Raw genomic sequence first — 57671 nt, forward strand, 5'->3', positions numbered from 1 at the left:
CAGGCGGCTATTGATGAATACGGCGCAGATACAGTTCGGTTGTTCTCTATGTTTGCTGCACCTCCAGAGCAAACCTTAGAATGGACCGAATCTGGTGTTCAAGGCTCGAAAAAGTTCCTAGAACGACTATGGCGTGCTGTACACCAGTATGTCGAGCAATCTGATGGCAGCGAACTCAATGTTGCTTCATTGAATGATGCTGAAAAAGCGTTGCGTCGTAAAACCCATGAAACAATTGATGGTGTTACCGCCGACTTTGGCGAGCGTAAAACTTTTAATACCGCTATCGCTAAAGTGATGGAATTAATTAATACAGTGAATCGCTTCGAAGGTAGTTCCGCCGTTGTTCGTGAAGCGCTAGAAACCGCAGTGCTGGTGTTGTCTCCTATTGCCCCGCATATTTGTCAGGAGCTTTGGTTGCAGCTCGGTCATGATGATTTGGTGATTGACGCCCAGTGGCCTGTGCTCGATAAATCGGCATTAGTTAAAGATACACTTTTGTACGTTGTACAAGTGAACGGTAAAGTTCGAGCTAAGCTTGAAGTGAGCGCGTCAATTGCAAAAGAAGATCTAGAAGCTATGGCCTTAGCCGATGAGCGAGTGCTGTCATTTACTGAAGGTAAAACAATCCGAAAGGTTATTGTTGTACCGAATAAGTTGGTGAGCATCGTTGCGAATTAATAGACACTATTCAACGGTTATAATCTGTGGGTTGGCAATGTTTTTGTCAGCCTGCGGCTTTCAGTTAAGGCAAGAAACGGTACTAGTTGACACACTGTCACCTATGGTTTGGCAAACCGAAGTGGAGGCCTCTGATTTTTATCAGAGCTTTCGCACTGAGTTAGCCGATTTCCAAGTGCAATTGGTGCAAAAGCCTGCTGATGTTCTATTTTCACTGCACACGCTAGAGGTGAACGACACCCTATTAGGTAAAGTGAGAACACTCAGGGCAACAGCGGTTTGGAGTTTGACTAATCAATGGGGGGACACCGTAATTTATCGGCGAATATCCAGTGAACAAGTGAGCGACACGCTTGTCGAAACTGATAGCGACCTTGCTCAATTAACTGCAGAGCTGCACCAAGCTTTGTCGCAAAACCTTATCGCGCAGTTGAGTCAAGTTACTCTTGATCAACTAGATTCTAAACCTACAGAGTTACCTTAATGAAACTCACCAGCGCACAACTTAATGCTCAGCTTGGCAAGTCAGCGCTGCCGACCGTGATTTGGATTAGCGGCGATGAGCCTTTGCTGGTCATTGAAGCCAGTGACCAAATTCGGCGAGCAGCAAAACAAGCGGGTGTTTCTGAGCGTAAAATAATTGATGTTGACGCTAAATTTGATGGCGCAGAATTAATTGCCTCGAATCAATCGATGTCATTGTTCGGTGATCGTGAGCTGATAGAGTTAAGACTGCAAAATAAGTTCAATGATAAAGGCCGTAAGGCCCTGTTAGAGTATATCGAAACGGCAAACCCAGATAATTGCCTATTGATAATTTCTGACCGAATTGAAGCAGCTCAAACCAAAGCCAAATGGTTTAATAAAGTGGTTGATGCAGGCTGGTGGTTGCCTATATGGCCAATTGAGCACAACCAATTGGCGGGTTGGCTTAGCCAGCGATTTGCGCTGCATAATTTACAAGCCGATCAAGACGCCATTGCATTAATGGTAGAACGCATCGATGGTAATTTGTTGGCGGCAAAGCAAGAAATTGAAAAGCTAGCGTTAATCGCAGAAGATAATCGAGTCACTGCAGAAACGGTTTTGGCCAGTGTTTCAGACAGCTCACGCTATACTGTTTTTGATTTAGCCAGCGCCATGTTGGTGGGTGACCTAACTCGGTCACTGAAAATATTGTCCGGCTTGCGCGGCGAAGGTGTCGAACCGCCGATTGTTTTGTGGTTACTATCGAGGGAATTACGCTTGCTTATTGAGCTGGCCGAAGCAGGGCCGCAAGGTCTTCAAGGTGCGTTTAAACGGCTACGTGTTTTTGATAAGCGACAAAATGATTATAAGCGTGCCCTTTCCCGAGCGAATTTGCAGCACTACCAGCAATGTTTGCTAAGTTGTACCGACGTTGACGCCATGATCAAGGGCCAAGTTAAAGCCGATCCATGGCATAAGCTCAGCGAGCTAATTGTCGCCATCAGTGCACCACAGGTAATGGCTTATTCGCTATAAGTCAGCTTGCGTGAGTTGTCATCCGCTAAGATTAACGATCTTGTTCTAACCATCGGTGTGCCGACTTAATGACCGATGCTCTCAATCGCTTCATTGCAGAACCTCCTGAGCGCCAGGTATGCCAATATAAGGGAATATCAATGGCGTTATTCGGGGCGATGTCTATCAGGTTACCGCTGGCAATACCAATGGCCGCCTGCATTTCTGGAATCATGCCAAAGCCACAACCGTTGGCTGCCATTTGTAGGAAACCCTCAGATGAAGGGCAGCGAATCGGGTTCATAGGGGCTGGTTGCGACATGGAGGCTAATAGTTGGTGTTGTAATGTATCGTCTTCATTAAATTGCAGGCAAGGGGCTTGATATAGGTTTTCTGGCGTCTCGAGGAGTTTGTGTCTAAGAATAAAGTCAGGGCTGGCATAAGCTCGATAACGAACAATGCCCAACCTATCTACCCGAGCGCCATTGACCGCGCTACCGTCGGCGCATAAACAGGCAAGTACTTCACCTCGGCGCATCAACTCAATACCTTTGTCCTGATCAGCAATGACAATATCTACATCCATTTCATCAGTGATTTTCCCGATAGCTTCTGGAAACCAAGTGGCTATGGAATCTGCATTGATCGCTATGCGTGCATGAACGCGGTCAACTTGTGGGTTTACCAAGGTCAAATCTTTCTCGAGATGTTGCACCATGTGTAAATGGCTAATGAGCCGTTGCCCTAACTCAGTAGCGATAGGGGGTGTTTGGCGCACCAAAACCGGTTGCCCTAAACGATTCTCTAGCCCCTTGATTCGCTGACTGACAGCTGATTGGGTAATACAGAGCTCTTGGGCGGCTGGTTCAAACCCACCACTGCGAACCACTGCGGCTAACGCTGTTAAAGCTCTATAATCTATCATAAATTAAATTAATAACCCTTTAACTATATTAATTGGATTGTTTAACTATAGACTATTAAACTGCATGTTGTCTTGATATTGGAAATATTTATGTTCTCGCATTACTTATCTGGTTTCGTTGTCGCCATTGGTCTAATTGTTGCGATTGGTGCTCAAAATGCTTGGGTGCTGGGTATGAGTATTCGTCGTCAATACCCTTATACTATCGCCAGCGTTTGTTTCACTATAGACGCTTTATTGATGGCCGTCGGCGTGGTTGCCTTGGGTCATATTCAACGCCTGTTACCCGCGGCTATTCCTTGGCTAACCTACATTGGTGTTGCTATGTTAGTTGGCTTGGGTGTTCAAGCGTTTTATCGGGTATTCACAACTCATCAAGGGTTAAAGGTAGAGGACGCTGCGCCGCCGATTCAAAGCCGCTCTAAAGTGGTTATTTTAGCCATGACACTATCGCTTCTTAATCCGCATGTTTATCTAGATACCGTCGTCTTGATTGGTAATATTGCTGCTATTCAAGAGTACCCTTGGGTATTCTGGATGGGCTCGGCCAGTGCCTCTGTGGTCTGGTTTTTATCTCTTGCAGCCTTAGGTAAACCCCTGAGTGTTTGGTTGATTTCACCAAGACGCTGGCAGATTTTTGATGCTGTCATCGGTATTATTATGTTTTGGGTGGCTTGGTCATTGTTAAATTCAACCGGGCACTAGATTAAATCTAGTCTTTATTAGCTGCGTCTTCTAATCTGGTGGCATCAATTACATTTTGGAGCGCAGTATGTCTTGGTGGAAAGAAGGTGTTGTTTATCAAATTTACCCACGCAGTTTTGCCGATAGTACAGGCAATGGCATCGGTGATATTCAAGGCATAATCAGTAAGCTCGATTATCTACAAGAACTAGGCGTTAATATTGTTTGGTTGAACCCTATTTACGCCTCACCAAATGATGATAATGGCTATGATATCTCCGATTATGAAGACATTATGGCTGAGTTTGGCACCATGGCTGACTTTGAAGCTCTGCTTGATGGGTTGCATCAACGCGGTATAAAACTGATCATGGATCTAGTGGTCAACCACTGCTCAGATGAACATCGTTGGTTTGTTGAAAGCAAAGAAAACCCCGAAAGCCCCTATCGAGATTATTTTTTCTGGCGTGATGGCAAAGCTGATCATCAGCCACCCAACAATTGGGTCAGTGTATTCTCTGGTCCTGCTTGGGACTATGACGAAAAAAGTGACCAATATTACCTACACCTCTTTTCTAAGAAACAACCCGACCTAAACTGGGAAAACGAATCATTGCGCAACGATATCTATGCCATGATGCGAGGATGGTTTGACAAAGGCGTAGATGGTTTCCGAATGGATGTCATTAATATGATTTCCAAAAACCCTGCTTTGCCCTCTGTCGGCGATGAAAGCCAATTAGAATGGGGTGGTAAACATTTTATGAATGGGCCTCGCCAGCATGAATTTATGCGTGAAATGCATGATCAAGTGCTGCAGCATTACGACTGCATGACAGTAGGTGAGTGTTTCGATGTTGATGTTGAAGAAGGTCGGAGATTGGTCGGAACCGATCGTAAAGAGTTGCACATGATCTTCCAAATGGAACACATGTCATTAGATCATGGTAATGGCAAATGGGATGTACAGCCTAGTTGGTCGCGCGTTGAATTAAAGTCGATATTAAACCGATGGATAGAAGGTTTAGATGGGAATGGCTGGAACAGTCAGTTCTGGATGAACCATGATCAACCTCGTGCCGTCAGCCGGTTTGGTAACGCACAGCAATATCGAATCGAAAGTGCGCAAGCTTTAGCAGCTGTGACGCTCACTTTGCCAGGTACGCCATACATTTATATGGGCGAAGAAATTGGCATGACCAATGTTAAATACCCGATTGAAGAGTACCGAGATTTAGAAATTCTCAATTGGTACAATGAGCAGTTGGCGGCAGGGGCAAACCCAGAAGACTTAATGCACAGCATTCATCACATAGGACGAGACAACGCTCGCACGCCAATGCAGTGGAACAGTGGCCCCAACGCTGGCTTTAGTCAGGGGCAGCCTTGGCTAAAAGTGAACCCCAATTACACCGAAATTAATGTAGCAGCCGCGCAACAAAGCCGTGAAGGTATTTTCCCTTGGTACCAACAGCTTATTGCTTTACGTAAGCAACATAAAACCCTTGTTTACGGGCGTTATACTCCCTTCATGCTAGAAAGTGAGCAGGTTTTTGCTTTTCGTCGTACAGATGATGCGGGTGACTTTTTAGTGTTAGTAAATTTGTCTGATAACCCAGCAAGCCTTTCGCTGCCTAACGAAGTTGTTTCGTTATCATGGGAAGTTGTCATGGATAACCAAGCTAATAAATCACTAGCATCCCTTTTGCCATGGCAGGCTCTGATAATGAGAACTGTATGAGTCAAACAATGAGTAGTGAAACATGGCTGAAGATGCGTGTGGGAGAGAAGTTTAATCCATTTGATTCAGAGCTGGTTGCTCAAAGAGCATTAATTCGTCAACGTACCGCACAGTTTAATAGATCGCCGAGCAAAGGTAACTTGAAGTTGGTTTTCGAGCAATTTGGATCCGTGGGCGAGCAGTGCTTTATAGAAGCGGGCGTCCATATCGACTATGGCGTGCATATACATTTTGGCAAGCATGTTTATGTCAATGCTCATTGTATATTTCTCGATGCTGCGACCATTACACTTGGCAATAATGTGTTGCTTGGGCCTGGAGTTCAGCTTGTGACCGTTCAGCACCCGCTAGATTCACAAGAGCGCCTAAAAGGTATTGAATGGGCTGAACCTATAGTGATTGGTGATAACGCTTGGCTTGGCGCAGGAGCAATAATCTTACCCGGGGTGACCGTGGGTGAAAATGCCGTTGTTGGCGCGGGCAGTGTGGTAACAAAAGATGTACCCGACAATAAAATTGTAAAAGGTAATCCCGCTAGATAATGAAATCGGAATTATAATAATAAGTGTGCCTAACGACAAAAACCTCTAGGGGTAACCCTAGAGGTTAGAATTAAACCGTATTCTTAGGCGCGTTGATCCAACAAGTTTTTACTGTTGATAGAAATTTTCTTCGGCTTCATTGCCTCAGGAATTTCTTTTAATAAATCAATGCGCAAGAGTCCATTTTCCAAGTTTGCGCCTGTTACTTTTACGTGATCAGCAAGCTGGAACTTTCGCTCAAATGATCGGAACGCAATGCCTTGATAAAGATACTTTCGTTCTTCGTTGGTTTTTTCTTTCTTACCCTTAACAACTAACATGCCGCTTTCGCTCGTAATGTCGAGCTCACTTTCCGCAAACCCTGCGGCGGCAATAGTAATGGCGTACGTATTTTCGCCTGTTGTTTCAATATCGTATGGAGGGTAATTGTTCGTGTTGTTTGACGACTGCGCTGCGTTGTCTAATAGCGCTGCGAAACGGTCAAAACCAACGGTGTTACGGTATAGGGGTGAAAAATCAAATGCAGTTCTCATAGCTAATCTCCTATTGAGCATTAGTGCTGAATGTTCAGCGATTTTGCTGTTGCTAACAAAGTTACACAACAGACTGGTTAAAGTTAACAACCCGGTATCGGCGTCGTTAATTCAGATATGAGATCGAATTGTTTTTCTTCAAGGGGTATTACGCAATACTTTTCAAAATTACTTGATATTGACACAGCAAACTTTTTGCATAAGGCTTCGTTACGTTGATCGTTTGCCCTTGGTAGTAACCAATCAGTTTATTAAGGTGTTGAATATGGTCAGTAGTGGGTTGCCAACATTGGCCAATATCATCACCGTTATCATCGCTCATTTTGGTCCCTCCAAAACGGGCACTAGTCGACACCGTTAAAACCTCATAAGTGCGTTTGTTTTCTGTGACAACAGACTCTTCTAAAAGAAAGTAGCCGGCGTCTATTAAATAGCGCCTAACCAGTGCAACTTTTGTTGTGGGAGAAATAATGAATCGGCAATTAGTGGCATATTTTTGCTGGCTAAGCGCTTGCATAATTGTAATGCATTGTTCGTCACCCACCCCGGCTAAGACAACCGTTTGGTTTTCGATGTTTTTTAATTCTATGGTTTCAGCAGGCGCAATAACTATTTCATAGTTCTTGGCTTGCAAACGAATAAGCTGTTCAGATAAACGAGCCATGATGTCGGGGTGGATATCATTAAAAACAACACCCGTCTCGGTTCGTGATTCAATGATGGCTCGACCTAAGGCGCCATGATCACAGCAAAGATCCCAAACAATTTGTGAGTTTTGCGGTATGGCGGCCAAAAGATGTTTAAGGCGTTTGCCGAGCTTTGTTTTTAATGGTGTTTGAGTCATTGGGCCGTGCCGAAAGTAGAAAATTAGGGTAAAGTGTGAAAAAACAGATGTAAGGTATTATTTAGATGGATCATAGCGATAAATTCCCACAGCAGGAAGCACCCACAGCAACAAAACCGAAGCAGGGTGGTTTTTTTAGTAACTTAATTTTCAATATCGTTTTGCCCGTACTAATTATGTCTAAGCTTAGCGGCGAGGACATGCTCGGTCCGCTCTATAGTATTGCCGTCGCTCTGGCTTTCCCCGTGGGTTATGGTTTATGGGAAATGCGCCAATTCAAAAAGCTAAATGCGTTTTCGGTTTTGGGTGTGGTGAGTGTGTTGTTGACAGGGGGAATTAGCTTGTTGCAATTGGACCCAAAATATATCGCGATAAAAGAGGCGGCTATTCCTGGGCTCATCGGCTTGGCGGTAATTATCTCTCAAAAGTCGCACAAATCCGTGGTTAAGCTCATTTTGTTCAACGATCAAATATTTATGTTAGATCGCGTGCACAACTCTCTGGCTGAGCACAATAATGAAGCCGCATTTGAGCAAAAAATGAAGGTGGTTACCTATTTGGTGGCGAGCTCATTCTTTGTTTCCTCGGGTCTGAACTATGTATTAGCCAAGCTAATACTAAAGAGCCCTGCGGGAACGACTGAATTTGCCGAAGAATTGGGCCGAATGACGGCGCTTAGTTACCCTGTCATCGTTATTCCGAGCATGATCGTACTGGGTTTTGCCATGTGGTTCTTGTTTTCACAGCTTAAAAAACTAACTCATTTGCCACTCGATGATTTAATGGTCGACCCCTCTCAGAAGTAGTTTCTATTTAGTGCGGCGTTAAAATAGTAGGTAGCGCCGTCTATTTGTTGATCGTTTATTAGCTGTAAAACTTCATTATCTATATCTTTATAGCAAAATCTGCTAATTAGTCTGTTTTTGCCTCGCTAATAGTCCTGTATTGACTTTGGTTTTGTCGCATACTGAGTAACCCCTTCCACTTTGGTGAGCGCAATGAAAAAAATAATAAACGCGAAAAAGTATATCGGTGAGCATCAGCTGCACCCTGAATCCATGATGATGTCATACGGTTACGACTCGTCACTTTCTGAGGGCTCGGTGAAACCACCGGTGTTTTTAACCTCAACGTTCAATTACCCAACAGCCGAGGCAGGCGAAGAGTTTTTCCACGTGGCTTCAGGGCGTAAGCCAGTGCCAGAAGGAGAGTCAGCAGGTCTTATTTACTCTCGTTTTAACCACCCTAATGTTGAAATAATAGAAGATCGCTTAGCGTTATTGGAGGGTTCTGAAGAAGCCGTCGTATGCTCAAGTGGTATGGGGGCAATCACGGCGACCTTGTTGTCTGTTTTACGTCCAGGGGACGTTTTGATGCACAGCTCGCCGCTCTACGGCGGTACTGAGGTGTTATTTCGAAATATTATGACTGAGTTTGGTATTCATCTTGTTGAATTCCACGATGGTTGCAGTGAACAATCAATGAATGAAGCGGTCAGCCAAGCTAAAGCGCTTGGGCCTATAGCCATGATCTTTGCCGAATCACCTGGTAATCCTACTAATGCACTGGTGGATATTGAATTAATGGTTAGGGCAGCCAGTGCAATTGAAACTAACTCGGGTCGGCGACCGGTTACCGCAATCGACAACACCTTAATGGGTCCAATATTTTCTCAAGTTGTCCCCAAAGGGATCGATTTAGCGGTTTACTCTTTAACAAAATATGTCGGTGGTCATAGTGACTTAATTGCAGGGGGTGTCTGTGGTAATGCCGATATAATTAAAGCGGTTCGTACAATACGTAACTGCATGGGCATTAATTCAGACCCACATACTTGCTGGATGATCTCGCGATCATTAGAGACTCTTACTATTCGCATGCAAAGAGAAGCCGAATCGGGATTGAAGGTGGCTCAATGGTTAGCTAGTAATCCATATATGAGCGTTAAGGTATTACACCCTAACTTGATCGAAGATGAAGGTTATCAGAGTGTCTATGCCAAGCAATGCAGCGGGCCCGGCTCAACATTTTCATTTGTACTGGATGCCCCCAGAGCCGATGCCTTCAAATTTATTAATGCGTTGATTTTGTTTAAGTCAGCAGTGAGCTTGGGCGGCACAGAATCTTTAGTAAGCCACCCAGCGTCGACAACTCACTCTGGCGTGCCAGAGGAGGTAAGACGTGATGTTGGTATTGAAGAAGGGCTAATTCGGTTGTCGATTGGTTTAGAACACCCAGATGATCTGATCGTAGACCTATCGAATGGTTTTAAAGCGTTGAGTTAATTTCATTGGTCATTTTAAATAAGTCAGACACAAAAAAGCCCAGATAAATATCTGGGCTTTAAAGGCGCCTTCAGCTAAGCAGTTGACTATTCGTCGATGAAACTGCGTAGATGATCTGAACGAGACGGGTGACGCAACTTGCGAAGTGCTTTAGCTTCGATCTGACGAATACGCTCACGCGTAACATCAAACTGCTTACCGACTTCTTCTAAGGTGTGATCAGTGTTCATTTCAATGCCGAAACGCATTCTTAGTACTTTTGCTTCACGAGCCGTTAACCCAGCTAATACTTCTTTGGTTGCTTCACGTAGGCCAGTTGAAGTGGCTGAGTGAATAGGGGCATCCATTGTTGTATCTTCGATGAAATCGCCTAATGAGCTGTCTTCATCATCACCAATGGGTGTTTCTAATGAAATAGGCTCTTTAGAGATTTTTAACACCTTACGAATTTTGTCTTCTGGCATGTCCATGCGTTCAGCCAATTCTTCCGGTGTCGCTTCGCGGCCCATTTCTTGTAACATCTGACGAGAAATACGGTTCAACTTGTTGATCGTTTCGATCATGTGAACGGGGATACGAATGGTACGGGCTTGGTCGGCAATCGAACGAGTAATCGCCTGGCGAATCCACCAAGTTGCATAGGTTGAGAATTTGTAACCACGGCGATATTCAAATTTATCGACCGCCTTCATCAAACCAATGTTACCTTCTTGGATTAAATCTAAGAACTGTAAGCCACGGTTGGTGTATTTCTTAGCAATCGAAATAACCAAGCGAAGGTTAGCTTCTACCATTTCTTTTTTCGCACGGCGAGCACGGGCTTCGCCAATAGAAATACGACGGTGAATGTCTTTGATTTCGCCTAAGGTGATACCCGTTGCCTTCTGGATATTTCTCATTTTACGCTGAGCACGTCGTAATTCGACTTCAAAGCGGAAGGCATCTTCTGCAAACTGCGGATCTTCTAAAACAGTGGTTAACCATTCATCTTCGGTTTCGCGGCCGACAAACAATTCAATGAATTGCTTGCGTGGCATTTTAAGTGTGCGAACACAGATTTGAATGATCCGACGTTCTTGATCTCGAATTTCCGTCACAGCTGATTTAATTGGTGATATTGATTCTTCAAATGCTTTAGGCGTTAGTTTAAAGCATGAGAAGTTTTCACCCATAGCGATAAGGAATTCGTTGGCTTCTTTACAGTAACGACCTTTGTCTTCGATAATGCTTTCTAGCGAGGCAAGCTGTTCAGCTAACAAAGTAAAGCGTTCACGAGCCAATTCAGGATCGGGACCGTTATCGACTTCTTCTTCCTCTTCGTCGTCATCTTCGGCAGTTTCTTCCGCTGCTGCGGGTTCTACTGGTTTAACGGCATCAGGAGAATCGGCTGCGGGCAATGGGTCTTCATCGTCAGGGTCTTGGAAACTCGTCAGAATATCTGATAAGCGCCCTGTGCCTTCTTCTTCACTTTGCGTTGTTTCATACGCAACAATGATGTCCTTGATGACGCCAGGATAATAAGCCATTGCTTGCATTACTTCGCGGGTACCTTCTTCGATACGCTTAGCAATAACAATTTCACCTTCACGGGTGAGTAGTTCAACGGTGCCCATTTCACGCATATACATGCGCACAGGGTCAGTGGTACGGCCAGTATCTGTTTCTACAGCGGCTAACGCTGCTGCAGCTTCTTCGGTCGCATCATCATCTGTATCTTTACTGTCGGCTAGTGCGAGTTGATCAGCATCGGGAGCGGTTTCAAACACTTCGATACCAATATCATTGATCATCGCAATGATGTCTTCAACCTGATCAGGAGAATTAATTTCTTCTGGCAGGTGATCGTTTACTTCGGCAAAAGTAAGGAAGCCCTGTTCTTTACCTTTGGCGATCAGTTCTTTTAAACGAGACTGTCGCTGAGATTTTTCAGCCATAGGTTACCTGTAAGCATTTAAGTGGTTGTGACGCAAGCAAATAGCCGGGTAGTGTATATTAAATCAACAGGTTAGCCAACGAGTAGGACTCATGCTAAAACGTGATTTAAGGCTTTGCTAACCTATTTACTGCTTTTTTTGTTTAAGCAGCTCGCGGTATCGCTGCTTTTCTTCATCCGTTAGGGATGGATCTGACGCGATAACGCGTTTTTTTAAACTGTCATATTCATCATCAGGGGCCTTATTGGTGAGGGCATTGATGATTTTTTCAAGCTCTTGGCGTGCAAAAACCACTTCATCGGCGTGGTTTTCATTGGACGCTTCCAACCAAAGATAGTCAGAAGAAGCAATTGGCGCCAATATTTCACGTAAACCATGCTGACATAAATAGTCGAAGGCAAAATAGACATCGTGTTTTGGCGCCTGCTGTAATAATTCGATTACCTGCGCTAACAAGGCTCCACCATCTCGCTCAGGGAGCTTGCTTACCTGCTTCATGTTAACTTCCACAGCGAGTTGTGGAAAACGAATCAGCCAAGCCAAAGCACGATGCACAAAGCCAATTCTGACCGTAAGCGCCGTTTTACGCGTTACACCAGGGTTGGGTCGATGTTGGTAGTTATTTGCAGGGATGTCATAACGGTCGTTGGGGTCATTATAACCGTAATCGCCATAAGGTTCTGGGGCATAGTTCTCAGGTTCAGCTATGACGGGGGCTTCTGGTTCAAAGGATTGCTGAATTTGCTCAAGTTCGAGCCCAACGATAGTCGAAAGCTGTTTGAGTAATAACTGCTTTAAAATGCCGTCAGGAGCGGTATTTATCCAGCCTTTGGCAATACTAACCAGTTTTGCTTTGCCGTCTAGGCGAGAAATATCCGCTTGGCTCTGTAAATGCTGAAATAAGAAGTCGGGCAGGGTGAGTGATCGCTTCACGCGGCGCATAAAACCTTCAAAGCCTTCCTCGCGCACAATGGTATCTGGGTCTTCACCATCGGGTAGAAATAAGAATCTAGCTTGTTGGCCGTCAGCCAGCTCGGGCAGGGTATTCGCGAGCGCCCGTTCAGCAGCTCTTTTGCCCGCAGCATCACCATCAAAGCAAAAAACGATTTCAGGCGTGAGCTTAAAAAGCCGTTTTACATGGTCGCTGCTGGTGGCTGTGCCTAGTGTGGCAACGCAGTTACGAACACCGTGTTGGGCTAGGGCGACGACATCCATATAGCCTTCAACAATGATGATGTTTTCGAAGTCTTTGAGTGCTTTGCGGGCTTCGTACAGGCCATACAATTCTTGGCCTTTATGGAATATCGGTGTTTCAGGGCTGTTTAAATATTTAGGCTTTTCATCCGGTGACATAACACGGCCACCAAATGCGATGGTACGGCCACGTATATCTCGAATTGGGAACATAAGCCGGTTACGAAAACGATCGTAGATTCGGCCTTTTTCGTTTTGCGTGAGCATGCCCGCGGTTAGCAGCATTTGTGTGGAGTCATCGCTGCGGAAATGATTGATCAAATTGCTCCAGCCTTCTGGGGCAAAGCCAATTTGATAGGTCTGGATGATCTCTTCGCTTAAACCTCTGCTAAGCGCATATTGCTGCACGGGCAGAGCATCTTGGTGGTTATAAAGCTGATGCACAAAATAATCAGAGCAGCTGCCCATTAAGTCATGCAGGGTTTTGCGTTGTTTCTGTTTTTGCTTGGCCCGCTCACTCACTTCTTCACGAGGTACTTCGACGCCGACTTGACGTGCGAGCTCTTCAACGGCTTCAACAAAACCTAGGTTTTCATATTCTTGAAGAAATTTAAGCGAGGTGCCAGATGCGCCGCAACCAAAGCAGTAATAGAAACCTTTTGCTTGGTTTACTGAGAATGAGGGGGAGTTTTCGTTATGGAAAGGGCAGCAGGCCCAGTGGTCTTTGCCTTTTTTCTTTAGGTCAATTCGGTTTCCAATAATTTCAATTATATCGGAGCGTTCTTGTAGCTCTTCAATGAAGTCATTGGGAATCAAACCAGCCATGGCATTTCTCGATTGAAAAAGGTGACTATTGCGTTAATTTACGCGGCTTTGGTGGTTGCGAAAGCGTTTAAGCTAATGCTTGCTTTATTAGTTTGCTGACTTCGCCTATATCAGCTCGACCTTGGGCTTTCGGTTTAATATAGCCCATTACTTTGCCCATATCTGCCATAGAGGCTGCGCCTGTTGCGCTTATGGCTTCTTGTATTAGGGCAGAAATTTCTTCTGCTGTCATCGCCGCCGGGAGAAAACTAGTTATCACCTCCTGTTCATTTTGTTCGATCGCGGCAAGATCATCGCGGCCCGCAGCGTCATATTGCGCTTTGGAGTCCCGTCGTTGTTTGTTCATTTTGTCGAGTACGGCAAGCACTCGGTTATCATCTAGTTCTATGCGTTCGTCAACTTCTATGCGTTTGAGCTCGGCTAAAATTAAGCGGATCGTACCTAAACGAGGCTTATCTTTAGCGCGCATGGCGTCTTTCATTGCTGCTGTTAGACGTTGCTTGAGCTCAGACATAGATTGTTAACCCACGAACAAAGAATTAGTACTGACGAACTAAACGCTTGTTTTCGCGCTGTAGTTTCTTCAGGTGACGCTTAACAGCAGATGCTTTAGCGCGCTGACGAACCCAAGTTGGCTTCTCGTAGTGCTCACGACGACGTACTTCAGAAAGTACACCTGCTTTTTCGCAAGAACGCTTGAAACGACGTAGTGCTACGTCAAATGGCTCGTTATCTTTAACTTTAACGTGTGGCATTCAATATTTCCTAAGTGAACCAAAATTTGTGGGTATACTTAAAAACCGTGGTTCAACCGATTTTCAAGGCGCGTAATTGTACTTATCACAGTCCAGAGAGGCAAGGCTTTTGTACTTGTAGAACCGAAAACCATATTTAATCTTAATTGAAAGCTTGGAGATAGCAGCTTTATCCTACTGTGGCACGATGCTGGCTTCTGGCTTCCGGTGTAAATTTAAGCCGTTCATAACAACTCGCTGCGCTCAAACAGTCATTCACTTTTAAATTTACCCCCTCACCCACGCCAGCATCTGAACGGAAGGGATGGTTATTGGTTGCGGGGTGCGAGTAAGGTCAAAACCGCTGAAGCTGTCAGTTTATAGCTTTCAGCTGCCAGCTGCCTTTCAAAAACCTACCGCTCTTTCGGCCGCTCCACTACTTTTCGTTTACCTGCTGCACCGTTTGCTAATTCTTTTAAACCGTCTGCGTCGAAGGCGTCGACTCTAAGCACATCATAAAGTGCTGTTAGTGCTTCTAGCAGTTTTTCAGATTCATCTTTGGTGATGATCTTCTCTTTGTAAGCCCAATCGACTAACTCTTTGCGTTCATGTCCCATGAGTAGCGTGATTTCGTCAATGTCATCTGCGTCTCGTTTGCGCAGTGCTTTGTGAAGAAGTTCGCGCAGGTCTTTTGTTTCATTTGCCAGTTGATAGGCGTTTAACACTCGGCCTAATGAATCGTCTGCTTTCGAATTGACATAGCAGCCTTGGGTTATTCGGTCGCGAACAGGTGAGTCTTTTACGATGCTCATGGCAACCTGAGTCCCTAGTTTATCATTTGGGCCATTTAAGCCAGTTGCGCCTAATGGAAATATAAGTATTCGCAGTGGCCAACGCAGTGCAGCTATTGGGAAGTTAATAATGAGTTCACGTAGTTCTTTTTGCAGGTCACGAAGGCAGGTTTGTAGGCTCCATTCTACGATAGAACGCTGTTCTTCGGGGTAGCCTTGTTCATACCAAAATTTAATGACTGCCGAGGCGTAATAAAGTTGTGTTAAACAATCGGCCATGCGTCCGGATAGGCGTTGGCGTGCTTTAAGTTCACCGCCTAGCGACAATAATGATACGTCGGTCATGAGCGCAAACGCAGCAGAAAAACGCCCGAGTTGACGATAGTATTGCTTGATGTCGCCTTCTTTCGGAGTTGGTTCTAGCCAGCCTTTGGATGCGCCTAATAGCAGAGCCCTTAAGGCGTTGCGGGTGGTGTGGGCTATATGCTTATAAAACAGTCCATCAAACTTTTTAATCGCTTGTTTTGGGTCTTCTAAACCTGCGGCGGCAATTTCATCTGCGATATAGGGGTGGCAGCGAATGGCGCCTTGGCCGAAGATCATTAGGCTGCGGGTCAGTATATTTGCGCCTTCAACGGTAATGGCAATGGGCACGGCTTGATAGGCGCGTGCTAAAAAGTTACGCGGTCCAGTAATAACCCCTCGGCCGGCAACGACATCCATCGCGTGATTTATAACGGTACGCATAAGATCGGTATTGCGATATTTAAGGACAGCGGATAACACCGACGGTCGAACGCCTCGATCGAGCATGCCTGAGGTTAAAACGCGCGCAGCGTCCATCATGTAGGTGTAACCTGCCATCGGTTCTAAGGCTTCTTGAACGCCTTCGAATTGGCTGATGGAACGGCCGAATTGCTCTCTGGTGAGTGCGTAAGAGCCGGTTGCTAAACAAGCATATTTACCGGCGCCGGCCCCCAATGCGGGTAATGAGATAGAGCGGCCAATAGACAGGCACTCTAATAGCATTGTCCAGCCTTTGCCGAGCATATCTTGACCGCCTATGACTTGTTCCATGGGAATAAAGACTTCTGTTCCCCAGGTTGGACCATTCATAAAGACGGTATTCATCGGTAGGTGGCGCGGGCCACGGTTAACGCCTTCTGTTTCGGCTGGTATTAACACGCAAGTCACACCTATGTCTGCGTCATCGCCTATCAGTTTATCTGGGTCATAGACTTTTATTGCCAAGCCTATCAAAGTAGCGACCGGTGCTAGCGTGATGTAGCGCTTGTTCCAGGTAACCTTTAAACCAATCGTTTCTTTGCCTTGCCACTGGCCATGACAAACAATGCCTTTATCAGGAATGGCGCCAGCATCGGAGCCTGCAACGGGAGACGTCAGTGCAAAGCAGGGTGTTTCTTCACCATTTGCGAGTCTCGGTAAATAATAATCTTTTTGCTGCTCGGTACCGTATTCCATTAACAGTTCACCCGGGCCGAGTGAGTTTGGCACCATGACCGTGACGGCTGCTGAGACGCTGCGGGTTGATAACTTCATGACTATTTCTGAGTGGGCGGTATGAGAAAACCCTTTGCCGCCTTTTTCAGCGGGTATCATTAGCCCAAAAAAGCCATTCTCTTTAATAAATGCCCAAACGTTTTCCGGAAGGTCGTAATCTTCGTGGGTCATTTTCCAGTCATCTAGCATGGCGCACAATTGCTCTACAGGACCATCGATAAAAGCTTGCTCATTGTCGGTTAATTTTGCTGGTGCTGTTTTGAGTAGAGTGTTCCAGTTTGGTCGGCCAGAAAACAACTCACCATCCCAGTCGACGCTGCCCGATTTGAGTGCCTCAGATTCTGTATCTGATAGCTTGGGTAGGCGTCCTCTTACCCAAGCCAGAAGGGGCGTACTGACTTTGCTTTGACGCAGTGGGTTTGGGAACATCAACAGAAAAGAAATAGCTAAGAGTGCACTGCCAAACAGAACACTCAAAATAGAACCATTATCCAAATACATGCCGAATAGAGTCAAAGCGACTAAGGAAAGTGCTGAGATTATAGCGGTGGTGTTGATATAAAATAGAGCCAGCGCGGCAATTAAAAATAGAAGAACACTCATGATAATTATTCCTTATTGCGTAAAAAATAATACCTATTTAAACAAAAATAGAACTGAGCATACGGCTTAACTACCCGTTTCTACTATCCACCTTCAAGCAAGAGAGTGCAAGTCTGCCAAGCCCACAAAAACTGTTTTCCAACCCATGTTCGATTAATTCAATAAGTTAGAGGATTCAATAAGTTTTATTGGATTTAAATCATGTATCTGGTCTTTTTTGGCACATGAGGATGATCCTTCAAAAGTATTATATCTGGTTAAAAAATAACCACCTAGTCTGGCGGGTGTCGATTGAGATGTGCGACCTGACAAAAACAACAACAAAGGTAAATCACATGGTTAAATCTATAGTACGGTTGTTCAACCCGCAGGTTACAACATTCGAGACTCCCATTTAAGAGCCTTTGGGGAAGTCGCTTTCAATACTCCTGCGGAAACTCTAGCAACAACGCAATCGTGCTCGCCTGTTAATCAAAACAGTTACAACTGCCAACATAAATTTTATACCCAAGACGGCAATTCACAATCTCGGTCCATAGTAGAAACTGTTTTTTATACCGGACCTTTAGCCACACAAAACCCATCTGACACAAATCACGGTCACTATTGGATTGGTGGCGCGAATGGCAATGAAAGTAAATGGGCAGTTAAAAAAGGACCCTCTTACCCTGACATTATCTGGGACTTTTTCAATCGTCATGCTAAAAATGGAGCGCTGCCTTACAATAAACCAGAGATAAGTGTACTTGGGGCTAACCCTATGTCCGTGGATCTTAATAATAATTTTGGTGATCCAGGCGCAACCGCAGTCGATGTTGAAGATGGAAGCGTATCCGTTCAGTCGAACTGTAACGTGAATACTTCAACCGTTGGGGCCTAACAGTGCGAATATTATGCAGTAGATAGCGATGGTTATAGCGATACCAAGTATAGGGTAGTTAATGTAATCGACCCTAATGCGCCAATTGAAAGCTGTGTCGTTGTGTCTGATAGTCCGAGTGGGCACATTAGTAATAATCGAGCAGTGGCCGGTGGCGCATACAATTTGCGTGCGATAAGTACAGGCGACACATTAGATATTGGCTATGCCTATGATAGTTGGGGTTCGGTTTTATTAACGGAAGGGGAAGCAGGTGCCTGGTTTTCAAATGCACCAAGCAATTGTGAAGGTACCGTCCCGCCGCCAGTAGGCAGTTGCGAAGATTGGTATGCGAGCAACCTCAGTCATAATTCAGCCGGTCGAGCCTATTACTCCATGGGTTATTATGCCGTTGGTTCTAATGATACGCTCGGAGCAATTTCCGGCAGCTATAAATGGGTCAGAGAAACCGCGAGTGGTTATTATGAAGTAGGCCAATGTCCTAACTAGTCTGACAATTGTTTGAATTCATTATTTTCATATCGCCTCTATTCCATAGAGGCGTTTTGAGTAGGTTATCTTTCCTTTTCGGTTTTATTCTGATCGTTAATAGCGCAATCGGCTATATAGCAGCACCTCCTTAGGTTAATTTGATCTTTATTACCCTAGAATGAAAAAACTATACTAAAGTACGAACAGTGTTTTCTATATTTCAGGAGTGGCGATAGGTAATGTTAGAGCGTGGCATAGGCCCAGCTAGATGAATGAGTTTGAAAACAATCCCGATGACATTGGGATGTATCTCAGTACGATGTTTAATAATGCTCAAGACTTTATATTTGTTAAAGACGCTGACTGCAGATTGGTTCTGGTCAATGAAGCCTATTGTCGTTTGTTTGGCGTGGCCAAGAGCGAGGTGATCGGCAAAAAACTAGCATGGGATTTAACCCCCGTCGAAATAGAACGGTTTTTAACCACCGACAGGCAAGTACTCGCCGATGGTCAAGAAGTTGTTTTCGAAGAGACGGTGACGTTTTCTGGATCTCAAACAAAGACGATAGCTGTGCGAAAAAATAGATATCTTGATACTCAGGGTAATTATTTTCTTGTCGGAGTCGGTCGTGACATTACTGATCGAAAAGAAACGGAATCACGCGAAAAAGCTCGTAATGCTGTTTTGGAATTAATTGCCAGAGGTGAACGGCTTTCGGTGATTTTGGGCGCCATAGTCAGCGCTGTTGAAAAGCAAAATCCAGGTATGTTATGCAGTATTTTATTATTAGATGACGATGGTAAACATCTATTAGGCGGAACTGCAGCAAGCCTTCCTGATTTCTATAATGAAGCTATTCATGGTATCGAAATTGGCTTAGGTGTCGGTTCATGTGGTACGGCGGCATTTCTCAATGAGCGAGTTATTGTTAAAGATATTCAAACTCACCCTTACTGGGAGCGTTATAAGGAACTGGCAAATAAAGCAGAGCTAGGTGCCTGTTGGTCAGAGCCGATTCGTTCCACCAAAGGAGATGTGCTGGGTACTTTTGCCATTTACCATCACAGTCCAAATGAGCCGAAAGATGTCGATATTGCCGTAATTGAACAGACTGCTTATTTGGCGAGCATCGCTATTGAGCAAGAGCAAAGTCACTTAGCACTTAAAAGTTATGAGTCGCGTTTTCATCAATTGCTCCAGTCCATTCCTTCGGTAGCGGTACAAAGCTACGATGAAAAGGGGATAACACGATATTGGAATAAAGCCTCTGAAAAATTATATGGCTACAGTGCCGAAGAAGCGATAGGTAAGAATTTTTTTAATCTAATTATTCCTAAGGCGTTGCACACAGACGTCCGTGAAGCAATGTTAGAGATGTTCGAAACTAAACGTGTTATTCCATCGAGTGAACTTACTTTGATGGCAAAGGATGGCTCGGACGTTAATGTCTTTTCCAGTCATGCCTTTGTACAAGTTCCAGGACAACCCCCTGAGATGTTTTGCCTCGATGTTGATTTGACCGAGCGCAAACAAGCTGAAGAAAAACTAGAACGAATCGCCCATTTTGATTTACTGACTAACTTACCCAATCGAGTATTGCTGGCCGAACGCCTTAGCTTAGCGATAGAACAGTGCAACCCTAGCGATAGGTTTGTTGCCGTTGCCTTCATGGACATAGATGGATTCAAAACCGTCAACGACTCTTACGGACATGATGTGGGTGATGAAATGCTTGTAATACTTTCAAAGCGAATGAAAGAGGCTTTGCGTGAAGGTGATACTTTAGCCCGCATCGGTGGTGATGAATTTATTGCCATTATGGTCGATATCGAAAAAGAAGAAGATTACATCCCTGTACTTGAGCGTTTACTTAAAGCAACCGAAGATCCCGTTATCTTAAATGGTGTCGTGCTGCAGGTGTCATCAAGTATTGGTGTCACACTTTACCCGCAAGATAAAGCTGATGCTGAGCAGCTTATCCGCCACGCGGACCAAGCGATGTATATTGCAAAGCAAGGAGGGAAGAACCGATACCACCTGTTTGATACCGTACACGACAATGCAATCATGACTCAATGGCAAAGTATTGACGAAATTCGATCTGCTTTAGATAGGCGCGAATTTGTCCTGCATTACCAGCCTAAGGTAAATATGTTCACTGGCGAAGTAATTGGCGTTGAAGCTTTAATTCGCTGGCACCATCGCGAACAGGGTTTATTGCCCCCTTCAGAGTTCTTACCCGTTATAGAAGGGCAAAAGATTAGTCTTGAACTGGGCGAGTGGGTTATAGATACCGCTTTATCTCAAATCGGCCAATGGAAAAATATAGGTGTTCACTTGCCCATCAGTGTGAACATCAGTGCTTATCAACTACAACAAGATGATTTTACTGAGCGCCTAGAGAGTTTGTTGTCAGGGCACCCAAATGTATCGCCTTATTTTTTAGAACTAGAAGTATTGGAAACCAGTGCATTAAATGATATCAATCAAATATCGGCGACCATGAAGGAGTGCCAAGTGCTCGACGTGCGCTTTGCTTTAGATGACTTTGGTACGGGGTACTCTTCACTTACCCATTTAAGGCATCTGCCCGCGCACCTGGTTAAAATAGATCTGTCCTTTGTGCAGGGCATGCTAGTCAATAAAGATGACCTAGCGATAGTTGAAGGTGTTATTGGTTTGGCCAAGGCGTTCCAACGCGAAGTGATTGCTGAAGGCGTAGAGACCACCGCCCATGGCGTTGCACTATTGCAATTGGGCTGTCAGTTAGCGCAAGGCTACGGTATAGCGCGACCCATGCCCGCCGATGAACTCCCGAATTGGGTCTCGACCTGGAAAGCAGACGATGCATGGCAGATAGAAGCAAACACTTGATCAGAACCACTTTACGCTTAGGAGGCAAATCACCTTCGAGTGGTCGCTGTTCGCGCCTCCCTGCGCCGCTAAACATCGGCATCCATGCCTCAGATTCCCACACAAAGCTAATTTCCCACCTAAGCTTACTTGCCAGCCGATTTTGAATTTTACTGATAGCTAAAAACTGACAGCTGGCAGCTTCACTAAACGCTTAGGTGGCAAATCACCTTTGAGTGGTCGCTGTTCGCGCCTCCCTGCGCCGCTAAACTTCGGCATCCATGCCTCAGATTCCCACACAAAGCTAATTTCCCACCTAAGCTTGCCTGCCAGCCGATTTTGAATTTTACTGATAGCTGGCAGCTTCACTAAACGCTTAGGAGGCAAATCATCTTTGAGCGGTCGCTGTTCGCGCCTCCTTACGCCGCTAAATTTCGGCATCCATGCCTCAGATTCCCACACAAAGCTAATTTCCCGCCTAAGCTGCCTGCCAGCCGATTTTGACTTTCACCCACAGCCCGAAGCCCGCAGCCAAAAACCGTTTTTCAAATCTTTTCCTTGCAGCTAAAAACTGTCAGCTGGCAGCTTTTATAAAAAAACTCACCTAGCCACCAAGACTTAGAATCGCTAAACTACGCGCCTTTCTAAAACTCTGTGGAACTCCTTATTTATGCGAGTCTTGGGCATTGAATCTTCTTGCGATGAAACTGGCGTGGCTATTTATGATAGCGAACAAGGCTTGATGGCGCATGTTTTATACAGCCAAGTAAAAATGCACGCTGAATTTGGCGGTGTGGTTCCTGAGTTGGCCTCACGTGATCATATTCGTAAACTGTTGCCTTTAATTCGCGAAGTATTTGCTAAAGTAGGCTTGGCTTTAGGTGAAGTGGATGGGGTTGCTTTTACCGCTGGACCTGGCCTGGTCGGTGCATTGATGGTGGGCGCTGCCACGGCTCGATCATTGGCGTTTGGCTGGGGTGTTCCGGCTTTGGGTGTTCATCATATGGAGGGTCATTTGTTGGCGCCTATGCTTGAAGATGAGCCACCGTCATATCCGTTTGTTACCCTGCTCGTGAGTGGCGGTCATACCATGTTGGTCGATGTCCAAAGCCCGGGTAATTATAAAATTTTAGGTGAAACCCTTGATGATGCCGCCGGTGAGGCATTTGATAAAACCGCTAAAATGATGGGGCTTCCTTATCCGGGTGGTCCTTTGTTAAGTAAAATTGCCGATGACGGTGTGGCAGGGCGGTTTAAGTTTCCACGGCCTATGGTCGATCGGCCCGGGCTTGACTTTAGTTTTTCAGGTTTGAAAACCTCTGTGCGTTTAGTCATTGCTAAGCATGTTGTAGATGAAGTTGTGCCTGATCAAGACATGGCGGATATCGCTTTTGCCTTTCAAGAGGCGGTTGTAGATACACTGGCTATTAAGTGTCGTCGTGCTTTGCAGCAAACAGGGTACAAAAACCTAGTTATTGCCGGTGGCGTAAGTGCTAACACACGCTTACGGGCGCGTTTGGCAGAGCTGGTTAAAAAAGAGCGTTGCCATTTATTTTATCCACGCTCAGAATTTTGTACCGATAATGGTGCCATGATCGCCTATGCTGGCTGGCTGCGTATGCGAGCTGGGCAAAGCTCTGCGCTTGGTCTGGAAATTAGGCCTCGTTGGCCACTAAATACACTTGAACCTATTTTAGAGTAAGGATGTTTATGCAAGATTGGGTCTATATTGAAGCCTTAAACGTTGAGTCTTTAATCGGTGTCTATGAATTCGAACGTGAAGCGAAGCAAACTTTGTTGTTAGATTTGAACTTAGCTTTTGATTGTACCAAGGCAGGCGAAACTGACGATTTGCAATATGCACTCGACTACGATGCTTTGTCGCAGCGAGTTCGGGCTTGGTCCCAAGAGCAAACCTTTGAATTATTAGAGCGCTATGCTCAGCAATTATGTGAACTTATTCACGTAGAGTTCGGCATTAACCTTATTCAACTGAGAATCAATAAACCAGCAGCTGTGGGTGGCTGTGCGGCAGTCGGTTTACGCATTGAGCGGCGGTTTGCTGCCCATGACTAGTCTAATTCAGGTAACGCTAAGCTTAGGTAGTAATATTGATCGTTTTAAGCATATTAATGCAGCTTTGACCGCGTTAGAAAATGAGTTTGGTGAAGTTATCAGTTCGCCAATTTACGAAAGTGAAGCCGTTGGTTTTGATGGCAGTGCTTTTTTGAATTCTATTGCCATTATTTATACGCAAAAGAGTTTAACCAATGTCATTAGTGTATTAAAAAATATAGAAGATCGTCACGGTCGGGACCGGACTGGGCCAAAATTTAGCCCGCGAACATTAGATATTGACGTGGTTACCTATGGTGGTTTTCATGGAAATCATGAAGGCATTGAACTGCCTCGTGCTGAGTTGTTTAAAAATGCCTTTGTACTGCGGCCTATGGCTGACTTGCTGCCTGAAGATAGCGTACCAGGTCTGACCTTGAGTTATGCTCAGTTGTGGCAGCAGTTTGATCAATCGAAGCAAGCACTCGCGCCGGTCAATTTTGTACGACGCTGATTGATATCTGCTATAAGGCTGTCTATTTCGCTTCGATAGCGTCTATCACACGGTTGATCATGACAGCAACGCCATTCTCCTCACAATTAAGTGTCACCTCATTAGCAAGGGCTTTTATGTCATCGGGTGCATTGCCCATGGCAACGCCTAAACCGCAATCACGAATCATGGTTAAATCGTTGTAACTGTCACCTAAAGCCATAACATGAGTTTTTTCTATGTCTAACTTCTTACAAATGACATCGATACCACGACTTTTGTCGACCGCTAAGTTTGTGAACTCTAAGAAAACAGGTTTGGAGATACTGATCATGAATTGATCGCCAAGTTGCTGTGCTAATGTTTCTTTCATTTGCTTTACTTTGTTAGCGGGTCCGGTCAAAAGTACTTTAGGGACCTTTTCGGTGACGAGAGCTTTCATATTACTAACAATACGGACAGGCATTCCTGTCAATTCGGCTTCAAAATCAGTATGGGGGTTTTCAATATTTGTGATGATCTCGCCTTCAACGTAGGTATGTAAGTTGCAACTTTGTTCGCGGGCAATATCAATAAGTAAATCAAGTTCTATTTTGGTTAAGCAGGTGTCGAATAATACCTTTTGGTTTGACCAATCTGTTACGTAGGCGCCGTTGTAAGAAATCACAAAACCATTTTTAGTAAATGCTAACTCATCAGCAAAAGTAGACATGGCGGGTGTTGGGCGACCGGACGCCAACACCAATGTAATTCCGGCCAGTTGTGCACGTTTGAGGGCTGCTCGATTAGCATCACTCACCTGTAATTTTGAGTTTAGTAAAGTATCGTCCATATCCATTACGATCATGCGAATGGCTTGGTAAGGCATATTAGTTCCGTTTTGGGCAGTTTTTAACGGCTAAGATTATCTAGGGTTTTAGAGATAAATCCAGCTTAAAAGCAACCAAGTTGACTTCCATCATTCTTTTCGATGACCTATGCATCAGATCTACCCAACACCTATAGTCTAGGTGAAACGTAGTAGACTCTAAAGCCGATTAGCCTGTTCTTTTTAATTCATTATCGAATCCATACTTCTACACGTAAGTTTCTCAGTGCAAATTTTTCATCAGTATTGTCGGCCACTGGATTCATCTCGCCATAACCCGTCATTGCATTTGTTTGGATACCAATGCTATTCAACTGTTGTTTGACTCTTAAAGCGCGTGCTTCAGATAGCAGTTGTGCTCTAAATTCTGAATTTTGTTTGTTAGCAAAGGCAACTAGCATAATCGAACGGTTTTGGTTTTCGGGTCGAGCCATATACTCTTGAATGCGTAAAAGGTCGTCTTGTGCCTTATTATCTAGTGTTTTTTCCCCTGGAGAAAATCGAAAGTTTGTGGTTAAACGCATGGAGCGTTCGATAATAAAACGATATCCATTCGGTAGGTTATCTGCTGGCTCGATTGACAGCTCGGTTAGATTTTGTGATACAAAGCCAGAGTTTGCTACGGTATTTTGCCCCGTTGGTGATTTCACAAAACTAAGGAAGTCTTTTGCAAAGGCATTACTACTATTCGCCTGATAAAGGTAAAGTCGACGTGATAGAGGGTAATCCTCAATAGCGATTGACGATACCTTAGGTAGCATTGGCTGACTCTCTCCATCAATAATCGCGACGGCCTTTGCATGCCCTATGCTCGCAAAAGCTGTAAACCCTATCGCGCCAAACTGAGATGAAACCTGTTTGGCTAGCTGATCATTCGATTCGTAACGTTTTATATTGCGTTTAAGTTGATAGCCACGACTCAGGACTAGGGCTTTAAAGGTATCAAAAGTGCCTGATTTATCATCACGAGCATGAATAGACACAGTTAAATTTGGACCGCCTAATTGTTGCCAATTGGTTATTTTACCAGAAAATAACTCACCCACTTGGCTAATGGTCAAGGAGGGAATAGATAAATCAGGGTGCGTTATTATGGCTAAACCATCGATCGCCAATACGGTTTCTGTTTCGTATTGAGTCAAATCTATGGTAGGAAATAGCGCGTTTTCACTTGGTTTTATCGGTCGCGATGCTGCAGCAATGTCTGCACGCCCATTTCGAATCTGCTCAAAGCCAGTTCCAGAACCGTGTGCTGCGACCAATATTTTAATGAGTTGCTTTGTTGGGCTTATAGCCCAGACTTCCTTTTCATTCGGTACAGAAGTTACTTTAATCTCTATAGAGTTAAACTTATGTTCTGTTAGCCAAGTAGCAATAAGGTTAGGCGCCAATTCAGCGCCAATCGTATTTGACCCGTGTATTTCAAAAAGGTAGCCATTTTTGTTTGCAACCACCTCCGTTGACTCGAAATTAATCGAGAATGCGGACATGGGATAGGCAATACAAACCAACAGAGCGACAAGCCATTTTCTAGTCATGTGGACTTCCATAAAAATGAGAGGTCAGCATAATAGATAGAATATATGACGTATTTATGACAGTTGCGCCATGTCCTTGTCATATTTTAGTGGCTTCGTTTAGAAAGCTTAGCTTTTCTGCTATCCTAAGCGGTTCAACACAGCCGTAGTAGATTTTCATGCATAAGACCGCCCCACACATATTCAAATACCCTAAATATTGGGCATCTTGCTTCGACCCTGCGCCTTTTTTACCGATGAGTCGGGAGGAAATGGATCAGCTTGGCTGGGACAGTTGTGACGTTATTGTGGTCTCAGGCGATGCTTATGTCGACCACCCCAGTTTTGGCATGGCGGTAATTGGGCGTTTATTGGAGGCTCAAGGCTTTCGAGTTGGCATAATTAGCCAGCCAGACTGGACATCGACAGACCCGTTTAAAGCGCTCGGGAAGCCGAATTTATATTTTGGTGTGACCGCGGGCAACATGGATTCTCTAATTAACCGTTACACTGCCGATTTAAAAGTTCGCAACGACGACGCCTATACGCCAAACAATGAAGGCGGCAAACGACCGGATCGTTCTGTATTGGTTTACAGTCAAAAATGTAAAGAAGCTTATTCTGATGTGCCAGTGGTCATCGGTGGCATTGAAGCCAGCTTGCGTCGAATTGCCCAGTACGATTATTGGAGTAACAAAGTACGCCATTCGGTTTTGTTTGATGCCAATGCCGATATTTTGCTATACGGTAATGCTGAGCGTGCATTAGTGGAAGTGACACATAAGCTTGCCAATAACGTACCGGTAGCAGATATAAAAAACGTTCGCGGCACGACTATTTTGCTTAAAGAAACACCACGAGACTGGGTTGAAATAGATTCAAGCCGAATTGACTGGCCACATAATATCGGTGAAGTGACCGAGTTTAATGAGCCAAATCCGTACGAAGAGAAAAAGCCAATAACAGAGGCGGGCGATAAAGCCAGTTGCGCTGCAAGTGAACAAGTCGACGATGTTCAAACCTTACGTATTGTGCCAATGCCACTGCAACGTAAAGCCGACATTGATCACGAGAAAACCTATATTCGTTTACCGTCTTTTGAAAAAGTTCGTAACGACCCGGCACTCTATGCGCACGCAAGTCGAGTATTACACGTTGAAGCAAACCCTCATAACTCACATGTGTTGGTGCAAAAACATGATAACTTAGAAGTCTGGGTAAACCCGCCACCCATACCATTAACCACAGAAGAAATGGACGGCGTATTCGATTTAACCTATGCGCGTGTTCCACACCCTAGCTACGGTAAAGCAAAAATACCGGCTTACGATATGATCAAAACATCGATTAACATTATGCGCGGTTGTTTTGGTGGCTGTACTTTTTGTTCTATTACTGAGCATGAAGGTCGAATTATTCAAAGTCGATCTCATGAGTCAGTCTTACGTGAAGTTGAAGACATGCGAGATAAAATTCCGAATTTTACCGGAAGTATCTCAGACCTCGGTGGTCCAACAGCAAACATGTATCACCTGAATTGCAAGGATGATGAAATACAGGCCAATTGCCGTCGACTCAGTTGTGTATACCCGTCTATTTGTAAAAATCTAATTACCGACCATTCGATGACAACAGAGCTCTATCGCAAGGTTCGCCGAGTAGAAGGTATTAAAAATGTCGCGATTGCCTCGGGCTTGCGTTACGACCTAGCGGTTGAAGACCCTGAGTATGTTGAAGAGTTAGTAACGCATCACGTCGGAGGCTATTTAAAAATTGCACCAGAACATACTGAAAATAGACCGTTGCAAATGATGATGAAGCCAGGCATGGGCACTTACGACCGCTTTAAGACAATGTTTGAAAAGTTTTCCCGTAAAGCCGGTAAAAAACAGTATTTGATTCCATATTTTATTGCTGCCCACCCAGGCTGTGAAGATGAAGATATGGTGAACTTAGCGCTTTGGTTAAAGCGTAACAATATGAAAGTTGATCAGGTGCAAACCTTTTACCCATCACCCATGAGCTTAGCGACGGCCATGTATTACTCAGGTAAGAACCCGTTAAAGCGAGTGACTTACAAAAGTAATCCAGTCAACATTGTTAAGAAAATCGAACAGCGACAATTGCAAAAAACATTGCTGCGTTATCATGACAAGCAGGGCTGGGATACAATTCGGGAAACCTTAACCAATATGGGCTTGAAGCACTTGATTGGCGATGGTGAGAATCAATTGATTCCTGCCGCTGAAAAGCCTGAGTCACGTAAAAAATATCAGTCGCCAAATAAAGCCAAGCATTTGAATCGCCCCGGTAAACCCGTTCGAAAGCATGTGAAGAAAAAAGTGAAGTCGATTAAAAAAATGTAACAGCGTATTGCTCAATAAGAGCGTCGAGCTAATTTACGTCAAAAAAAAGCCTCACAAATGTGAGGCTTTTCAATTCTAAGAGTTATTGATTAGATAGAGTAGTACATATCAAACTCAACAGGGTGAGTGGTCATGTTCAAACGTGCTACTTCTTCCATTTTCAAACTGATGTATGCATCAATCGTATCATCATCGAATACGCCACCAACTTTCAAGTACTCACGGTCTGCACTTAATGCTTCTAATGCTTGCTCTAAACTAGTCGCAACAGTTGGGTATTCAGCTGCTTCTTCTGGAGGAAGATCGTATAGATCTTTATCAGCTGGGTCACCAGGGTGGATCTTGTTGATAACGCCGTCAAGGCCTGCCATCAAGAATGCTGAGAACATCAAGTATGGGTTCGCAGACGGGTCACCGAAACGTACTTCAACACGTTTGCCTTTAGGCGAATTAACGTATGGGATACGGATAGATGCAGAACGGTTGCGGGCTGAGTAAGCCAAAATAACAGGCGCTTCAAAATCAGGAACCAAACGCTTATAAGAGTTGGTTGAAGCGTTAGCAAAAGCGTTCAATGAACGAGCATGCTTAATGATACCGCCAGTATAAAATAAAGCCGCTTCAGATAATCCAGCATAGTCGTCGCCCGCAAACTGGTTAACACCGTCTTTCATATAAGACATGTGAACGTGCATGCCAGAACCGTTGTCACCAACAATTGGCTTAGGCATAAAAGTGGCTGTTTTACCGTACGCGTGAGCTACGTTGTGTACACAGTATTTTAGAATCTGCACTTCATCGGCTTTCTTAACAAGCGTATTAAGACCGACACCAATTTCACACTGACCTGCGTTCGCAACTTCATGGTGGTGTACTTCAATTACTAGGCCCATTGCTTCCATCGCATCACACATTTGTGTGCGAATTTCATGCAGGCTGTCAACTGGAGGTACTGGAAAGTAACCGCCTTTGACGGTAGGGCGGTGACCTGAGTTACCATCTGCAAACGTTTTTGCTGAAGACCAATGTGCCTCGTCAGAATCAATTTTATAGAAGCAGCCAGACATATCTACTCCCCATTTGACATCATCAAAAACGAAAAACTCTGGCTCTGGACCAAAGAAAGCATCATCGCCTAGCCCAGTAGAACGTAGGTAGTCTTCTGCACGTTTGGCAATTGAACGAGGATCACGGTTGTAGCCTTCACCTGAAGAAGGCTCTACGATGTTACAACGTATAATAACAGTAGCGTCTTCTGTAAATGGGTCAAGAACAGAGGCTTCGTCATCAGGCATCAAAATCATGTCTGATTCATTAATTCCCTTCCAGCCTTGAATGGAAGAACCATCAAACATTTGACCATCTTCAAAGAAACCGTCATCTACTTCAGATGAAGGGATCGTCACGTGATGCTCTTTACCTTTGGTATCGGTAAAGCGTAAATCAGCCCAGCGAGCTTCAGATTCTTTGATAAGCGAAATCGTTTTAGACATTATGCGTCTCCGTTCCATTTTTTATGTGTTAGGTGGCTATAGTAGCCGTTGTTGTACAAATTCTTTTGTCCGTACTTTGCTATGGATTTTCGATCATCATATATAAAGCACTAACAGTGTGCATAGTAAAGCAATCGCTATGCCAGACATTGAAGTTCCATGAATTAGCGGGCTCTAGGCCAATCAAAGGTAATTTACCTTGATTCTAGTGCGTCATTATAGTGCTATTGTTATTAAAGGGCACTGTTTTGGTGCTCTTTAATGTAAAGGATGAATTATTTAATTTTTGTGGTTTAAAACAGAGCTTTTTCATAGCTAGAAGGCTGATTCGGAAGCCAAGGGTGCTATAATCGCCGCCCAAATTCACACGCGCCTGATTATCATGAAATTTGTTGTTAAGTTCTTCCCTGAAATCACCATAAAGACAAAGCCTGTTCGTAAATTGCTCACTAAGCAATTAGGACAAAATATTCGTAATGTACTCGTGAAAGTCACGAGCGAGTCTAAAATGCGCAATTTGTGGGATTCCATTGAAGTCTGGACACCAGATGAAGCCAGTGACGCGGTCAATGATAGTGTCTATGGTGCCTTGGCCTGCATTCCTGGAATTGCACATATCAACAGGGTTATTGAGTTCCCATTGGTCGATTTAGATCAATTGGTTGAAGACACCTTGAGTGTGTGGTCAGAAGCCTTAGCGGGCAAAACCTTCGTCGTTCGAGCTAAGCGAACCGGACAGCATGACTTTACCTCCGTTGAGTTAGAGCGTTACGTAGGCGGTGGTTTAAACCAGCGTTCAGACGCGAAAGGTGTCGATCTGCACAACCCCGAAGTCACCGTCGGGATCGAAGTTCGTGATAAGCGAGTATTTGTTATTGACCAACGTCGTGAGGGTTTAGGTGGGTTTCCATTAGGAACTGCCGGTACAACCGTAACCTTAGTGAGTGGTGGTTTCGATTCAACGGTTGCCACTTATCAAATTATTCGTCGAGGTATTAAAACTCACTTTCTATTTTTTAACTTAGGTGGAGTCGCGCACGAAAATAGTGTTAAGGAAGTTATTTATTATCTATGGAAAAAATACGGCAGTTCTCATCGAGTTAAATTTGTCTCTGTACCGTTTGAAGGGGTTGTCGAGGGTATTCTTGATGAAGTTGAAGATCGGTATATGGGCGTAGTTCTAAAGCGAATGATGATGCGTGCGGCCAATAAAGTGAGCGATAAAATTGGTACCGATGCCTATGTGACTGGCGAGGCCATTGCTCAGGTGTCTAGTCAGACCATGATGAATCAACGTTTAATTGATGATGTAACCGATAGAATGGTCATTCGCCCACTGGCCGTTACCGACAAACAGACCATTGTTGATCTTGCGCGCCATATTGGTGCAGCTAGCTTTGTTGAGAGAATTCCAGAATATTGTGGCGTTATTTCACGTAAACCCAACGCAGCATGTAAAAAAGCCGATGTTGAGCAGGCGGAAACAACCTTTGATTTCAACTTACTCGATCAAGCGTTAGAGGCTGCAAAAGTAGAATCTATTGATACGATGGATTGGCAATCAACTGAAGACATGGATCGTGACATCAATGTCAAAGTTAATCGTGATACGGCGATTATTATTGATGTACGGCACCCGAATGAGGTTGAGCAGGGTGAGTTTACAATTGAAGGCCATGAAGTGATAAACATGCCGTTTTACAGTATTAATAAACGCTTTGTTGAATTAGATCCGAGTAAAGATTATTTATTGTATTGTGATAAAGGTGTCATGAGCAAAATGCACGCCTTGCACTTAAGTGACGCTGGCTTTAAAAATGTAGGTGTTTACCATAACGATTGAAGTTAATCGGCTATGGTAAAGCCATTCTTCTTATGATGTTTGCGCCAGTAAAGTGCTTGATCTGCACGGGTATAGAGGGTGTCGAAATCGTCGCCGTGTTTCGGGTAAAGTGACACGCCCATAGACGCAGTTGAGACAAACTCTTGATCTCGCCACTTAACCGGCTCCCCAAGACTATTTAAAATTTTCTGCGCGAAGGCATTAATGTCTTCTTGGTTATCTAGCCTTGCAATAATAACAAACTCATCACCGCCCAAGCGAGAAACAGTATCGTTAGTCCTAACATTACTGATAAAGCGACATGAGAGCTCTTTTAATAGTGCGTCGCCGGCTGGGTGACCGAACTGGTCGTTAATCTGCTTGAAATTATCTAAATCTACAACGATAAGCGCCACAACTTTGTTATCACGCCTCGCTTGGCTGGTTGTTTGGTGGAATCGGTCAGCCAGTAGAAGTCTGTTGGGTAATTGAGTTAACGGATCGTGAAAGGCAAGCTGTTGATAAATATGTTTATCAGACTCAAGCGACTTTTCTTTTTGTTTGAAATCTGAAATATCCTGAACCGCACCGTAAAGGTACTTTTTACTGCTGCCGGTTTCATAACCTGTTTGCGCGCTCACTCTGATCCAACGTTCGGGAATAAAGCCAGACAGTTTTAACTCCAGTTCTTGATGCGTGTCGGTTTTAAACGCTGTATTTACTTTCTCAAATACTAACGTTTCTGAATCTGGGTCGAGCACTTTTGAAATACTTTTTACAGTCAAATTATAGGAAGTTGGTATAGATAAGATGCGAAACGTTTCATCGGTGAAAATAAACTCTTGTTTTTCAACATTTAGTTCCCAGCCCCCTACGCGTGACATACGGCTGGTTTGACGTAAAAGGTTTTGAGAATGCTCGAGCTTTTTAACCGTTTGCCGAAAGGCAGTGATATCTCGAATAATCACCCAACTGCCGATAAGCTCGCCAGTGGGGCCCTTCATGCCACTGGCACGTATACTAATTCTTATATGTTCTCGATTTTTGTTGATGATTTCTTTTTCAAGAATATCGCTATAACCGCGTTTAACAACCTGTTCAATCATTAAGGCATCGACTTCCTCCCAGCCTGGAGGGGTGAAGTCTCTGAAGTTGAAATTACGCAGCTCTTCATGGCTATAGCCGATTAATTCGAGATAGGCTTTATTTGCATATTGAATTTCATCGTTAGGCGACCATAGGGCAATGGCATCAAAGCTGTTAGAAAATAATGAGCGAAAGCGATGTTCGCTCTCGGCCAGACTATCGACTAAACGGTCGCGCAATTTATTATCGCGCGAGATAGACCATACGCCTTCAGGTTCACCACTTTCAGAACGAATTAGAACAGTTCTGATCGAAACGGGAACCATTTCACCGGCTGATGAAATAAAGTTCTTAGCATAAACATCAGAGTAACCTCTAGTGAGTAGTTGGTCTCGAAAAACAGACTCTTCACGGTGAATATCTTCTTGAGGTGTGAGTTCTTTGTAGTTCATGCCAACTAACTCTTCTGCACTGCGACCTACCATGTCGCAGAAGGCTTTATTGGCTACTTCAAAGGTACCGCTAAAATTTGAATAAGCGATTGCATCAATAGACCGTTCTAATAGCAGGTCGAAGCGCTTTTTTTGCCGGCGATATTGTTTCTCTTGAGCTGAAATAGGATGAACAATACTCCATGCGCCATTATATTCATCTTTCTCTGAATAATGTGGAAATAGTTGAACAGATACACTAATTGTAGTGCCATCTGCACGTTGCAACTTTTTCTCAAAAGGTTCAGCAAAGCCTGTTTCGATGAAATGATTTACCTGCTCGGGAGGGAGTTCGAAGCTGTTTCTGGCGTTGAAATGGGCGAAGTGACGGCCAATAACTTGGTCGCGTTCATAGCCTAATATTTTTGCAAATTGCTCATTGATTTCTATATAAGTACCTTGCAAATTGGCTAAAGCAATGCCGTCTCTATTATTGTCGAAAAGGGCTTTAAAATGCGACAAGGTCGCGTTTAGTTTTTGCTGCAACTGGGTTGCGTGTGTTAAATCTGAAATAAAACACCAAAAAAACAATTGGTTGCCAATATCAAATGGCGTAACGCTAATGGAGACGTTAGTTTGTTCTCCCAACGTGCTTTTCAAAATACCAGTCGTGGTGAGCTTCTTCGTATCAGTCAACCATCTCGAAAACGGTCCACTCACTTGTAAAACTTCATCAATACTTAAAAACCCAGGCTGAAACGTACTTAGCCCCGTCAGCCGATTAAAAGCTTTATTGGTTGAAAGTATATTCATAGATTCATTGAATAAAATAACACCATCACTGGAATCATTAAATAACTGTAACCAGCCTCGCTGAGGCAAGGTTGCCTCTAGAGCATTTTCAGGTGCGAGTTTAAGTTGGTAGCCAACAACTTGGTTATCGTTGAATAATTTCTTAACGTAAAATGACGCGAAATTTTTAAAGCAACTGGTGCAGCCTAATACTGAAATATCACCTTGAACTAACCACTCTTTTTGGTGGTGAGTGGCTGTTGTTAACCAGTCTAAAGAGGGTTCAGTATCATCATTTGCGACTAGAAAGGGTTGCCCGATTAGGCTATTGCTATTGATGGCAATTTGCTGCGCAAGAATATTACTGACGGCCTGAATACTGCCGTCATTTGAACAAAGGATCGCCAAGCTGTCGCTGTTAGCGAAAGCACTTTGGTAGAGTGACTGACCATCATCCTCTGGCATTCGGTGATCCTACTATTTATTTGACCAACTTAGTTAGTCGTTGCATTCTCTGCTTCGGCCTTATTTTGGGCATACAGCGCATCAAAATTTACCGGCGCGAGCATTAATGCGGGGAAACTGCCTTTTACGACTAAAGCGTCGACTGCTTCACGTGCATACGGGAACAAAATATTAGGGCAGTACGCACCTAGCATTTGATCGCGATTCTCATCTGGAAAACCAGCTAGTGTGAAAATACCACCTTGTTGAACTTCACATAAAAAAGCGCTTTCTTCTTCAATTTTTGCAGCCACGGTTAAGGTTAGCACAACCTCATAAACGCCTTCGTCTAGTTGACGAGTTTGCGTATTTAAGTCTAGCTTAACTTGAGGCTTCCATTCTTTGCGAAAAACGCCAGGGGAGTTTGGGCTTTCAAATGAAACATCTTTTAGATATAAGCGCTGAATGCCAAATTGTGGTTGTTGCTGTTCCGTCATGGTGACTTCCTATTTTTATATTGTATTTACTATTGCGTAGCAGGCAATAAGGGTTGTGTTAAATGTAAATAACTAACGCAAGCAAGTATTAGGCGCTGTCGTAGTCAAAGTAATAGAATGATCGATATCTTTTTAGACCTAGATCATGCAAACCCTGAGTTTTGAGCATTGTGCCTGTAATTCGCGGCGTGTTTTGTTAATTATTGTTTAAATTACACGAAATTATGCTTGGGCAAGTAAGGCATCTAGCTTGCCCGCACGTTCTAAGGCATATAATTCATCACAGCCGCCGACATGTTGCGCTCCAATCCAGATTTGCGGCACTGTAAATTGTCCGCTTTCTGTGATCATTTTTTGTCGAATTTCAGGTTCGCCATCGACTAATATTTCATCAAAGGCAACCTGTTTAGAGGCTAGGAGCTGTTTTGCCCGAACACAAAACGGGCACCAGCTAGATGAGTACAACTTAACGGTTGCTGTCATGTGGACACCTTCGACTATTTCTTAATTAAAGGTAGGCTGCTGCTTTGCCATTCTAAAATACCACCGCGCATTTTAAAGAGCGAAGAGAAGCCTTCTTTGGCAAGAACTGCACCGGTTGCGCCAGCCGTTGTGCCGGTTTTACAAATTAGGATAATCGGCTGGTCTTTAAATGGCTCTAACTCACCTATGCGCTTTTGAACATCACGGGCGGGGATGTTAATAGCATTAGGTAAGTGGCCTTTATTGAATTCGTCTTTTGTACGAATATCGATCACTTTCGCATCTTCATTGTTAATTTTTTGCGTAACTTGTTGAGGTGAAAGCGCTTGGCCACCGCGGGCACCCTCGGTTTTCATAAGCAACAATGCTAAGCCAACCCACACTAATGTAAGTATCCAATGGTTCACCACAAATTCCAAAGCTTTTTCTAACATGTGTCAATCTCTAGACGATAAAAAAGATGCCGCAGTATACACAAGCTCGTCCTTTCTAACACCTGTCTTAATGCTTAAAATTCGTTCAAATAGATGTGTTTGAGATCAATAATTAGTGCTTTTACGAAAATTCGACTCGCAGTTTGGCGCCGTATCAGTACACTATTGTGTAATTTTCCTACATTTTTGGTTTAAGGAGCATGGATCATGGCAAAAGGTAAAACAGCTGTATTATTGATACTGGACGGGTTTGGCTACAGTGAAACGTCAAAATCAAACGCAATTGAGCTAGCAAATATGCCAGTTTGGGATCGTTTGTGGTCTCAATACCCGCATAGCCTAATCCAAACCTCCGGCTTGGCGGTTGGCTTACCTGATGGACAGATGGGTAACTCAGAAGTTGGACATATGAACCTCGGCGCAGGTCGTACAGTTTACCAACAATTAACTCGTATCACTAAAGCCATAAAAGATGGTGATTTTTTTGAAAACCCAGTTCTGACTAATGCTGTGGATGCATCTATTAAAACTGGCGGTGCAGTTCATATAATGGGGTTGTTGTCACCCGGTGGCGTTCACTCTCACGAAGACCATCTACACGCTATGGTCGATTTAGCTGTTCAACGTGGTGCGAATAAAATTTACGTTCACGCATTCCTAGATGGTCGCGATACACCACCTCGAAGTGCGATGCCTTCTATTGAGGCGCTTGAAGCTAAATTAGAGAAGTTAGGCGTTGGTGGCGTTGTATCGTTAATTGGTCGTTACTATGCGATGGACCGAGATAACCGTTGGGAGCGAGTGCAAAGTGCATACGACCTTCTTTTTAAGGGTACCGCGGATATTGTTGCCAGCACACCGATGGATGCACTTCATGCTGCATACGAGCAGGATAAAGACGATGAGTTTATGCCGGCGTCTTCAATTCGGGCAGATTCGACAGCACCGATCACCATAAATGATGGCGACTCGGTAGTGTTTATGAACTTCCGACCTGACCGAGCTCGTGAGTTAGCACGAGCTATCATTGATGATGATTTAGTTTCGGAACTTGATCGTTCGGTACGCCCTAAGTTAGCTAGCTTTGTGACCTTAACCGAATACGCTGGCAATATACCTTGTGAAGTCGCTTATCCACCAGAAGACTTGACCAATACCCTTGGTGAGGTGATTGAAAAGCGTGGTGGAAAGCAACTGCGCATCGCAGAAACTGAAAAGTATGCCCACGTGACATTCTTTTTCAGTGGCGGGCAAGAAGAAGAGTTCGAAGGTGAGAAGCGCATCTTGATCCCTTCGCCCAAGGTTGCAACCTATGATTTACAGCCAGAAATGAGTGCACCTGAAGTCACTAAAAACTTAGTTGAAGCAATCGCCTCTAAAGAGTTCGATTTAATCGTTTGTAACTACGCCAATGGCGATATGGTGGGACACACTGGGAACTTAGACGCCGCAATTAAAGCCGTAGAAGCACTGGATGTTGCCATCGGCGCAGTAACCAACGCAGCTCTAGAAGCTGACGCTGAAGTACTTATTACGGCAGACCATGGTAATGTAGAGCTCATGGTCGACCCTAAAACAGGTGGCGCAGTCACCAGCCATACTGTTTGTCCTGTACCTCTGGTCTATGTTTCAAATGGCAACACAGGCGCCACTTTAAGTGAAGGTGCCTTATGCGACATAGCGCCAACGCTGCTGTCCATAATGGGTGATGAAATCCCGGCAGAAATGACCGGTAAAAGCTTAATAAGCTAATTGTCAGTGCTTAATTGAAGTTGAGGTGCTGTTAAAAAGAGATTATTCCTGTTTTTACAGTACCTCAGCATTATCGCCAGCCCCCTAATGCTGCTTATTAAACGGCAATGATATGTGCTCTATCCACACCCTGCCTGTTTCTTGCTACTATGCGTCTTCCATATTTATTTGATGACTTTTGTGACTTACATCTCCCGCTTTATTTTATGTCTTACGCTAGTTTTTTGCGCGGTATACTCGTTTGCTGATGACGTTGCTGATCAAAAAAAGAAGCTCGATGCGTTAAATAAAGAGCTACAGGCGCTGCAAAGTGACTTAAGTAAAAAACAAAAAGACTTATCAGAGCAACAAAAGGCACTCAAAAAAGTTGAGACGGATATTGGCTTCGTGGCTAAAAAAGTAACTCAGCTAGGTAACCAAATAAAGCAACTAAATGTTGATATAAAGACTAACGAAGCGGCAATGGTTGAGTTAAATACCCAGTTGGCTGCTAAAAATGAGACAATATCTGCTATTTTACGCCTTGCTTACACGCAAAATAACCAGCCACTTATTAAACTTCTTTTAACGGGCAGTCGCCCTGAAGACTACGCACGACAGCTGTATTATTTTTCTATTCTAACCGATTACCAACAACAAACCCTAGCAGTTTGGCTTGAGCAAAAGCAAAAACTTGCGGAGTTGAATGAACGGACAGTAAAGCAGCGTGATACCTTAGTTGCACAAAATGAAGCGCTATTAGAGCAGACCAAAACATTGCAGTCGCAAAAGAATAAACGTGCGCAGGTGCTTGCTAATTTGGCCGATGAACTGGTCAGTACAGAAAAGCAAATTGAGCGTAAAGTCACGGAGCGAGCGGAGCTATCGCAATTAATTACCGACTTGCAAGAAAAGCTCGATGCCTTTAGCTTAGAGTTTCCCGATGCTGAGGATATTCGTAAATTAAAAGGCAAATTGGCTTGGCCAGTCAACGGCAAGTTATTAAACGGCTATAATAAGGTTATAGACGATAGTAATTTGAAATGGCAGGGTTTGACCTTAGCTGCTTCGGCCGGAACCCCAGTTCGGGTGGTTCAGAGTGGGCAAGTTGTATTTGCTGATTTCTTTAGAACACACGGGCTGTTGATGATTGTCGATCATGGTAATGGTGTCATGACCTTGTATGGCCGTAATCAGTCCTTATTAAAAGAAGTAGGCAGTTGGGTCGATACAGGTGAGGTGATCGCAGAAGTAGGGCAATCAGGTGGACACAGTCAAACCGGGCTCTATTTTGAAATACGTAATAATGGCCAGCCCGAAAACCCTTCGGTGTGGCTTAAAAAGAGGTAATGCGCCTTGAATGAACAAAACCAAACATCAGATGTTAAAGGAACCGTTATGAGATTAATAAGAAACCCGTGGCTTACCGCAACCACTGCATTGGTCATTGGTATTGCCGTGGGGTTAACCTCACAAGTTCAGGCTGAAAATGAAGCACGTCTGCCTATAGATGAAGTTCGCTTGATGTCACAAATTTTAGAGCGCATCAAACAATCTTACGTTGAAGAAGTAACCGATGAAGAGCTATTTGAATCTGCCATCGAAGGCATGCTGTCTGGTTTAGACCCTCATTCAGATTACTTAACTCCAGATGACTTCAAAGAGCTGCGCGAAAGTACGAGTGGTGAATTCGGTGGCTTAGGGATTGAAATTGTCCTTGATGAAACTGGCTATGTTCGTGTCGTTGCACCTATAGATGATACACCTGCTTATCGTGCTGGCATGCAATCGGGTGACTTAATTACCAAAATTGATGACACTCCAGTAAAAGGCATGACCATTAACGATGCTGTCACCTTGATGCGCGGAAAACCGAAAACCGATATCGTACTAACTATTGCCAGAGACGGCGAAAATGGCCCGATAGAAGTCGAAATTACACGCGACATCATTAAAATTACTTCGGTACGTTCGCGTATGCTTGAAGATGGCTACGGTTATGTTCGTATCTCCCAGTTTCAAGAGCGAACAGGCCCAGATTTTATTACGGCAATAAAGTCTTTGCGTGAAGATGCCGATGGTGACTTGAAAGGCATGGTTCTGGACCTTCGTAATAACCCAGGCGGTGTGTTACAAGCTTCTGTCGATGTAGTCGATGCGTTAATCAGTGAAGGGCTTATTGTTTACACTGAAGGCCGTGCTGCTAACTCAGATAGCCGATTCAATGCACGCAGCAGTGATCCAAGCGAAGGCGTAAATTTGGTTGTTCTTATTAACGGTGGTTCAGCCAGTGCATCTGAAATTGTTGCCGGTGCCGTGCAAGACCATAAGCGTGGCCTAATTATGGGGACACAATCTTTTGGTAAGGGCAGTGTACAAACCATTTTACCTTTAGATAAAGACCATGCCATTAAGCTCACCACTGCTCGCTATTACACGCCAAGTGGCCGTTCAATTCAGGCTCAAGGAATCGTTCCTGATGTGATCGTTAAGCCCGGTAAATTAACTCAGCAAGACGGTGACCCTTATTACAAAGAATCTGATTTAGCCGGCTCGTTGAATAACACTCAAACGACAGACGATGAACAGTCTGAAGCTGAAGCAGATAAAGAAGTTGAAGAAGAAAACCTTGCTGAGCGTGATTACCAGCTTTACCAAGCGCTAACAATGCTTAAGGGTATTGCCTTTTTTAATGCAGCTAAATAAGACAATAACCAAAACAATAGCGGCGTTACTGCTAAGTAGCGCCACTATTGTTTTTGCCAAAGGAAGTATTACCTTAGTTTTGGATGATATTGGCAATCAGTACTCGGCAGGTATTGCCGCTATTGACGCGCCATTTGTGACCACGGTAGCGATTATGCCCGGCCGTCCCTATAGCCAAGAATTAGCTGAATACAGCCATAGCAACGGCATTGAAATTATTGTGCATGCGCCAATGTCGAATACTACCGATTTCCCGCTAGGCGCATTTGGATTAGACAAACGTGACGGTCGCGAGAAACTAGAGCAAAACCTAGTGTCCGCAATTGAGGGTGTACCGTATGCTATCGGCTTGTCGAATCACATGGGCAGTCGCTTAACGCAAGACCGACAAGCCATGCATTGGGTGATGGCTATCTTAAAACCCTATCAATTTTATTTTTTTGATAGCCAAACGGTCTCAAGCACCATTGCATGGCAAGTCGCAGATGCACATGAAATTCCCTGGGCTAGGCGGCAAGTATTTTTGGACCACCAAAAAGACAGCGATTTTCTAAATAGACAATGGCAACAAGCCGTCAAAAAAGCTCGGCAAGGCGAAGATGTTCGGGTCATCTGCCATCCTTACCCTGAAACGGTAGCGTTCCTGAATCAACTCGACCCTTTGGATTACGTTGATATTGCCTTTTTGCCCCTTTCGGGAAAGTTGCATTACCCCATATTTGACCGAATTGATCGAAATATACCCAAAGGCACCTAAATTTAGGCCAATTTTGTTCGAATTGGTCTAAATTAAGTTGTGGTTCAGGTAAAATCTGCGAAACTTTTACAAATGAAAATAATTAAATGAATCGGGAGATCAGAATGAGTCGCATCGCAATTGTGTTTATCGCATCGATGCTCGTATTATCGGGGTGTGCAACCTTAAGTGAAGACGAGTGTTTAACCGCAGATTGGTACCAAATTGGCTATGAAGATGGTGCGCGGGGGTACCCTGATACCAGAATTGGATCTCATCGTGAAGCCTGTGCGAAGCACGGTGTAGCGCCACGCTTCCGAGATTACCAAGACGGTCATGATGAAGGCGTGTTGTCATTCTGTACGCAACGTAATGGTTTCGTGCAAGGCCAAAAAGGCTACCAATATACAGGTATTTGCCCACCATCAATTGAAGGTGATTTCTTAGATGCTTACCAAGCAGGTCGCGAAATATACTCAGTACGCAGTGCAGTGAGTAATTTGCAAAATGAGCAACGCAGTAACGAAAATAAAATTAGTTCGCTTAAACAAGGGTTAATTGATGCAGAAGCGTTAATGTTTGCCGCCACAACGCCAGAAGAAGAGCGCCGAAATATTTATAACAGTATTGGGCAAATGCAAGAAGACTTAGGTGCGACAGAGCAACGCAACAAGCAGCTGATTGTAGAAATAGCACAAGCACAGGCCAAACTTCGTATACTCGAAGAAAAGTATGCCTACTACTGAGGCTAAAAAAGGCAGTGGCTGGATTGATAGCCACTGTCATCTCGACGAAGTTGAGCATTTAACCGAGCGCTTGGCAGAAGCCGCAAAGCAACAAATAAATACTTTTATAATCCCCGGAACAGCGCCAGCGCAATGGCAAAAAGCGTTAGCATTAAATTCGCCTCATATACACCTGACGGCCGGCACACATCCTTGGTATGTCTCTAATCCAACAGAAGAACTAAAAGCCTTAGAGCAATGGCTTGAAGGTCAAACGGTAATTGCTGTGGGAGAAATAGGCTTAGATTACTACCAAGGTAAGCAGCCAAGACCTGAGCAAGCGTTACAGCTCGAAACCTTTGAAGGGCAGCTCGCACTCGCCAAACAATATGATCTTCCGGTAATTTTGCACTGCGTTAAAGCGCACAACGATGTGCTTCGCTTGTTAAAGAAAAATAATGTCACTAAGGGAGTCGTACATGCGTTTTCAGGCAGTATTGAATTAGCGCAAAACTATGTCGATCAAGGTTTCCATATTGGTGTTGGGCCAATGATTTTAAAATCACCCAAAACACTTAATGCCGTGAGCCAGATTCCACTTGAGCGCATATTGCTAGAAACCGACGCACCGTTCATGGCAACCCAGCCATTAAATGCAGCAAACCCATTGTTAGATTTATTACGAGTCGCTGAAAAACTAGCCGAACAAACATCACTGTCAATAGGTGAGATCCAAACGCAAACTCGAATAAACACACAACAGTTGTTTGGTATTTGATGTTAGAAGTTGTCAAATTCCAAATGATCTAAAATGCCATCGAGCATCAACAGTTTGTTATTTTCTTCTGCGGCCAAAATTTCATCAATCAAATCTTGGTGAGCGCTTAAACTTTGCTCAGAATGCTGAGTGTCGACTAGCTCACCTTCACTAAATGTCTTCTCTGTGTGGCTTTTGTGAGCATTCTTAGTAATAGAAGCTTGAGTAAGTTCGCCAAGGCTGTTGGTGCTCAGAGTGCTAAGCCGGCTTTGTTGTTCTGTGCCATTGACACGAATATAATTGCCGTATTCAAAATCAGGGCGTTCCAAATGCGGCAGTGCTTTAAAGTACTCATAGGTTAAATCAAATTCATAATTCTGACGGACGTTAAGCTCTAAGTTTTCTTGGCTAATATAAGTTCTTTGCTGAACTTCTAAATTAACTGAGCTACCATTTTGGTAGTCTATTTTAAAATCAGGTAAACCAGAAGTAACACTCTGGCCCAACCGAGTAGCCGTATCTGTGTTATTAGTTTCCGGTACATTACTAAAAATGGCCTTAGTCGCCTCAATAAGAGCAGCCCCTTTACCGCTATATTGCCGAGCATCGCTTAAGCCATTTTCGAGTGACTTAACAAGTTCTTTAAGTGCTTGAGACTGCCCAGATTTACCCGCAATTAAATCACTGAAATCTAGGCTAATGTTGAGCTTTTGAGTACCGGCTTTAAAATCAATTGACCGTTCAGAGCTGGTGTTAGTCATTTTTAATGAAAACGACTGATTTGAGGAAGGGCCATTTTTAATGCTGAAATCGACTTTAGATATTTGATCACTTGAAAAAATATTGACGTTAGAAAAATCAAACTCGGCATCACCAGACATAAGTTGTTTATCTAGCGCAGCAGAAAACTCGGCAATGGCTTTCTTTTCAGCCCGGTTTAGATCGCCATCAACCGACATATCAATAGTTATATTTTTAGAGCTGTAACTCCCAGCGTTATCACTAAGCTGCCCACGGGTGTAATCTAAGTGGATATTAAAGGTCAGCTTATCGCCTTCTTTGGTTTCAATGGTTAAGGCAGTAGAAACATCCTTGGTTCGCGATTCTTGAATACGCTCCGTATGCTTAGCAGGATTAAAGTCTTTTATCCGAGTTTGAAAAAGCGTCTTTGACGAGGTTTGGCTAATGCTTGACTGGTTTGCATTCAAAGCCTCCGTCATCTGCCCATAAAGCCCTGAAACCGCGGCATAGCCACTTTGAAACCGATTTGAAAGCTTACTAGCCAGTTTAGAGTTAAGGATAGAATCCTCAGGGTGTTCGATAGTAGAGATCGTTTTAAACTCAGTGTAGAGTTCAATATTACTGTAACCTACAGGCGCAGGGGCTTGAACAACCGTGATCGACTGCTGATTGACTGACTTAAGTGGTGACGACATGGCAGGCAGCAACTCAGTCTCAGACCGCAGTGGTGTTACAGCAGCAATGGGCAAATTTGATGGTTGAACTGAAATAGCCACTTTCCAATGCTCCTCTATCAGGAATAGGTTAGTGTCGTTATCGGCTGCTAGGTCACAATCTTTAGCTGAACTGTGTAATTAAAAAAATCCTTAAGGAAAAATATGATCGAACCTTTTAAACCTGAGCATAGGGCTCGTTGCTATGAGATTTTTAATGAGCTTGATGGGTGGTTTGGCAGTGAAGAAATCAATTCAGATTATGCCAAGCAGCTAAGTGAAAAAAGTGCATTTGTTGCTTTAGTAAACGGACGCGTGGAAGGTGTTATATCCATCGAGTGGCACTTTGGAACTACGGCAGAAATATATTCCATGGCCACAAGCCTTGCCCTTCATCGTAAGGGTATAGGCAAGCGACTTATGCTAGCAGCAGAAAAGCTCGCTAGAGATAAAAGCTATGAATTTCTTCATGTTAAAACCTTAGGTGACGAAGTGCCGCATCCAGGCTACAAAAATACAAGAGAGTTCTACGAAAACTACGGATTCAAGAGATTATTTCAAACCAAGGATTTGTGGGACGGTTTGCCAACTATGCTTTATGTAAAAATAATAAAATAATTGTCAAAGTAAGCTCATGCTCACATGCAGGAAGAACTTGGAACATGGATTTAATATTAGTAGCGCATCACAGTTACAAATAAGCTGAGGTACTGTAAAACTAGGACGTTCATTGGCATGGATGCCAATGACGAGCCCCCATGGACGGGTTTACGGCGTTCCTAGTTTTACAGTACCTTAGCGTAGCCACCACCCTGGCAAGAATGAAGAGCTCAACTAGTTGGTTGTTATAGAGCTTAAGTCACTGCAAACTACTCAGGCAACTTTTCTCCACAAAACCGACAATAATCTGATTCAACTTCATGGCCATTTTTACCGCAGCCAATACAACCTCGCACATCGCGTTTGCGAACAATCGCTTTTGAAAGCTCGGCGGTGTAAATGCCGGTGGGTACAGCAATAACGGCATAGCCAATGATCATCATCATAGAGGCAATCATTTGGCCGAAGGCGGTGGTTGGGGTGAGGTCACCATAGCCTACTGTAGTCATGGTAACGATGGCCCAATAGATACTGCGCGGTATGGAGGTAAAGCCATTGTCGGAGCCTTCAATAAGGTACATAAAGCAGCCGAACACCACGACTAGAGTACAAATAAAGTACAAAAAGACGATGATTTTCCGACGGCCAGTGACCATTGCTTCAGCCAGGGTTTCAGCTTCACGAATGTAGTTGAACAGTTTTAAAATTCTGAACACGCGTAAGATTCTGAATATACGGATGACCAGCAAAGAGTTTGCGCCAGGAATAAATAGCGACAAATAGGTCGGGATAATTGATAGCAGGTCAATGAGCCCGTAAAAGCTAAAAATATACTTAAAGGGGTGTCGTACACAAGCAAGTCGTAGACCATACTCAATAGTGAAAGCCAGTGTGAATATCCACTCTATAATGTACAGGCTTCTGCCGAAAGGGGTATCAAGAGAAACAATACTTTCGAGAATAACCGCTAGCACACTGAGTAAAATGGCGATAATTAGAATAATATCAAAGGCTTTACCTAAACGAGATTCTGCGCCAAAAATAATATCGTTTAGGTTTATACGCCATTGGGCCATCGGCTCACTATCAGTTTTTAAAACATGAAACTTATTTGTGCGCGACTGATTCATTAAAAGGCTTCACCGACTGTAATGGCAAAGCTAACAGAATCTAAGTCAACATAGCCAAGGTCAAAGCGAATATTGAAGCGATCAGGGGTCATGGCAAATCTCACACCTGCACCAATACTGTAATGAAATTCAGTGAGCGAGAAGTCACCTATGGCTGGAGAAACTTGAAAGGTATCTAAAAATCCAACAGCTGCCCACTTGCTGGATAGCGTTTTACGATACTCGGTTTGAATGCCAATACTGGTGTTGTCGATCCAACGATTACCATTGGCGCCGCGTAAGGTGCCATCACCCGAAGGGCGAGGTAAATGGGTAAACGGTGTATCATCGCTGGCTAGAGTAAACTGTCCGCTAACAGCAAGCACATCATCTGCAATGGCTAAGTATTGAGCCGCTTCTAAGTTCAATAATGAAAAGTCCTTATCACTTCCCAAGCTTGAGGTATAAATATCCCATTCCAAGCTGGCAAGTTGACCTTGAGTCGGCCAATCAATGTTGTCGCGTTGGTCGAAAATGAATTCCGCTCCGACACCATTGTATAAACCGCCATTTAAACCAATAACCGAGTTGGTTAACAGAGTGCTTTCGGTGCCTTCTGGGTCGGTTATATCTTCAATCTCGTGGTTTTCGGCCCGAGCACTAATGCCAATACGGATGCTAGGAGTGAACAGATAGTTGGCCGTAACAGAGCCTTCTACAGTGGTGTTGGCGTACTGATCAGATTCATCCCCGGTATTATTGCCTTGACCAAAGTAACCACTAGGCCAGTAACGGCCGCCAACCTTACCTTTAATGTTCCAATTACCTTGATCGACAAAAAAGTTTGGCCACAAATAGGCTTGGAATTGCCCTTCGGTGGTTCCTTGCAGCAGTACTTCTAAGCGATTTTGAGGTTGCTCGGGTGCAGATTGAGCAAAAATACGCATGACGTAAGCGCCATACTGAAACCCTGTCTCTGGACTTGACCCTACCGCAGGTAAAGGTACCCATGCCGCTGGTTTCAGTGGTTCTGCAGTGGTGACGGTTGCTGCAAGCAGACATGGGATCAATAAACTGGCTTTCATAGGAAGTCTCTTATATTTGTTTTATTGGGTAACTATCGTAATTGCGCATTCTATTGTCAATGCTGGTGTATTAATGAAGCAATCAAGGCTACAATTTTTCTAATCGACAATTATGTGAATTTTCATGGAAAACGAAACAGAAATAAATATCTGCGCTTTAGGAGATGGTTTTGTAAAAGGGGTTGGTGATGCCCATAACTTAGGGTGGGCCGGTAGACTCATAGCCGAGGTGACCTTAGAGCATGGCTTGGTGAATTATTACAATTTAGGTATTCCTGGTGAAACCTCGTTAGAAGTCAGTAAACGAATTAAAGAATTGGTGCCTAGAATGACCAAAGGAGCAGATAATCGACTCATTCTCTCTTTTGGAGTAGAAGACACCGTACAGGTCGATAATAAAACGGTTGTGTCAAATCAAGAGTCAATCGAGGCGCTCACACAGCTTATATCCCAAACACGGCGACATTTTAAAATCATGGTTGTAGGGTTGGCGCCTGTTTATGATCCTCAGCGTAATAACCGAATTAGACGCCTCAATAGCTTATTCCGTGAGTTGTGCTCTAAAAACAGAATCCCGTTTGTAGATATATATACCTCTTTGTCTGAGAACGTTGAATATAAACGAGCCTTGGCAAAGGGCGACAAGATTCACCCGCAAGACAGCGGTTATGAAAAAATCTACGACTTAATTTCTAACGACCGGGCTTGGTGGTTTAGTTAATGGCATCTACCTTAGCAGCACCGGTCTTTTATGAATTAGAAATAAAAAAGAGCCGGTTTTTGGCTTGGTTAGAGCCCGTGGCTACGCAAGCCCAAGCCAAACAAAGAATCCAAGAGATACGATCCCAATATGCAGACGCTCGACACGTTTGCTTTGCTTATTACGTTCAAGGGTCCAGTGGACTAAGTGACGACGGTGAGCCCTCAGGTACCGCAGCCAAACCCATGTTCAATGTAATTGCCCACAATGATTTAATTAATGTAATTGCTATAGTTGTCCGTTATTTTGGTGGCATTAAATTAGGGGCGGGTGGTTTAGCACGCGCATACGGTGGCGCAGTTTCTCAAGCGATGAGCTTAGCTGAGATTGTAGTGGTAGAGCGTGAACTTTGCTTTGACTTGAGTTTTGATTTTTCTCTAGAAAGCCAAGTTCGGCATGTACTAGCACCCTTTAACATTGAACTAGAAAACATAGAATACACCGACAAAGTCACCGCCAGTTTGACGGTGGTAGAATCAATAGCAGCACAATTAAGCCAAGACATCGCAGCAATAGCCCCCGGTAATCCGCTGTTTGAAATTAAGCTGCGCAAAGAGCCAGAAGTTTAAAAGCTGAATAGATAACACAATTCTAAAACTGAGTTGAGGCACTGTAAAAATCGGGTGTTCATTGGCATGGATGCCAATGACAAGCCCCCATGGATGGGTTCATGGCGTCCCTATTTTTACAGTGCCTCAGCTCTGACCGCCACCGTTCATAAGTGAGCAGCTTCGACCTACTATGTGTTTGACGACAATGCCCGTTCAGGTAAGGAGTCTTTAAAGCCAATGCCTCGATGTGTGTGTGGCAACTCTAATGCATCGGCAATAGAGTGCATGCAGGTATCGGCTAAGGTTTTTCTGTCTAACTCGGCGCTTTGAATGGTCGGTAGCAACTGTACTTTTACATCGGTTCGCCAACGTCCTAATACGCGCCATAGGTTGGCGGGTAAAGATTCATCCCCAAAGCCAATCTCTAGTGATTTTTGATGCTTCAATTTGTACTCAATGGCAACCGGCATAACCGGTACTTTGCCGTCTATGGCGGCGGCAAATAATCTTGGGTGAAATTGACGAACAGAATAGCCATCGCCTGTGGTGGCTTCAGGGAAAAAGTTTAAGCAGTGATTTTTGTCTAAATATTGTTGCATTAATTTTCTAACTTGCTCTATCTGGCCACTGCCTCGCTGAATAAACAAAGTGCCTGCATGTGTAGCGAGCCAACCAAGAATCGGGATTTTTTTGACTTCATCTTTTGATAAAAAATAACAGGGCAGTACACTGCCTAATACAGGAATGTCGAGCCAACTCACATGGTTGCTCGCGATCAACATCCCCGCAGGTTTGTAGTCGCCAACACGCTCCACACGAATATTCATTACCATTAGCATCAGTGAATACCAAAGCTGGGCCACCTTTTGTATCGCTAATGGACGTTTGAATAGAGTGTCTACAATTGTTGCTATTACAATAAATAACACGCCAAGTAACAACAATAAAAAGAGGTTGAAAATTCTGATGATTTTAACGAACAGCATAGGTGACAGGGGTCTCTGATTTGAAGCCGTAATAATGAGCGATCTAATTAAAAATTGATACCTAGGCCGATAGCTAAAGGTAAGCTCCATTTGGCTGAGACTATATCATTGTCGAAACCTACTTCGGTTTCAGCGTTATGCAAAGTTAACGTAGGGGCTAAATGCGACTCTACTGTAACAGTACCTAAGTCTATTTGAATACCGACAGGTACTGCGAGGAAAAATGTACCGATACCGTCACCTCTGACTTCTCTACCCGCTACGTTCAACGGCGAAGCAAAAGCAAATGAAGCCACCCCAGTGCCCATGCGGCCACCCAATTCAAATGCAACGTCATTGAATTGTTTAATGGCGCTGATGTCTCCACTTATTTCAAATATATGCAAATCGCGTAAACCTTCACTGTGTGGAGAGGTAAACACAGCGGGAGAGTAACCAAGGCTGAAACGGTACTGAATTTGGTTGTCTTTCCCGGCAAGGCTTAATTTCATCCCTGGCAACTGTGTATAGCCTTGGCGGTGAAAACTAGTCGTTTGTGTTCGGTATAGCGAAACACGGGAGTCTAAGCTGGTTAGGTTTAGGTCATCATCAAAGTAGAAAGGGTCAGAAACGACGGCAATATTGGCTTGAATATGACTGTTTGAATAAAAGCCGGAATAAGAGGGTGAAGAAATGATTGAGTTATCAGTTTGCGAGGTGCTGGCAGCAGCTTTCGCGGCTTCAGATAATGGCGTACTTATATTGTGCTTTTGCTGTGAGCTACACCCTAAAAGTAGCATTATTATGAATGAGCATAGAAATTGAGCGAATTTAGCCATGACGTCAGCGCTGTTATTAGGTGAATAGAGTGTATAGAAGGTTAGGGTAATTGACTAAAGCCAATAGTCATGACTATTGTTTTCTTTAAATGCGCAGTCTGTTGATTTAAGTCAGTACAGTCTTGTGATAATATAAGATGATGCTAATATATAATATTCTTTCTTTTTGGAGCTTTATTTATGTCTCATAAAATTGTCATTGTTGGTGGTGTTGCCGGTGGGGCCTCTGCAGCAGCTAGAGCCCGTCGCCTAAACGAACAGGCAGAGATTATCGTTTTTGAACGCGATAGTTTTATTTCATTTGCGAACTGTGGATTGCCTTACCATATCGGAGGCGAAATTGAAGAGCGTTCTGCGTTATTGGTGCAAACTCCGGAATCGATGAAAGCACGATTTGACCTTGATATTCGTATTAAAACCGAGGTTATTGGCGTAGATGCCGCAGCGAAAATGGTGACTGTTAAGAATTTAGACACCCAAGAGACTTATAGCGAATCCTATGATGATTTAGTGCTCTCTCCTGGGGCAACTCCAATTATCCCGCCAACGCCGGGTTTTGATCTTCCCTCCGTATTTACTTTGCGTAATATCCCAGATATGGACCGTATTTTACAAAAAATCAATTTAGAAGCCCCGCGCACGGCTGTTGTGATTGGTGGTGGTTACATTGGAATCGAAATGGCAGAAGCGCTTATTCACCGTGGAATTGAAACCACGATGGTCGAATTGGCGAATCAAATTATGCCGCCAATGGATCCGGAAATGGCTGTGCCATTGCATCAAGAAATGCGTCGCAATGGCGTAGATTTGCAGTTGAGTGATGCCGTTGAAAAAGTGACCGAAACGGATGGGCGTCTGACACTAGACATGCGATCAGGTAAGAAATTTGAAACTGATTTAGTCATACTGGCCATCGGTGTTCGTCCAGAGAACTCGCTAGCCAAGCTTGCTGGGCTGGCACTGGGTGAAAAAGGCGGCATTCAAGTTGATAGTCAAATGCGCACCAGTGTGCCAAATATATACGCTGTCGGTGATGCTATCGAAGTTAAAGACTTTGTGACTGGGCTTGCTGCGCAAATACCATTAGCTGGACCAGCGAACCGTCAAGGTCGAATTGCGGCAGATAATATTTTTGGTCGGGCTTCAGAATATAAAGACACGCTGGGTACGGGTATTTGTAAAGTGTTCGATTTATCGGCTGCTTCCACCGGCGCAAGTGAAAAGCTGTTAACGTTTAAAGGGATACCCTACGAAAAGGTATATGTTCATGCGGCCGACCATGCGGGTTATTACCCTGGCGCAACGCAGATTAATTTCAAGTTGATCTTCGACCCAACCAGTGGAAAAATTCTAGGCGCACAAGCAGTTGGTAAAAAAGGCGCTGACAAGCGTATTGATATAATAGCCACAGCTATTCGAGCAGGAATGACCGTGTGGGATTTGGAGGAGTTCGAACTGTGCTACGCACCGCCATTTGGTTCTGCAAAAGATGTAATCAACCAAGCGGGCTTTGTTGCCAGTAACGTAATTCGTGGTGATCACGAAATATGCCATAGCGCTGACATTGATGCGTTTGGAGATGACGTGATGCTTATTGATGTTCGTAACCCAACAGAAATAGGGACTTTAGGGACAATTGATGAAGCGCATAACATACCGGTGAATAACCTACGTGAAAACTTAGGTAGGCTGCCGAAAGACAAAACCTTAGTCGTTTTCTGTGCCGTTGGGTTACGTGGCTATGTCGCTTATCGCATGTTGATCCAGCATGGTTTCAAAGTTAAAAACTTAACCGGTGGTTTTACCACTTATCAAATGGTTAAGCGCATCGGGAAATAGATATTGATATAAAAATTCTAGAATTAAATGAGGACTAAAATGGCTACTGTCACTATTACTAAAGATACATTTGAATCAACATTAAAAGAAAATAATATTGTCATTCTCGATTTTTGGGCCAGTTGGTGTGGTCCATGTAAGACCTTTGGACCGATTTTCGAAAGCGCTAGTGAGAGTCACAGCGACGTTGTTTTTGCAAAAATCGATACTGAAGCAGAGCAAGAGCTTGCCGGATCATTAGGTATTCGCTCAATCCCCACTATCATGATTTTCCGTGAAGGTGTTATGTTGTTTAACCAAGCGGGCGTGCTACCTGAGGCGGGTATTACTGAGGTGTTAGATCAAGCACGTGCGCTTGATATGGACAAAGTGCGTGCCGATATCGCAGCGCAAGCATAGTTCATTTTTAAGTCGGTGACGGGCAATTACCTAGGCCCTTGCCGACTTGCCCGTTGTTGTTTACCTAAAAAGCTTCTAAACTACAGGTTCATTGTTCACCTTTACCTTTAATAAGGTATTCAGAATCATAAGGAGGCTCCATGCAAGCAATTGCAGACACATGTGTATTAGATTACGCATACACTCTTGGAGACCGCACTGCAGCGCTTACGTCGTTTAATTTTTAAACGCACAGATGTGCTGAAAATTCCAAATTACCACCATCAGAATACGTCTGTGCTGAATTCATATTTCAGTATAGGTCATTGCTGCCGTAGAAATTACCCGTTTACTTGGGGACTTGAGCAGAGGTGCTGTAAAACTAGGGACGCCGTGAACCCTTCCATGGGGGCTTGTCATTGGCATCCATGCCAATGAGCACTCTATTTTTACAGCACCTCTGCTCAATTGTAGTTATCGCGCAGCAGTGAAAATAGGTTTATCATGTCTTTAATTTCTGTATTACAAGTTTCCTATCAAGCGGGCAGTAAGCCCTTGTTCTCTGATTTATCATGCCATATTGATGCCGGTGACCGGGTTGGTGTGGTTGGCCACAATGGTTGTGGCAAGTCTACTTTACTAAATTTGATTTTGGGTCGTCACAGTGTTGATGATGGGCGCATTCATATTCAACGTGGATTAAAAATAGGTATCGTTGAGCAATTTTTACCTGAACAGCTTCTTGCATTAGCCGTTGTCGATTGTGTTTCAAATGCGTTGCCGGTGGATGAGCGTTTAGCTCAGCAGTATATTGTTGAAGCACTTTTAGTTCGGCTAGGTTTTGCAGAAAGTCTTTGGCAACGACCGATAAAACAACTCAGTGGCGGGCAAAAAAACCTTATTCTCTTTGCTCGAGCCATTGTCCAGGACCCTGAATTATTGCTGCTGGATGAGCCTGGTAACCACATGGACTCCAGAGCCATGTTTTACCTTAAGCAATATCTATCATCGAGTGACGCACCTGGGTTCCTGATGATCTCGCATGATCGAGATTTATTGGACAGTGTAACAACAAAAACCTTTTGGCTGCGTGATCAACGTTTGTATCAGTTTAATTTGCCCTATACCAAAGCAAAGGTTGCTTTAAGTAAGCATGACGAAGATGCACAAAAACGCAGAGAAGCTGAAGAACGTGAAGTTAATAAACTCAAGAAGAGCGCAAAGCGATTAGCCCAATGGGGCAAAGATTACGACAACGAAGATCTAGCCCGCAAAGCTAAAACCATGGAGCGGCGTGTCGAAAAACTAGAGCAAGATTTTACCTTTGTCTCGCAAGGATCGGGCTTATCTTTGAACGTAGATGCAGATTTACTACGCAGCAAACAAGTTTTGATCATGGAAAGCGAGCTGGTTAGAAACCCAGTGGGTATTGAACTGTTTCAAGTGCAAGAAATGGTCATGCGACCAGGTGATCGAATTGTATTGCTCGGTATTAATGGTGCGGGTAAATCTAGTTGCATTGAACATTTAATGCGAGTGTACCGACAGGATGCCGGCGAACAGCAGCATACACGCTTTAATCCGAACGTCAGTATTGGATATTTTGATCAAGAGTTAGCTCAGTTCGAACAACCAATTGGAATAATGGATTGGTGTCGTGAGCAATGCAAAGCGAGCGAAGAAGACATTAAGCAAACGCTCATTCATTGGGGCTTTCCTTTTGCCGAGCATGATAGGCGAGTTAATGTTCTTAGTGGTGGTGAGCGTGCGCGTCTATTGTTACTTACCTTTCAGCTCGATCAGCCGAATGTATTAGTGATGGATGAGCCGACCAACCATATTGACTTGCAAGGCAAAGAGGAATTGGAGGCGAGTTTAGTTGATCAGTCTATAACGCTACTGTTTACTAGTCATGACCAACGTTTCATTGAAACCGTGGCCACTCGATATTGGTGGATACATCAAGGGAAGTTAATTGAAGTATTTGATCTGCAGGATTATTTTTCAAGCCTAAACCCATGCGATGTTACGCTTGAAAATAAGGGTCCGCAGACTTCAATGGAAAAAAATGATGCAGCAGTGCCATTTGAATTCGATGAAGAGAAAATGCTTGAACGAATTATCGAACTAGAAACCTTGCTCGAAGAAGATTGTAGCCGTAAAGAAAAGTTTCAAAAGCCTAAGTTGCAATTACAATGGCAAGAAGAACTGAATGACTTAACTAAAAGGTTAGATGCTTGAAGTATTTGTTACATTATCCAGATGGTGTCCAAGCTCGCATTCGCGAGCTTTTGGAGCAAGATCAGTTAGCGAGTTATTTACGCAGTAAATACCCAATGGTGCATGATTATCCAACAGATAAAGCACTGCGTGGTTATGTAATGGGGTTAAAAAGTCAGTACCTAAAAAAGTCCGATCCCATCAGTAAAATAATATATGACCCAAAAATTCATGTGGTAAAAAATGCTCTGGGTACGCACAGCTATGTATCTCGAGTTCAAGGCGGGAAACTAAAAGCTAAGAATGAAATCCGTATTAGTACATTGTTCAAAAAGGTACCTGAAGCTTTCTTGGCTATGATTACAGTGCACGAATTAGCTCATGTTCGTGAAAAAGAGCATAACAATGCTTTTTACCAACTCTGTAAACACATGCTGCCTGATTATCATCAATTGGAGTTTGATGTGCGAGTTTATCTGACTCAGGTAGAAGAGTTGGGCGAGATTTATTAATGAGCATCCACCTGAAATAGTGGATTGATACGGATTAACCAACGGTTTTATTTTAATAAGGCGTTCGAGCACATCCATGTGTCACTCCGCAGCGAGATTGCTCTCGCTGAGGCTTATTAAAATAAACCCGTTGGCACTCCTTACTACTTATTTTTTATTTCGTGGCAGGCTGGCCTAGATGATTAACTTTTAGCTGACTCAGCGCCCAGTCTATATGTTCATCGACAAGTTCAGAGACTAGCCCTTTTTGTTTCGTGAGTGCATCGGTGACCTGGGTGGATAATTGACCGTTTCCTAAAGCGATGGCGATATTGCGTTGCCATTGTTCATAGCCAATACGACGTATTGCACTGCCTTCTGTTTTTTTCAAAAATACTTCTTCAGTCCATTGGAAGGCTTCAAGTAAATCTAAATCATCTAAATTATGTCGGCTGCCGTAATCTGGCTCTTGGGTTTCGGGTGCTTTGTTATTGTGCGGGCAAACCAGCTGGCAGTCATCGCAGCCGTATATTCGGTTGCCAATTTTTGCGCGTAAGTCCATTGGAATGCTGCCGGCGTATTCAATGGTTAAATAACTGATGCATTTTCGGGCATCTAAAACACCTTCTGAAACAAAGGCATCGGTTGGGCAGTCAACAAGGCACTGGTTGCATGTGCCGCAGTGGTTTTTTGGTAGGGGCGGGTCAAAGGGTAAATCAAGATCGGTCATTAATTCGCCTAAGAAAAACCAACTACCAACACCGGGTACCAATAAAAGCGTATTTTTACCTATCCAGCCGAGACCTGATTGTTCGGCAAGCTGACGTTCCATAACAGGTGCGCTGTCGACAAAAGCTCGATAACCATGCGTGCCGGCAAGCTCTTCAATGGCTTTGCCCAGCAGGGTTAAGCGTTTGCGCATGACCTTGTGGTAATCGCGGCCTAGTGCATAGCGGGCAATGTAGCCCTTGCTTGGGTTGTTGAGTATATCGAAATCATTTTCACAGTTTGGGTGATAGTCCATTCTAACGGTGATGACTGTTTTAGTACCAGGGTGTAATTCACCTGCATCGAACCGCTTATCGATATTACGTTCCATCCAGGCCATGGTGCCGTTGAAGCCTGCGTCTATCCAGCGCTGATAGTTTTCTAAATGTTGATTAGCTTGTGCTGGGCTGAAACGTATATCGGCAAAACCAAGCTGTTCGGACAGTGCTCGAATCTGTTCAGGCAGGGTTAATGCGGAATCTGTTGCAATCATGGCAGTGTTCAGTGAGTCTGACATCGGTAAATTTACTGTGGTTTTATTAAATTAAGGACCACTAATGATACACTGTTGTGCGTTTGACTAGTGAAAAGAGTTTCGTGTGAAGGTATCTATTGAAGAACAAGCTATGGCTGAGTTTGGGCGTGTTATTGGTCAAGCGTGTCAATCGGGCAGTATCGTGTATTTAAATGGCACCTTGGGCATGGGTAAAACCACCCTTAGCCGCTGTGTTGTGCAAGGTTTGGGCTGGCCTAGTTCAGTAAAAAGCCCAACCTATACTCTGGTTGAACCTTATGAGTTGGTAACGACGTTGGTATACCATTTTGATCTCTATCGACTCGCAGACCCCGAAGAGCTTGAGTTTATTGGGATCAGAGATTACGACACTCAGCATGCTATTTGGTTGGTTGAATGGCCAGAAAAGGGAGCGGGTATGCTACCTTGTCCAGATATAGTTTTAACCTTGACTGACGCCAATAATGGCCGTCAAATAGAATTGCAAGGCCATAGTGAACGTGGCGAAGCGCAAATTAATGCGATAAAAAAAGCCTGGGAGGCTTAATGATTCTACGTTTTACTCTGGTGTGCTTGTTGTGTATTTGCAGTGTGTTTGCACAGGCAACAACACTAGACGGCGCTCGCATTTGGCCATCACCCGATGTGACTCGGCTCGTGTTAGATTTATCAGGGCCAGCAGAACACACAATTCTAGTGTTAAAAAACCCTGATCGAATCGTTCTTGATGTTAAATCAACATCACTCAAGGGCTCTATCGAAAATCTTGATTTAACCGATACCGGTGTGCGACTCATACGCAGTGCAAAGCGCAATAACAATGATCTAAGAATTGTGCTTGATATGACGGAGGCCATGTCACCACGAAGCTTTAATTTGCCGCCTAATGACCAATATGGTCATCGTTTGGTTGTTGATTTAGAGCGACCTGTGCTGTCATCGACAGGTGAAAAAGTAGCTCCAACGCCAACCGTGAACCTATCGGTAGAGAAAATGAGCCAACAGCGCCGCGACATTATCGTGGTAATTGATGCCGGCCATGGCGGTGAAGACCCTGGTGCCATTGGGCCAAAGAAAACCAGAGAAAAAGATATTGTCTTGGCCATTAGTAAAGAGATTGCGCAGCAGTTAGAAGCCA

The 57671-nt window shown here is 44.0% G+C and carries 51 protein-coding genes (1 of these 51 running past the window's edge); 30 read left to right on the forward strand and 21 right to left on the reverse strand.

Annotated elements, in window-relative coordinates:
• From ACI882_RS12660 to holA, 3 genes are all read left to right on the forward strand, one after another.
• On the forward strand, positions 1 to 681 hold a 681-nt coding region (locus ACI882_RS12660), incomplete at its 5' end, for a class I tRNA ligase family protein (RefSeq protein ID WP_411748509.1).
• Positions 682 to 718: 37 nt separating this feature from the next.
• Positions 719 to 1165, forward strand: coding sequence for a hypothetical protein (locus ACI882_RS12665; protein ID WP_411746659.1), 447 nt, complete (start codon positions 719 to 721; stop codon positions 1163 to 1165).
• Positions 1165 to 2184, forward strand: a complete 1020-nt coding sequence (gene holA, locus ACI882_RS12670) for a DNA polymerase III subunit delta (protein WP_411744452.1) — start codon at positions 1165 to 1167, stop codon at positions 2182 to 2184. The genes ACI882_RS12665 and holA overlap by 1 nt, the downstream gene beginning before the upstream one ends.
• A 31-nt stretch (positions 2185 to 2215) precedes the next feature.
• Here holA and ACI882_RS12675 read toward each other — a convergent pair whose 3' ends face one another.
• A complete protein-coding gene (locus ACI882_RS12675; protein ID WP_411744451.1) occupies positions 2216 to 3088 on the reverse strand; it encodes a LysR family transcriptional regulator ArgP in 873 nt (290 codons plus the stop codon).
• Between the two features lie 90 nt (positions 3089 to 3178).
• Here ACI882_RS12675 and ACI882_RS12680 point away from each other — a divergent pair, with 90 nt between their 5' ends.
• From ACI882_RS12680 to ACI882_RS12690, 3 genes are all read left to right on the forward strand, one after another.
• Positions 3179 to 3793: a LysE/ArgO family amino acid transporter gene (locus ACI882_RS12680; protein ID WP_411744450.1), complete on the forward strand. Its 615-nt coding sequence runs from the start codon at positions 3179 to 3181 to the stop codon at positions 3791 to 3793.
• Between the two features lie 67 nt (positions 3794 to 3860).
• A complete protein-coding gene (locus ACI882_RS12685) occupies positions 3861 to 5513 on the forward strand; it encodes an alpha-glucosidase (RefSeq protein WP_411744449.1) in 1653 nt (550 codons plus the stop codon).
• A complete protein-coding gene (locus ACI882_RS12690) occupies positions 5510 to 6055 on the forward strand; it encodes a sugar O-acetyltransferase (protein WP_411744448.1) in 546 nt (181 codons plus the stop codon). The genes ACI882_RS12685 and ACI882_RS12690 overlap by 4 nt, the downstream gene beginning before the upstream one ends.
• A gap of 83 nt (positions 6056 to 6138) precedes the next feature.
• On the opposite strand, the gene ACI882_RS12695 is transcribed toward ACI882_RS12690, so the two are convergent.
• Positions 6139 to 6588 (reverse strand): Hsp20 family protein, encoded by a 450-nt coding sequence (locus ACI882_RS12695; RefSeq protein WP_411744447.1) that lies wholly within the window; start codon positions 6586 to 6588, stop codon positions 6139 to 6141.
• Positions 6589 to 6736: 148 nt separating this feature from the next.
• A complete protein-coding gene (locus ACI882_RS12700) occupies positions 6737 to 7432 on the reverse strand; it encodes a tRNA (adenine(22)-N(1))-methyltransferase TrmK (RefSeq protein ID WP_411744446.1) in 696 nt (231 codons plus the stop codon).
• A 65-nt stretch (positions 7433 to 7497) separates the two neighbouring features.
• On the opposite strand from ACI882_RS12700, the gene ACI882_RS12705 reads away from it, so the two are divergent.
• Together ACI882_RS12705 and ACI882_RS12710 are read left to right on the forward strand one after the other, a co-directional pair.
• Positions 7498 to 8238, forward strand: coding sequence for a VC0807 family protein (locus tag ACI882_RS12705; protein WP_411744445.1), 741 nt, complete (start codon positions 7498 to 7500; stop codon positions 8236 to 8238).
• Between the two features lie 192 nt (positions 8239 to 8430).
• Entirely contained in the window at positions 8431 to 9717 is a 1287-nt protein-coding gene (locus tag ACI882_RS12710) for a cystathionine gamma-synthase family protein (protein ID WP_411744444.1), read from the forward strand.
• 86 nt (positions 9718 to 9803) lie between these two features.
• On the opposite strand, the gene rpoD is transcribed toward ACI882_RS12710, so the two are convergent.
• The 5 genes from rpoD to ACI882_RS12735 all read right to left on the reverse strand — a co-directional run bounded on the left by rpoD (position 9804) and on the right by ACI882_RS12735 (position 17319).
• Positions 9804 to 11651 carry an RNA polymerase sigma factor RpoD gene (rpoD, locus tag ACI882_RS12715; protein WP_411744443.1) on the reverse strand — a complete coding sequence of 616 codons (1848 nt, stop codon included), beginning with the start codon at positions 11649 to 11651 and terminating at the stop codon, positions 9804 to 9806.
• Between the two features lie 126 nt (positions 11652 to 11777).
• The gene (gene dnaG / locus ACI882_RS12720) at positions 11778 to 13670 is read right to left on the reverse strand and encodes a DNA primase (RefSeq protein WP_411744442.1); all 1893 of its coding nucleotides are present in this window, start codon (positions 13668 to 13670) and stop codon (positions 11778 to 11780) included.
• 67 nt (positions 13671 to 13737) lie between these two features.
• Complete coding sequence (locus ACI882_RS12725) at positions 13738 to 14184, reverse strand: GatB/YqeY domain-containing protein (RefSeq protein WP_411744441.1); 447 nt, start codon at positions 14182 to 14184, stop codon at positions 13738 to 13740.
• 25 nt (positions 14185 to 14209) lie between these two features.
• Entirely contained in the window at positions 14210 to 14425 is a 216-nt protein-coding gene (rpsU, locus tag ACI882_RS12730; protein WP_216001214.1) for a 30S ribosomal protein S21, read from the reverse strand.
• A gap of 392 nt (positions 14426 to 14817) precedes the next feature.
• The gene (locus ACI882_RS12735) at positions 14818 to 17319 is read right to left on the reverse strand and encodes an acyl-CoA dehydrogenase (RefSeq protein WP_411744440.1); all 2502 of its coding nucleotides are present in this window, start codon (positions 17317 to 17319) and stop codon (positions 14818 to 14820) included.
• Positions 17320 to 18301: 982 nt separating this feature from the next.
• Between ACI882_RS12735 and ACI882_RS12740 the strand changes: the two genes are divergently transcribed.
• The 5 genes from ACI882_RS12740 to folK all read left to right on the forward strand — a co-directional run bounded on the left by ACI882_RS12740 (position 18302) and on the right by folK (position 24093).
• Positions 18302 to 18688: a hypothetical protein gene (locus tag ACI882_RS12740; RefSeq protein WP_411745733.1), complete on the forward strand. Its 387-nt coding sequence runs from the start codon at positions 18302 to 18304 to the stop codon at positions 18686 to 18688.
• A gap of 250 nt (positions 18689 to 18938) precedes the next feature.
• Complete coding sequence (locus ACI882_RS12745; protein WP_411745732.1) at positions 18939 to 21545, forward strand: EAL domain-containing protein; 2607 nt, start codon at positions 18939 to 18941, stop codon at positions 21543 to 21545.
• Between the two features lie 649 nt (positions 21546 to 22194).
• The gene (gene tsaD / locus ACI882_RS12750) at positions 22195 to 23226 is read left to right on the forward strand and encodes a tRNA (adenosine(37)-N6)-threonylcarbamoyltransferase complex transferase subunit TsaD (protein ID WP_411745730.1); all 1032 of its coding nucleotides are present in this window, start codon (positions 22195 to 22197) and stop codon (positions 23224 to 23226) included.
• 8 nt (positions 23227 to 23234) lie between these two features.
• Positions 23235 to 23600, forward strand: coding sequence for a dihydroneopterin aldolase (gene folB / locus ACI882_RS12755; protein WP_411745729.1), 366 nt, complete (start codon positions 23235 to 23237; stop codon positions 23598 to 23600).
• Complete coding sequence (folK, locus tag ACI882_RS12760; protein WP_411746998.1) at positions 23593 to 24093, forward strand: 2-amino-4-hydroxy-6-hydroxymethyldihydropteridine diphosphokinase; 501 nt, start codon at positions 23593 to 23595, stop codon at positions 24091 to 24093. Before folB ends, folK begins: the two co-directional genes overlap by 8 nt.
• A 22-nt stretch (positions 24094 to 24115) precedes the next feature.
• Here folK and ACI882_RS12765 read toward each other — a convergent pair whose 3' ends face one another.
• Positions 24116 to 24940, reverse strand: a complete 825-nt coding sequence (locus ACI882_RS12765; RefSeq protein ID WP_411745283.1) for a Cof-type HAD-IIB family hydrolase — start codon at positions 24938 to 24940, stop codon at positions 24116 to 24118.
• Positions 24941 to 25131: 191 nt separating this feature from the next.
• Entirely contained in the window at positions 25132 to 26478 is a 1347-nt protein-coding gene (locus ACI882_RS12770) for a substrate-binding domain-containing protein (protein WP_411745284.1), read from the reverse strand.
• Positions 26479 to 26636: 158 nt separating this feature from the next.
• Between ACI882_RS12770 and ACI882_RS12775 the strand changes: the two genes are divergently transcribed.
• Positions 26637 to 28823, forward strand: coding sequence for a YgiQ family radical SAM protein (locus tag ACI882_RS12775; protein WP_411745285.1), 2187 nt, complete (start codon positions 26637 to 26639; stop codon positions 28821 to 28823).
• Positions 28824 to 28912: 89 nt separating this feature from the next.
• On the opposite strand, the gene glnA is transcribed toward ACI882_RS12775, so the two are convergent.
• Positions 28913 to 30316, reverse strand: coding sequence for a glutamate--ammonia ligase (gene glnA / locus ACI882_RS12780; protein ID WP_411745286.1), 1404 nt, complete (start codon positions 30314 to 30316; stop codon positions 28913 to 28915).
• 382 nt (positions 30317 to 30698) lie between these two features.
• On the opposite strand from glnA, the gene thiI reads away from it, so the two are divergent.
• Positions 30699 to 32159, forward strand: a complete 1461-nt coding sequence (gene thiI, locus ACI882_RS12785) for a tRNA uracil 4-sulfurtransferase ThiI (RefSeq protein WP_411745287.1) — start codon at positions 30699 to 30701, stop codon at positions 32157 to 32159.
• A gap of 2 nt (positions 32160 to 32161) precedes the next feature.
• Here the strand turns inward: thiI and ACI882_RS12790 are convergent, their stop codons facing one another.
• The 4 genes from ACI882_RS12790 to ACI882_RS12805 all read right to left on the reverse strand — a co-directional run bounded on the left by ACI882_RS12790 (position 32162) and on the right by ACI882_RS12805 (position 36305).
• Positions 32162 to 34912 carry a PAS domain S-box protein gene (locus tag ACI882_RS12790; protein WP_411746562.1) on the reverse strand — a complete coding sequence of 917 codons (2751 nt, stop codon included), beginning with the start codon at positions 34910 to 34912 and terminating at the stop codon, positions 32162 to 32164.
• A gap of 29 nt (positions 34913 to 34941) precedes the next feature.
• Positions 34942 to 35388: a protein-export chaperone SecB gene (gene secB, locus ACI882_RS12795; RefSeq protein WP_411745224.1), complete on the reverse strand. Its 447-nt coding sequence runs from the start codon at positions 35386 to 35388 to the stop codon at positions 34942 to 34944.
• 222 nt (positions 35389 to 35610) lie between these two features.
• The gene (gene grxC, locus ACI882_RS12800) at positions 35611 to 35871 is read right to left on the reverse strand and encodes a glutaredoxin 3 (RefSeq protein WP_411745225.1); all 261 of its coding nucleotides are present in this window, start codon (positions 35869 to 35871) and stop codon (positions 35611 to 35613) included.
• A 14-nt stretch (positions 35872 to 35885) separates the two neighbouring features.
• Positions 35886 to 36305 (reverse strand): rhodanese-like domain-containing protein, encoded by a 420-nt coding sequence (locus ACI882_RS12805; protein ID WP_411745226.1) that lies wholly within the window; start codon positions 36303 to 36305, stop codon positions 35886 to 35888.
• Positions 36306 to 36512: 207 nt separating this feature from the next.
• Here ACI882_RS12805 and gpmI point away from each other — a divergent pair, with 207 nt between their 5' ends.
• From gpmI to ACI882_RS12835, 6 genes are all read left to right on the forward strand, one after another.
• Positions 36513 to 38057, forward strand: coding sequence for a 2,3-bisphosphoglycerate-independent phosphoglycerate mutase (gpmI, locus tag ACI882_RS12810; RefSeq protein WP_411745227.1), 1545 nt, complete (start codon positions 36513 to 36515; stop codon positions 38055 to 38057).
• Between the two features lie 180 nt (positions 38058 to 38237).
• Positions 38238 to 39386 (forward strand): murein hydrolase activator EnvC family protein, encoded by a 1149-nt coding sequence (locus ACI882_RS12815; RefSeq protein ID WP_411745228.1) that lies wholly within the window; start codon positions 38238 to 38240, stop codon positions 39384 to 39386.
• A 48-nt stretch (positions 39387 to 39434) separates the two neighbouring features.
• Positions 39435 to 40742 (forward strand): S41 family peptidase, encoded by a 1308-nt coding sequence (locus ACI882_RS12820; protein WP_411745229.1) that lies wholly within the window; start codon positions 39435 to 39437, stop codon positions 40740 to 40742.
• Positions 40729 to 41499 carry a divergent polysaccharide deacetylase family protein gene (locus tag ACI882_RS12825; RefSeq protein WP_411745230.1) on the forward strand — a complete coding sequence of 257 codons (771 nt, stop codon included), beginning with the start codon at positions 40729 to 40731 and terminating at the stop codon, positions 41497 to 41499. The genes ACI882_RS12820 and ACI882_RS12825 overlap by 14 nt, the downstream gene beginning before the upstream one ends.
• Positions 41500 to 41603: 104 nt before the next feature.
• On the forward strand, positions 41604 to 42224 hold the full coding sequence (locus ACI882_RS12830) for a DUF2799 domain-containing protein (protein WP_411745231.1): 621 nt from the start codon (positions 41604 to 41606) through the stop codon (positions 42222 to 42224).
• Positions 42211 to 42981: a TatD family hydrolase gene (locus ACI882_RS12835; RefSeq protein WP_411745232.1), complete on the forward strand. Its 771-nt coding sequence runs from the start codon at positions 42211 to 42213 to the stop codon at positions 42979 to 42981. Before ACI882_RS12830 ends, ACI882_RS12835 begins: the two co-directional genes overlap by 14 nt.
• Positions 42982 to 42983: 2 nt before the next feature.
• Here ACI882_RS12835 and ACI882_RS12840 read toward each other — a convergent pair whose 3' ends face one another.
• Positions 42984 to 44477 (reverse strand): hypothetical protein, encoded by a 1494-nt coding sequence (locus ACI882_RS12840; protein ID WP_411746561.1) that lies wholly within the window; start codon positions 44475 to 44477, stop codon positions 42984 to 42986.
• Positions 44478 to 44579: 102 nt separating this feature from the next.
• Here ACI882_RS12840 and ACI882_RS12845 point away from each other — a divergent pair, with 102 nt between their 5' ends.
• Positions 44580 to 45032, forward strand: a complete 453-nt coding sequence (locus ACI882_RS12845) for a GNAT family N-acetyltransferase (protein ID WP_411746560.1) — start codon at positions 44580 to 44582, stop codon at positions 45030 to 45032.
• A 251-nt stretch (positions 45033 to 45283) separates the two neighbouring features.
• Here the strand turns inward: ACI882_RS12845 and ACI882_RS12850 are convergent, their stop codons facing one another.
• Together ACI882_RS12850 and ACI882_RS12855 are read right to left on the reverse strand one after the other, a co-directional pair.
• Positions 45284 to 46144: an ion transporter gene (locus tag ACI882_RS12850; protein WP_411745143.1), complete on the reverse strand. Its 861-nt coding sequence runs from the start codon at positions 46142 to 46144 to the stop codon at positions 45284 to 45286.
• On the reverse strand, positions 46144 to 47208 hold the full coding sequence (locus ACI882_RS12855) for a BamA/TamA family outer membrane protein (protein WP_411745142.1): 1065 nt from the start codon (positions 47206 to 47208) through the stop codon (positions 46144 to 46146). The genes ACI882_RS12850 and ACI882_RS12855 overlap by 1 nt, the downstream gene beginning before the upstream one ends.
• A gap of 124 nt (positions 47209 to 47332) precedes the next feature.
• Between ACI882_RS12855 and ACI882_RS12860 the strand changes: the two genes are divergently transcribed.
• Positions 47333 to 47929, forward strand: a complete 597-nt coding sequence (locus tag ACI882_RS12860) for a GDSL-type esterase/lipase family protein (protein WP_411745141.1) — start codon at positions 47333 to 47335, stop codon at positions 47927 to 47929.
• Entirely contained in the window at positions 47929 to 48537 is a 609-nt protein-coding gene (locus ACI882_RS12865; protein WP_411745140.1) for an IMPACT family protein, read from the forward strand. The genes ACI882_RS12860 and ACI882_RS12865 overlap by 1 nt, the downstream gene beginning before the upstream one ends.
• 170 nt (positions 48538 to 48707) lie before the next feature.
• Here ACI882_RS12865 and ACI882_RS12870 read toward each other — a convergent pair whose 3' ends face one another.
• Both ACI882_RS12870 and ACI882_RS12875 read right to left on the reverse strand, forming a co-directional pair.
• Positions 48708 to 49346, reverse strand: coding sequence for a lysophospholipid acyltransferase family protein (locus ACI882_RS12870; RefSeq protein ID WP_411745139.1), 639 nt, complete (start codon positions 49344 to 49346; stop codon positions 48708 to 48710).
• 206 nt (positions 49347 to 49552) lie between these two features.
• The gene (locus ACI882_RS12875; protein ID WP_411745138.1) at positions 49553 to 50323 is read right to left on the reverse strand and encodes a hypothetical protein; all 771 of its coding nucleotides are present in this window, start codon (positions 50321 to 50323) and stop codon (positions 49553 to 49555) included.
• Between the two features lie 180 nt (positions 50324 to 50503).
• On the opposite strand from ACI882_RS12875, the gene ACI882_RS12880 reads away from it, so the two are divergent.
• The 4 genes from ACI882_RS12880 (at position 50504) to ACI882_RS12895 (ending at position 55272) form a co-directional block, all read left to right on the forward strand.
• Complete coding sequence (locus ACI882_RS12880) at positions 50504 to 52162, forward strand: FAD-dependent oxidoreductase (RefSeq protein ID WP_411745137.1); 1659 nt, start codon at positions 50504 to 50506, stop codon at positions 52160 to 52162.
• Positions 52163 to 52201: 39 nt separating this feature from the next.
• Entirely contained in the window at positions 52202 to 52561 is a 360-nt protein-coding gene (trxA, locus tag ACI882_RS12885) for a thioredoxin (RefSeq protein WP_411745136.1), read from the forward strand.
• A gap of 483 nt (positions 52562 to 53044) precedes the next feature.
• Positions 53045 to 54781, forward strand: a complete 1737-nt coding sequence (locus ACI882_RS12890) for an ABC-F family ATP-binding cassette domain-containing protein (RefSeq protein ID WP_411745135.1) — start codon at positions 53045 to 53047, stop codon at positions 54779 to 54781.
• Positions 54778 to 55272: a YgjP-like metallopeptidase domain-containing protein gene (locus ACI882_RS12895; protein WP_411745134.1), complete on the forward strand. Its 495-nt coding sequence runs from the start codon at positions 54778 to 54780 to the stop codon at positions 55270 to 55272. Before ACI882_RS12890 ends, ACI882_RS12895 begins: the two co-directional genes overlap by 4 nt.
• A 154-nt stretch (positions 55273 to 55426) precedes the next feature.
• Here ACI882_RS12895 and queG read toward each other — a convergent pair whose 3' ends face one another.
• Positions 55427 to 56536, reverse strand: a complete 1110-nt coding sequence (gene queG / locus ACI882_RS12900) for a tRNA epoxyqueuosine(34) reductase QueG (RefSeq protein ID WP_411746559.1) — start codon at positions 56534 to 56536, stop codon at positions 55427 to 55429.
• A gap of 82 nt (positions 56537 to 56618) precedes the next feature.
• Here queG and tsaE point away from each other — a divergent pair, with 82 nt between their 5' ends.
• The gene (gene tsaE / locus ACI882_RS12905; RefSeq protein WP_411745834.1) at positions 56619 to 57080 is read left to right on the forward strand and encodes a tRNA (adenosine(37)-N6)-threonylcarbamoyltransferase complex ATPase subunit type 1 TsaE; all 462 of its coding nucleotides are present in this window, start codon (positions 56619 to 56621) and stop codon (positions 57078 to 57080) included.
• Positions 57080 to 57671: the beginning of an N-acetylmuramoyl-L-alanine amidase gene (locus ACI882_RS12910; RefSeq protein ID WP_411745833.1), read on the forward strand. It continues 758 nt past the right edge of the window; 592 of the gene's 1350 nt are visible here — the first part of the coding sequence; it begins with the start codon at positions 57080 to 57082; the stop codon falls past the right edge of the window. Before tsaE ends, ACI882_RS12910 begins: the two co-directional genes overlap by 1 nt.

Source organism: Reinekea sp., assembly GCF_046710285.1.
Taxonomy (GTDB): Bacteria; Pseudomonadota; Gammaproteobacteria; order Pseudomonadales; family Natronospirillaceae; genus Reinekea.

Bases quoted from the DNA above. Each gene is read 5' to 3' on its own strand.
- ACI882_RS12845 (WP_411746560.1), top strand. From the start codon at position 44,580: ATGATCGAACCTTTTAAACCTGAGCATAGGGCTCGTTGCTATGAGATT.
- ACI882_RS12820 (WP_411745229.1), top strand. From the start codon at position 39,435: ATGAGATTAATAAGAAACCCGTGGCTTACCGCAACCACTGCATTGGTC.
- ACI882_RS12690 (WP_411744448.1), top strand. From the start codon at position 5,510: ATGAGTCAAACAATGAGTAGTGAAACATGGCTGAAGATGCGTGTGGGA.
- ACI882_RS12855 (WP_411745142.1), bottom strand. From the start codon at position 47,208: ATGAAAGCCAGTTTATTGATCCCATGTCTGCTTGCAGCAACCGTCACC.
- ACI882_RS12870 (WP_411745139.1), bottom strand. From the start codon at position 49,346: ATGAATATTCGTGTGGAGCGTGTTGGCGACTACAAACCTGCGGGGATG.
- ACI882_RS12680 (WP_411744450.1), top strand. From the start codon at position 3,179: ATGTTCTCGCATTACTTATCTGGTTTCGTTGTCGCCATTGGTCTAATT.
- ACI882_RS12665 (WP_411746659.1), top strand. From the start codon at position 719: ATGTTTTTGTCAGCCTGCGGCTTTCAGTTAAGGCAAGAAACGGTACTA.
- ACI882_RS12700 (WP_411744446.1), bottom strand. From the start codon at position 7,432: ATGACTCAAACACCATTAAAAACAAAGCTCGGCAAACGCCTTAAACAT.
- ACI882_RS12765 (WP_411745283.1), bottom strand. From the start codon at position 24,940: ATGCCTTACCAAGCCATTCGCATGATCGTAATGGATATGGACGATACT.
- ACI882_RS12725 (WP_411744441.1), bottom strand. From the start codon at position 14,184: ATGTCTGAGCTCAAGCAACGTCTAACAGCAGCAATGAAAGACGCCATG.
- ACI882_RS12675 (WP_411744451.1), bottom strand. From the start codon at position 3,088: ATGATAGATTATAGAGCTTTAACAGCGTTAGCCGCAGTGGTTCGCAGT.
- ACI882_RS12835 (WP_411745232.1), top strand. From the start codon at position 42,211: ATGCCTACTACTGAGGCTAAAAAAGGCAGTGGCTGGATTGATAGCCAC.
- queG (WP_411746559.1), bottom strand. From the start codon at position 56,536: ATGTCAGACTCACTGAACACTGCCATGATTGCAACAGATTCCGCATTA.
- rpoD (WP_411744443.1), bottom strand. From the start codon at position 11,651: ATGGCTGAAAAATCTCAGCGACAGTCTCGTTTAAAAGAACTGATCGCC.
- ACI882_RS12830 (WP_411745231.1), top strand. From the start codon at position 41,604: ATGAGTCGCATCGCAATTGTGTTTATCGCATCGATGCTCGTATTATCG.
- ACI882_RS12695 (WP_411744447.1), bottom strand. From the start codon at position 6,588: ATGAGAACTGCATTTGATTTTTCACCCCTATACCGTAACACCGTTGGT.
- ACI882_RS12710 (WP_411744444.1), top strand. From the start codon at position 8,431: ATGAAAAAAATAATAAACGCGAAAAAGTATATCGGTGAGCATCAGCTG.
- tsaD (WP_411745730.1), top strand. From the start codon at position 22,195: ATGCGAGTCTTGGGCATTGAATCTTCTTGCGATGAAACTGGCGTGGCT.
- ACI882_RS12790 (WP_411746562.1), bottom strand. From the start codon at position 34,912: ATGCCAGAGGATGATGGTCAGTCACTCTACCAAAGTGCTTTCGCTAAC.
- ACI882_RS12865 (WP_411745140.1), top strand. From the start codon at position 47,929: ATGGCATCTACCTTAGCAGCACCGGTCTTTTATGAATTAGAAATAAAA.
- folK (WP_411746998.1), top strand. From the start codon at position 23,593: ATGACTAGTCTAATTCAGGTAACGCTAAGCTTAGGTAGTAATATTGAT.
- ACI882_RS12860 (WP_411745141.1), top strand. From the start codon at position 47,333: ATGGAAAACGAAACAGAAATAAATATCTGCGCTTTAGGAGATGGTTTT.
- ACI882_RS12745 (WP_411745732.1), top strand. From the start codon at position 18,939: ATGAATGAGTTTGAAAACAATCCCGATGACATTGGGATGTATCTCAGT.
- holA (WP_411744452.1), top strand. From the start codon at position 1,165: ATGAAACTCACCAGCGCACAACTTAATGCTCAGCTTGGCAAGTCAGCG.
- ACI882_RS12685 (WP_411744449.1), top strand. From the start codon at position 3,861: ATGTCTTGGTGGAAAGAAGGTGTTGTTTATCAAATTTACCCACGCAGT.
- ACI882_RS12890 (WP_411745135.1), top strand. From the start codon at position 53,045: ATGTCTTTAATTTCTGTATTACAAGTTTCCTATCAAGCGGGCAGTAAG.
- ACI882_RS12850 (WP_411745143.1), bottom strand. From the start codon at position 46,144: ATGAATCAGTCGCGCACAAATAAGTTTCATGTTTTAAAAACTGATAGT.
- ACI882_RS12770 (WP_411745284.1), bottom strand. From the start codon at position 26,478: ATGACTAGAAAATGGCTTGTCGCTCTGTTGGTTTGTATTGCCTATCCC.
- ACI882_RS12775 (WP_411745285.1), top strand. From the start codon at position 26,637: ATGCATAAGACCGCCCCACACATATTCAAATACCCTAAATATTGGGCA.
- ACI882_RS12875 (WP_411745138.1), bottom strand. From the start codon at position 50,323: ATGGCTAAATTCGCTCAATTTCTATGCTCATTCATAATAATGCTACTT.
- grxC (WP_411745225.1), bottom strand. From the start codon at position 35,871: ATGACAGCAACCGTTAAGTTGTACTCATCTAGCTGGTGCCCGTTTTGT.
- folB (WP_411745729.1), top strand. From the start codon at position 23,235: ATGCAAGATTGGGTCTATATTGAAGCCTTAAACGTTGAGTCTTTAATC.
- rpsU (WP_216001214.1), bottom strand. From the start codon at position 14,425: ATGCCACACGTTAAAGTTAAAGATAACGAGCCATTTGACGTAGCACTA.
- ACI882_RS12880 (WP_411745137.1), top strand. From the start codon at position 50,504: ATGTCTCATAAAATTGTCATTGTTGGTGGTGTTGCCGGTGGGGCCTCT.
- ACI882_RS12825 (WP_411745230.1), top strand. From the start codon at position 40,729: ATGCAGCTAAATAAGACAATAACCAAAACAATAGCGGCGTTACTGCTA.
- ACI882_RS12705 (WP_411744445.1), top strand. From the start codon at position 7,498: ATGGATCATAGCGATAAATTCCCACAGCAGGAAGCACCCACAGCAACA.
- secB (WP_411745224.1), bottom strand. From the start codon at position 35,388: ATGACGGAACAGCAACAACCACAATTTGGCATTCAGCGCTTATATCTA.
- trxA (WP_411745136.1), top strand. From the start codon at position 52,202: ATGGCTACTGTCACTATTACTAAAGATACATTTGAATCAACATTAAAA.
- thiI (WP_411745287.1), top strand. From the start codon at position 30,699: ATGAAATTTGTTGTTAAGTTCTTCCCTGAAATCACCATAAAGACAAAG.
- ACI882_RS12735 (WP_411744440.1), bottom strand. From the start codon at position 17,319: ATGAGTGTTCTTCTATTTTTAATTGCCGCGCTGGCTCTATTTTATATC.
- glnA (WP_411745286.1), bottom strand. From the start codon at position 30,316: ATGTCTAAAACGATTTCGCTTATCAAAGAATCTGAAGCTCGCTGGGCT.
- gpmI (WP_411745227.1), top strand. From the start codon at position 36,513: ATGGCAAAAGGTAAAACAGCTGTATTATTGATACTGGACGGGTTTGGC.
- dnaG (WP_411744442.1), bottom strand. From the start codon at position 13,670: ATGGCTGGTTTGATTCCCAATGACTTCATTGAAGAGCTACAAGAACGC.
- ACI882_RS12805 (WP_411745226.1), bottom strand. From the start codon at position 36,305: ATGTTAGAAAAAGCTTTGGAATTTGTGGTGAACCATTGGATACTTACA.